Below are 56655 nucleotides of genomic sequence, written 5' to 3'. Positions count from 1 at the left end.
TGCTGATGGCGCTGCGCACGTGGGGCGAGAAGTGGATGGCTCCGGACGAAGAGGAGTCGTTCCACCTGCACCACCGCGACTGCGGCGGCGGCGTGCGCGCGAAGGTCGAGTGCACGGACTGCGGCGCCGAGCTGACCGCCCGCGACGTGCAGGTGACGGCCAGGTCGTGAGCGGTTAGCGCAGCGAGTCGAGGTGCCTGCGCAGCACCGACACCGCGAGCTCGGGCGTCATCCGGTCCGGGTGCAGCACCCCGTCGACGGTGAGGCCGTTCAGCAGCGACGCCAGCCGTTCGGCCTCCAGCTGGAGATCGAGCGACGCCGCGATGGTGCCGGCCTCGGCCATCACGGTCACCGCGCGCAGGCACAGCTGGCGCAGGCCGTCGTAGAGCCGTTCGGCGTGCGGCAGCAACGAGGGCCGCGTGCGGGCGGCGGTCGCGAAGGCCAGCCACAGCACCGCCTCGTCGCGCCGGCGTTCGTCGAGCGGGAGCACCTCGCTGAGCACGCGTTCGCCGGGGCGGCGGGGGTCCGTGCGGTCCTTCATCGCCTTCACGTGGGCGAGGACGCGCTGGTCGATCGAGTGGATCAGGGCCTCGACGGCGAAGACGATCATGTCGTCGTGGCTGTCGAAGTAGTGCCGGATCGAGCCGATCGCGAGCCCCGCCTCCACCGCGACGTTGCGCAGCGACGCCTGCTCGACGCCGTCCCGCACGACCACGCGGAACACCGCCTCGGCGACGGCCTGGCGGCGGGCGGCGGGATCCACGACTCTCGGTGACACCTCCCTTTTCTAGCATGACCCTGCTAGTTTAAGTAGCAAGGTCATGCTACTTAGGGGGATTTCGATGACGTATGTGCTGATAGCGGCAGGTGTGCTGTACGTGCTCGTGCGCCGGTTCATGGGCGAACCGCTCAACGCACGCGACTTGTTGGGGCCGCCGGCGTTCCTGCTGTTCTTCGGCATCCGCGCTGTCGAGGAGTTCCCTGTGCTCTACCTGCTCCCGCTCGCCGCGGGGTTCGCGTTCGGCGTGCTGCGGGGCATGACGATCAGGCTGTTCGAGCGGGACGGGCACCTGTGGCAGCGGTACACGCCGTGGACGTTGGTCGTGTGGGTGACGTCGCTCGGCGCGAGCATCGGTCTGGGGTTGCTCATCGGCGGACACGCGCCCACGCAGTTGTCCATCGGCGTGAGCATGCTCGGCGAGCTGTGCGCGATCGGCGCCAAGGCGTTGAACACGGGCGTGCCGTTCGCGCGGAAGGCCGAAACGGTGTCCAAAAGGCCTTGGTGAGCGGTTCGATGAAGGCATGGACCGTCGTGACTTCCTCGTGGGGACCGGACTGCTCGCCGTCGCACCGACCGCGGCTTCGGCCGCGCAGGGACTGGACTGGGGCGCCGTGCGCCGCCAGTTCCGGCTGGATCCGTCACTGACCAACCTGGGGCTGTTCTACCTCGCGTCGAACCCGCGCGAGGTGCGTGACGCGGTCGAGGACTACAAGCGCAGGCTCGACGCCAACTCGCACGACCTGATGCCCGACCAGGCGCAGGCGGTCGCCGTGGCACTCGGGCAGTACACCGGTGGCGCGCCGGACGACATCGCGTTCGTGCCCAACACGACCATCGGGTTGTCGATCGTCTACGGCGGCCTGAAACTGCGGGCCGACCAGGAGATCCTGCTGAGCGACCAGGACCACGCGTGGCACCAGGAGGCGGCGAAGCTGGCGGCGTCGCGCGTGGGCGCGAAGGTCAGGGTCGGCACGCTCTTCGAGAGTTCGGCGAGGGTCACCGAGGACGAGGTCGCGTCCCGGCTCCGAAGCTCGATCACGCCGCAGACGCGTGCCGTCGGCATTACGTGGGTCCAGTCGAGCACGGGCGTACGGATGCCGGTGCGGGCGTGCGCGGCCGTTGTCGCCCAAGCCAACAACAGCCGTGCACCGGAAGACCGCTGCCTTCTCGTCGTCGATGGCGTGCATGGGTTGGCGGCGGTCGACGACGACGCGGCGCGCCTCGGTGCGGACGTGTTCGTCGCGGGAACGCACAAGTGGCTGTTCGGGCCGCGCGGCACCGGCATGGTGTGGGTGAACCCCCAGGTGAGCGACCAGATCGTGCCGCTGCTGCCGAGCCTGAGCGGCCGCAGCGAGACGGCGTCGCTCGGACCCGGCGGCTTCCACGCGTTCGAGCAGTACTTCGCGGTGCGGGCGGCGGTCGAGTTCCACCGACGGCTCGGACGTCCTCGCGTGGCGGCACGGATCACCGAGCTGGCGACGAGGTTCAAGGACGGCCTCGCCGAGATTCCCGGCGTCGTCCTCCACACCCCGCGCGATCCCGCGATGTCCGCGGGCATCGTGTGCTTCGACGTCACCGGGCACACCGGCAACGAGGTCGTGGCCTTGCTGGGTGAGAAACGCATCCAGATCACCACGGCCGCGTACCGGATTCCTTACGCCCGAGTCGGTACGTCGATCCTCAACACACCGGAGGAGATCGACAAGACGCTGAAGGAGATCCGCGCGATCACTCGGTGATGCGGGGAAGTTCGGCCGTTCCCGGCGGTTCGAGCCGCACGCTGGTGTTCTCCGTCTTCACCTGTGGCTGGTCCATAGCCTCGTGCGCGGCCCATCCTCCTCCGAGGACGAGCACGAGCAGTCCGGTGGCGATGAACGGCGTAGTCGGAAGGTGCCGCTTCCGCTTCTCGTCCTCGTTCCGCGGCAACGGCACCTCGACCGTCGTCTCCTCCAATGGTTCGGGTTCCAGTTGTTTCGCTTCGAGAAGCGCACCCGTCGCCGCCGCGCCGTCGGGCGCCCGCAGCACCGGGATCTTCAGCCGCGCTGAGACCTCCTTGACCACCAACGGAATCCGGGACGATCCGCCGACGAGCAGGATGACGTCGGGCCGGCAGAGACCCGCACTGGCCACCACTCGTTCCAGCGCCTCGACGGTCAGCTCGACCGAGGGACGGATGACCGCCTCGAACTCCAGCCGGCTGAGCCGGACCTCGCGCACCTCGCCGTTCTCCGCGATGTACGGGACCCGCACCTCCGGATAACTGCCGAGCAGTTCTTTGGCCTCGACACAGCTCCGCACCAGCTCACGGCTGTGCGTGCCGATCTTCGCGATCACGTGCTCCGCCACCAGGTCGTCGAGGTGGAACCCGCCGACCTCGACCCGCTCAGGCTGCCCCGCCAGCAGGAACACACCCTGCTTGCGCAGCATCGTGATGTCGCACCCGGTGGCGCCGAAGTCGACCACCGCGACCGTGCTGTGCTCGGGCATCCGCGCGTCCTCGTCGAACGCGATGGCGGCGGCGTGCGGTGCCGGCACGAACAACACGTCCGCGCGGCCGGAGTCGATGAGGTCCTGGCGGAGCTGTTCGAGGTGCTCGTGCGGCCAGATGAGCGGATGCGTCATGGCGACGCGGCTCGGCGGTTCCCCGTGCCGTTCGGCGAGGTCGTGCAGAACGTGCGCGATTTCCTCAGCCGGCGCGCTGGTCCGGCGCCGGGTGGTGGTGACACCGCGGCCGGTGGCCACCGCGGTGCCCGCGGATCCGAGATCGAGCCCAACCTGGTACGGCATCGCGGGTCTCCCTTGTGCGGACACCCTCAACACGTGCGTCTCACACTGGCAGGTTCAAATCCGACAAAAGTCGCGCCGCGGTAGCCGCACCATCCGTGCGCACCCGCGTGGCCACTTCAGCAGCCCGGTCGCCCAGCCGCAGCACCTCGGCGAGCACTTCAGGCGTCACGACGTCCGCCGACCGGCCGACTTCCAACCGTTCGACCTGCTCTCCCCAGTAGTACTGGTCGTACACGTGCGGCAGCACGACCTGCGGCACACCCGCCGCGGCGGCGACAGTCGTGGTGCCGGCACCACCGTGGTGCACGACCGCGGCGATCCTGCGGAACAGCGCCTGCTGGTTCACCTCGCCGACAGCGATGCAGTCACCGGCGTCGTCGGCAAGCCGCAGATCCGCCCAACCCCGTTGCAGGACAACGCGTCTGCCGCTGGCGCGAGCAGCCACGACCGCACGCGCGGCTACCTCCTGCGACCCTCGCATGCTGCCGAGGCCGAAGTAGATCGGCGGGTCGCCCTGGGCCAGGAACGCTTCGAGCTCCTCGTCGAGCGGCCTTTGGTCGTCGAGCAGCCAGGCGCCGGTCTGGACGAGGTCACCGGGGCCGGGCCACGGACCGAGCACCGGATCCGCCGCGAGCCACGGCGACTCACCGAAGATGTGGTCACGAACGTCGTCGACCGGACCGAGACCGAGCGCGGCACGTTCGGCGTTGAGCGTGGCGCGCGAACTCGTGAAGTACTGGCGGTGCAGCTCCCACAGCGCGAGGTTTTCCTCGGGCGTTCCCTTCACCGGCACACGACCCAGCATCGCGGGCGGGGCGTGATGCGGCGACGGCAACGTGTTCGCGCAGAAACTCGCATAGACGTACCGCGCACCAACGCTTTCCGCGACCGAACGGGTAGCGTGCTGCAACGCACCGCCCGCCACCAGCACGTCCGCACCCCGAGCCGCCTTCGTGACGACCCGGAACTGCTCCTTCACCGACTCCTCGGCCAGCTTGGGCAAATCCGCGGGCTTGATGGCCGTGACGGTGCGCAGCACCGGCCCGACCGGCGTGAAGCCGACGCCGTTGCCCGTCACCAGCTCCTCGAAGTCGGGCGGCGCGACGACCTCGACGTCGTGCCCCAGCGCCGTGAGCCGCACGGCCAACGCCGTGACCGGCTGCGCCTCACCGCGTGAACCGATCGTGGACAGCAGAAACCGCATCTCGAATCCCCTCGTACCCGCTGGTCAGGGCACGAAGTGTGAGGGAGTCCCCCGGTCTTGCGGCAAGTCCCCCCACCGGCTATAAGTTCCAATGGGGGAAATACTTCAAGGCGCTTTTCTCGGCCGGGCAGCTCGTCTCGACCGACCCCGGCCTCCGCCGCAACAGTTCGCCACGGCGGCAGGCTGTGGTGGCACGGCGAGCCCGGTGGACGCCGGGACTTCGCCCCCGGCACCGGCACGGAAACCCTGCCCGACCGCTCGCCACGCCCGTCGCGACCGGACCCCGTCCAACCCCACCGCCGCCGCAACAGTTCGCCACGGCAACTAGCTGTGTCGTGCACGGTGAAGTCGGCGAGACGCCGCAGGCTCGCCGACGACACCGGCGTGGAACGCTTGCCCGGCCGTTCACCACACCGGGTCTCGACCGGCCCGCCCTCACCGCCGCGCCGGTTCGCGGCGGCGGCGGGCCGTGGCGTGCGTCAGTGTGCGGCGTCGTCCCACGAGCGGCCGACGCCGACCGAGACCTCCAGCGGCACCAGCAGCTGATAGGCGTTGCCCATCTGGCCTCGCACCAGGGCCTCCACGGCCTCGCGCTCGCCCTCGGCGACTTCCAGCACCAGTTCGTCGTGGACCTGGAGCAGCATGCGCGACCGCAGGCCGGACGACTCCAGCGCGCGGTAGACGCCCAGCATGGCCACCTTGATGATGTCGGCCGCGCTGCCCTGGATCGGGGCGTTGAGGGCCATGCGCTCGGCCATCTCGCGGCGCTGGCGGTTGTCGGACGTGAGGTCCGGCAGGTAGCGGCGGCGGCCGAGGACGGTCTCGGTGTAGCCGTCCTTGCGGGCCTTCTCGACGATCTCGTTGAGGTAGTCGCGCACGCCGCCGAAGCGGGAGAAGTAGGCCTCCATCTGCTCGCGGGCCTCTTCGGTCGGGATGCGGAGCTGCTGCGACAGGCCGAACACCGACAGGCCGTACGCGAGGCCGTACGACATCGCCTTGATGCGGCGGCGCATCTCGCCCGTCACCTCGGCGGTGGGGATCGAGAACGCCTGCGAGGCCACGTAGGTGTGGAGGTCCTCGCCGCTGTTGAACGCCGCGATCAGGCCCTCGTCGCCGGACAGCGTGGCCATGATCCGCATCTCGATCTGGCTGTAGTCCGCGGTCATCAGCTCCGCGTAGCCCTCGCCGACGACGAACGCCTGGCGGATGCGGCGGCCCTCGTCCGTGCGGATCGGGATGTTCTGCAGGTTCGGGTCCGTCGAGGACAGCCGGCCCGTGGCGGCGATGGTCTGGTGGAACGTCGTGTGGATGCGGCCGTCGTCGGCGACCGACTTCAGCAGACCGTCCACGGTGGACTTCAGGCGCGTGACGTCGCGGTGCGAGAGCAGGTGCTGCAGGAACGGGTGCTCGGTCTGCTCGAACAGGTTCTGCAGCGCGTCCGCGTCCGTGGTGTAGCCGGTCTTGGTCTTCTTCGTCTTCGGCATCTTCAGCTCGTCGAAGAGGACCGTCTGCAGCTGCTTCGGGCTGCCGAGGTTGATCTCCTTGCCGATGACGGAGTACGCGTCCTGCGCGGCCTGCTTCACGCCCACCGCGAAGTGCGTCTCCAGCTCGGAGAGGTGGTCGACGTCGATGGCGATGCCGATGGCCTCCACCTCGTCGAGCACGTTCATCAGCGGCAGCTCGAGGTTCGCGAGCAGGGAGTCGCCGCGGATGGTCCTGAGCTCCTCGTCGAGGCGGTCGGCGAGCTCGGCGACGGCACGCGCGCGCAGGATCGCGCCGGTCGCGATCTTCTGCTCCTCCTCGGACTCGTCGGCGAGCAGCGACAGCTGGCCGTCGCCCGACTCCTCCGCGCGCAGCTCGCGCTTGAGGTAGCGCAGCGCCAGGTCGTCCAACGCGAACGAGCGCTGGCCGGGACGCACCAGGTAGGCCGCCAGCGCCGTGTCCGAGGTGAGGCCGCGCAGCTTCCACCCGCGCGCCCGCACGCGGCGCAGCGGCAGCTTCAGGTCGTGGCCCGCCTTCGTGACGCCCTCGTCGGCCAGCCACGCGGCGAGCGCCTGCTCGTCGGCCTCGTTCAGCTCGGTGACGGAGACGTAGCCGCCCTCGCCGTCGGCCGTGCAGAGCGCGACGCCCTCCAGGTCGGTGGTGATGCGCAGGGCCACGCCGACGCGGGTCTTGCGCGCGTTCTCGTCGAGCCACCGCGCGAGCGTGCCGGCCGGGATCACGCCACCGGAGACCTCGAAGCCCTCCTCGGCCTCGGGCTCGGCGGTCGTCAGCGTCTGGAACAGGCGGTCGCGCAGGACGCGGAACTCCAGCTCGTCGAACAGCGCGTGCACGGCGTCGCGGTCCCACGCCTGGGCCTCGAGCTCGGTGATCGTGTACGGCAGCTCGACGTCCTTGATGAGCTCCGTGAGCTGGCGGTTCATGATGATGTTCGCCAGGTTGCCGCGCAGGGCCTCGCCGACCTTGCCCGGCACCTCGTCGACGCGGTCGACCAGCTCGTTCAGCCCGCCGAACTGGTTGAGCAGCTTGATGATCGTCTTCGGGCCCACGCCCGGCGTGTTCGGCAGGTTGTCCGACGAGTCGCCGCGCACCGCCGCGTAGTCGGCGTACTGGTCGGGCCGCACGCCGTGCTTCTCCTCGACGTAGGCGGGGGTGAACCGGCCCATCTCCGAGACGCCCTTGACCGGGTACAGCACCGTGACCTGGTCGTTGACCAGCTGGAACGCGTCGCGGTCGCCGGTGACGATCTGCACCTCGAAGCCCTGCTCCACCGCCTGCGTGGTCAGGGTCGCGATGATGTCGTCCGCCTCGTAGTTCTCCTTCTCCATCGTGGGGATCCGGAGCGTGGCGAGCACGTCCTTGATCAGGGAGACCTGGCTGCGGAACTCGTCCGGCGTCGAGGAGCGACCGGCCTTGTACTCCGGGTACTGCTCGGAGCGGAACGTCTTGCGCGACACGTCGAACGCGACCGCCACGTGCGTCGGCTTCTCGTCGCGCAGGATGTTGATCAACATGGACGTGAAGCCGTACACGGCGTTCGTGACCTGGCCCGTCTTCGTCACGAAGTTCTCGGCGGGCAGGGCGTAGAACGCTCGGTAGGCCATCGAGTGACCGTCGATGAGCAGGAGCCGCTTCACGTCTGAGGGAGTCACGGGCCCGAGTCTAGGGTGGGGGTCTGACAGTTTCGCTCGAGGCCTTGGAGCACGTGTGACCTTCGACCTGCCGCAGGAGTTCGCCGACGAGCAGCTGCACGTCCGCATGGGCATCGAAATCACCCGATGGGATGTTCAGGAAATGGTCGGCACCATGCCGGTCAAGGGCAACCGCCAGCCGTTCGGGCTGCTGCACGGCGGCGCGAACGCCGTCCTCGCCGAACAGCTCGGCTCCATCGCGTCCGCGATGCACGCCGCCCAGCACGGACTGATCGCCGTCGGGCTCGAGCTGTCCTGCACCCATCATCGAGCGGCGCGCGAGGGCACCGTCACGGGCGTGGCGCGTCCGATCCACCTCGGCCGCAGCACGACGACGTACGAGATCGTCGTGACCGACGAGGACGGCAAGCGCACCTGCACCGCCCGCCTCACGTGCCTTCTGCGTCCCCAGCCTCCGGGTGCGTGAAACCGCAGTGCCGGTACTGGGGTAAACCGCACCTCGACTCTGCGGTGAACCCCAGTGCCACGGCAAGATCAGCCCGACATCGTTGAGGCATGACCTTCACGACTCGACTGACAGCGGCGGTCCTGTGCGGCGTCGTGGTCGCGGCCTCGGTCCCGGCCACCGCCTCCGCAGATCCGGCCCGCGGCCGGCTCCTCGACGTCGTCCCGGTGTCCACGATGGACACCACCCAGCTGGTCACCTATCTGGGGGACTACGCCCTGGACGCCTCCCGCGTCCGCCACGCCGTGGACTCGAAGCGGATCACGTACCGCACCGTCGACGCCCACGGCGAACCGACCACCGCCAGCGCCCTGGTCGCCCTGCCCCGCGACGGGACCAGGACACCTCGCCAGGTCACCTGGCTGCACGGCACCACGGGCTACCGCGGCTCGGTGGCCTCCGTGGCCGACGGCAACGACCGCGCCGCGGCCCTGCTGTTCGCCTCGGCCGGCTACCTCACCACGGCCCCGGACTACCTGGGCCTGGGCACCGGCCCCGGTCTGCACCCGTACGTCGACGCCCCGTCGACCGTCACGGCATCGGTGGACGCCTTACGGGCGGCCCGTGAGCTCGCCGCCCGCGAAGGCCTCCGCCCCGACCCGCGCGTCATGATCACCGGCCACTCGCAGGGCGGCCACGCGGCCATGGCGCTGGGCCAGGCGCTGCAGGCCGGCGCCGACCGCCGGTGGGAGGTGGGCGGCCTGGCCCCGATCGGCGGGCCGATGAAGCCGAGCCTGCTGGTCGCCAGGGCGTTGGACGGCGAGATCTCCAACGGCGTCGCGTACATGGCGTACTGGACGGTGGCCTGGAACCGGGTCCACCACCTCTACGACGACCCGGCGGAAGCTTTCAGGGACCCGTCGGTCGAGGCGCTCTTCGACGGCGAGCACCGCAACGAGGAGATCTTCCCCCGCCTGCCGGGGACGATCGCGGAGCTCTTCACCGAGTCCTACCTCGCCCGCGTCGAGAACCCGACCGGCGTCCTGCGCGCGAAGCTGCGCGAGGCGGACGGCTACTGCGACTGGCGTCCACGGGTCCCGGTGTCGATCTACTCGTCCACCGGCGACCGCGACACGCTGATCGAGACCTCCGCCTACTGCGATGAGCGCCTGGAGCGGCACCACGCCACCAGCACGCTCATCGACCTGGGGCCGGACGTGAACCACGGGAGGGCCGCCAAGCTCGCGCTGCCGCGCATCCTCGCGGAGTTCGACCGCTCGTGAAACGAAAGCGGGGCGGAGGAAAGTCCCCCGCCCCGCTCCACGAAACAAACCTCAGTGAGCCTCACCCAGGTACGCGTCGCGCACCCGCTGGTCGGCCAGGAGCGAGTGCCCCGGACCGTCCAGAGTGGTCTTGCCGAGGTCGATCACGTAGCCGTGGTCCGACAACGCCAGCGCGGCCAGCGCGTTCTGCTCCACCAGGAGGATGGTGGTGCCGAGCGACTGCAGCTCCTTGATGGTGTCGAAGATCCGCTGCGTCATGATCGGCGAGAGACCCATCGAGGGCTCGTCGAGCATCAGCAGGCGGGGCTTGGACATCATCGCGCGACCGATGGCCAGCATCTGCTGCTCACCACCGGAGAAGAGCCCGGCCTTGTTGTTGCGGCGCTCCCCCAGCACGGGGAAGAGGTCGTACACGCGCTGCATGTCGGCCTGGACGCCGTCGTCCTTGCGGACGTAGGCACCGAGCTGCAGGTTCTCCTCCACGGTCATCCGCGGGAAGAGACGACGCCCCTCCGGCGAGTGCGAGATGCCCATGCCCAGGATGGCGTGCGCCGGCTCGTTGTGGATCGGCTTGCCCTGGAACAGGATCTCGCCCGACGCCGGCCGCAGCAGACCCGAGATGGTCCGCAGGGTCGTGGTCTTGCCCGCACCGTTCGAGCCGATCAACGACACGATCTGGCCGGCCTCGACGGTGAACGAGATGTCACGGACGGCCTCGATCGCGCCGTAGGCGACCGAGAGGTTGCGGACTTCGAGCAGCGGGCTCATGCCTGCTCTCCCTTCGCGGCCTCGACGTCGTGCTGGACTTCCTCCGGCGGCTTGCCGAGGTAGGCCTCGACCACCCGCGGGTCCGCCCGCACGACCTCGGGGCTGCCCTCGACGAGCAGTTCGCCCTGCACGAGCACGGAGACCGAGTCGCACAGCCCGAAGATGAACTTGATGTCGTGCTCGATGACGACGACGGACACACCCGTCTCGCGGATGCGGAAGATCAGCTGCTGCGTCGCTTCCGTCTCCTGCGGGTTCATACCCGCCGTGGGCTCGTCCAGCAGCAGCACCGCCGGGTCCGTCGCCAACGCGCGCGCGATCTCCAGACGGCGCTGGTCGCCGTACGGGAGGTTGCGCGAGAGCTCGTCGTCGAGGTTGTTCAGGCCGACGAACGCGAGCAGCTCCCGCGACCGCTCGCGCGCCGCCTTCTCACCGCGCTGGTAGGCCGGTCCGTGGAACAGCGAGGCCAGCGGGCCCTGCTTCATCCGGACGTGACGGCCGACCATGACGTTCTCCAGCACGGTCATGCTGGGGAACAGGCGGATGTTCTGGAACGTGCGGGCCACGCCCGCGTCCGTCACCTTCGCCGGGTCGCCCGGCAGGATGTTGCCCTTGAGCAGCACCTGCCCGGTGGTCGGCGTGTACAGACCCGTCAGGCAGTTGAAGAACGTCGTCTTCCCCGCGCCGTTCGGGCCGATCAGGCCGACGATCTTGCCTTCCTCGAGCGTCAGGGTGACGCCCTTCAACGCCTTGAGGCCACCGAAGACCATCGAGACGTCACGCGCTTCCAGTACAGGCGTGCTCATGCCTTCTTCGCCTCCACGTGCGCCTCTTCGGCGTTCTCGTCGGTGCGCTCGACCATCTCAGCGCGCCTGTGCGCATCGGGGATCAGGCCGACCGGCCGGAACCGCATGATCAGGATCAGCGCGAGGCCGAAGATCATCAGACGGTAGTCCTCGAAGTCGCGCAGCTTCTCGGGCAGCACGAACAGCAGCGCGGCACCGAGAACGGCACCGGGGATGGACCCCATGCCGCCGAGGATGACCGCCGCGAGCAGCGTGACCGACTCGAGGAACTTGAACGACTCGTACGACACCGTTCCGTTCTTGTGCGCGAACACCGCGCCCGCGAGACCCGCGAGCATGGCACCGATGAGGAACGCGAGGATCTTCATCTTGCCGGTGCGGATGCCCATCGCGCGGGCGGCGTCCTCGTCCTCGCGGATCGCGATCCACGCACGGCCGATGCGGCTGAACTTGAGGTTCGCGAACACCGCCATCGTCGCCGCCACGAGCAGCACGATCAGGACGTAGTACAGGACACCCGCGGGGAGCTTCACGGCGCCGATCGAGATCGACTTGTTGAACTCCGCGCCGAACAGCGACAGCGCCGGGATGCCGGGGATGGCGTTGGAGCCGTTGGTGATGCCGCCGATGTCGTTCTGCGCGGAGCGGGTGAAGATCTCACCGAACGCCAGCGTCACGATCGCGAGGTAGTCACCGCGGACCCGCAGCGTCGGCGAACCGACGATGGCGCCGAAGATGCCGGCCACGACGGCCGCGATCACCGCGGCGACCGGGAACGGCAGGTGGATGCCGAAGTGCGCGGTCGCGGCACCGGAGAAGTTCGCCGCCACCAGGGCGCCGATGCCCATGAACGCCACGTACCCGAGGTCGAGCAGACCCGCGAGGCCGACGACGATGTTCAGGCCGATCGCGGTGGCGGCGTAGATGCCGATGTTCGCCGCGACCGTCATCCAGTACTCGTTGCCCGCCTCGGTGAACGGCAGCAGCAGCGCGCACGCCGCCAGCACGATCACGCTGAACACGCGGTGCTGCTCGGACAGGGCCGAGATCCAGCGGACGAACCCGACGCCGCTCAGCGCGCCGAGCAGGCCGCCCGCGAAACCGAGGAACGACAGGAAGATCGCGCCCGCGTACGGGTTCGAGCTGCCGACGCCACCGGTGGTCAGCATCGCGGCGACGGCGTACAGCACCGCGCCGAACGACACCACGAGCACCAGGTACGCGACCGGCGTCGAGACCTTGAACTTCCACTCGCCCACCGGCCCGATGCCGATGCCGTAGCCCGCGAGGATCGTCAGCACACCGGCCACGATGCCCACGACGCCGCCGAACGCCGTCGCACCGTCCAGGGCCGTGATGGCACCGAGGCCACCGCCCTTGACCGTGATGTACGCCGCGTTGATGAACGACACGACGGTGAGGCCCCAGCCGAGCGCCCTGACGACCCGGCCCTTGGACGGCACCGGCGCGAACGCCGCGACCAGGACGAGGACGCCGAGCACCAGGACGTGCCAGCGGAAGCCGGTGACGGCGAACGGGGCGTCGAAGAACTGCAGCGTCGACTTGTCCGGCCAGTTGCCGTCGTTGAGGACGAACGTGACCCACGGCAGGAGAGCCGCGACGATCGCCAGGACACCGCCGGCGGCCGCGAGCGGCTTGCCCAGCGGCGTGAGCGCGGAGCGCTTCGTCGCAGGGGTGGACCCAGCAGGGACGGACACAGTGCTCGTGCTCATGCGCGCACCCTTTCCGGCTCACCGAACAGACCCTGCGGGCGGAAGACGAGCACGAGGATCAACACGACGAAGATCCACACGTAGTCGTACTGGGTGCCGCCCGGCATGTACTGACCGGCGACGGTCTTGATCAGACCGATGATGAACGCGCCGATGACCGCGCCGCGGATGCTGCCGACACCGCCCAGGACGGCCGCCGTGAAGGCGAAGATGCCGGTCTGGAAGCCCATGTCGATGTTGATGTTGTTCAGGTACCCGCCGAACATGATGCCGGCGACACCGGCGAGCACGGCGCCGAAGATGAACGTCAGCACGATCACGCGGTCGGGGTTGACGCCCATCAGCTTCGCGGTGTCCGGGTCCTGCGCCGTCGCGCGCATCGCACGTCCCATGCGGGAACGGTTGATGTACGTCTGCAGGACGATCGCGAGGCCCACCGAGAGCACGACCAGCATCACGCCGGTCCACGACACGTTGATCGGGCCGAGCGAGAGGTTGCCCTCGGGGAAGACCTTCGGGTACGGCAGGTTCGACTTGGCGTTCGGGTAGAAGACGCGCACAGCCTCCTGCAGGAACACGGACACGCCGAGCGCTGTGATGAGCGGCGCCAGCCGGGGCGCGTTGCGCAGCGGCCGGTAGGCGAACCGTTCCATGATGACGGCGACGAGGACCGCCACCACGATGCCGCCGACGAACATGAGCGGCAGGGCCACGGCAGCCGACTTCTTGAGGTCGTCAGGAAGGAGCGTGAACGTGGCGAGGCCTCCGTACGAGGCCACCATGAACACCTCGCCGTGGGCGAAGTTGATCAGCTGGATGATGCCGTACACCATCGTGTACCCGAGGGCGATCAGGGCGATCAAAGCGCCCTGCACGACCCCGTTGGCCAGCTGTTGGAGCAGGACTGACACGACTACCTCCGTAGACAGCGGGGGCGAGCAAACAACGCCCGCCCCCGCCGTAGCTTCAACCAGTTATCGGTAGTCGTCAGCCGGTGAACTCGCCGGTCTGGACGTCCTTCCACTTGGCCGAGGTGACCTGGTACACGGTCAGCACCTTGTTCGTGCTGTCGCCGTACTGGTCGAACTTGACCTCGCCGGTGGCGCCGGAACCGCTGTAGGCACCCACGTTGGTCAGCATCGCGTCACGCTTCGACTCGTCCCAGGCAGCGCCGTCGACGGTCTTGGCGAGGCCACCGATGATGGCGTTGGCGGCGTCGTAGGAGAACGCACCGTAGGCCGCGTAGTCCTCCTTGCCGAACTTCGCCTTGTAGGCGTCGACGAAGGCCTTGGCCGTGGCCAGGGACTCGGTCGGGGCGCCGACGGAGGTGGCGAGGTCGCCTTCCTTACCGCCGAGCTCGACGAACTTCGGGTCGAAGATGCCGTCGCCGCCCATCAGCGGGACGTTGAGACCCGCGGACGCCATCTGCTTGGACAGCGGGCCGGCGACGGGGTACTCACCGCCGTAGTAGACGGCCTCCGGCGCGAGCGCCTTGATCTTGGAGATGACACCGGAGAAGTCGGTGTCCTTCTCGCCGACCTTCTCGGAGCCGACGATCGTGCCGCCCTTCTTGGCGACCTGCTTCGACAGCTCCGCGGCGAGGCCCTCACCGTAGGTCTTGCCGTCGGTGATGATGGCGATCTTCTTCTTGCCGGCCTTCTCGACGAGGTAGTTGGCCGCGTACGGGCCCTGCAGGTCGTCGGTGGTGCAGACGCGGAAGTAGTTGTCGAACTGGCGCTTCGGGGCCGTCAGGAAGTCGTTGCCCCTGGTCAGCGACGGGTTCGTGTTCGCGGGCGACACCTGGGGGATCTTCTTGTCCCGCAGGATCGGCTGCACGGTCTGGGCGACCGACGAGTTCAGCGTGCCGACGACACCCACGACGTTCGGGTCGGTCGACAGCTTGGTGGCCGCCTGGGCACCCTTGGCGGGGTTGGCCTCGTCGTCCTGGGCGGACACGGTCAGCTTGTAGCCCTTGACCGTGCACTTCTTGTTCGCCTCGTCCACGGCGAGCTCGGCGGACTGCTTGATGCCGAGGCCGAGAGCGGACAGGTTCCCGGACAACGGGGCGACAACACCGACGGTCAGAGTGCCCTTCGACGTGTCGCAGCTGCCCCCGTTGTTGCCGCCGGCTTCATCCTTGTTCGAGCCACAGGCTGCAAGAACCAGCAGCGCTGCGCCGACGATCGCTGCGGACTTCACAGAGTGCTTACGCACGTGATGTCCCTCCTCTATCCCTGCTCCCGGCTGCGCGAGATCTCCGCGCACCGCTCCATCACCCTCTCCTGAGGGATGGCCGGAACCTAGGCGATGACTGTGACCGCAGTCATCAAAGCCAATGGGCTCGTGACCATAACGCAACTCGGCGTTATGTTTTGTTTAAGGAATGTCACATACGGTAACTCAAGTTCACTCTTTGGACGGCTGCCATAACGTGGGCGTATGACTCCGCGTCGTCGTGTGATCGCGCTGGTCTGCTCCGCCGCCGTGCTCATCACGGCGGTGCTGGTGCTGCGACAGACCGGCGAACCACCGGAAAAGCCCAGTTCAGAGCCCGTCCGACTTACACAGTACGCGGCGGATTTCATCACATTGCCGTCTCAACCGGCTGAGCCCGAACCACCGTCCTCCGTCTGGAGCAACGACGGGCGGGTCCAATGGACACCCGTGAGCGGCGCCGCCGGGTACGACGTCGGCGGCAGGCTCGTCGCCACGCCGGAAATCGCGGGGTCGGGGCGGCCCGAAGTGCGCACGGTCGACGCTTTCGGTCAGCGTTCCTCACCCGTTCGTGCGGATGAGCGACCTGGCGACGACTCGTGGCGCCGGGCGTTCGCCGGGGGCCTGGACGACTTCGACGACACGTTCCTGGAGCGCCGATACCACCTGAGCGGCCGTCGCGGGTGCGTGAACCCGTCCTCCGGCTCCGGCGGCCGCCTCGTGCTCGACATGCCGTGCGGGGACGACGCCGCGGTGCTGCGCGCACGGACGCCGCTGCGGCTGGACGAGTCGGACGAACTGGGCCGGGTGGCCGTCGTGACGGATGCCGCCGGACCGCGCGGCAAGCTCGTGCTCGACCTCGTGCCGGGGACCCCTGATCGTCTCGGACCCGTACCTCCGGCAGATGCGGTGCGCGTGGTGGTGGACGACTCCGTAGCGCCCGGCAAGCGCGGTGCGGGCGTAATGCACCGGTTCGAAGTAGTGCTGACACGCTCCGGTGTGCGCGTTCTGCAGGACGGCGCCCAAGTCGCCACGTCACCGGTCGTCCCGCGGTGGCGCGAGGCGAGCGTGCTGATCGGCGTGACCCCGCCGCCCAGCTATCCCGGACGGGTCGAGATCGACGCGGTCGGCATCTCCGGGCCGCTTCAGCCCGTGGACGAGGTGATCGAGACACCGCTCGTGGCGGGGACGCTGCGCGTGTTGGAGCCCGAGGAGGAGGCGCCGGGCATCGGCGTGGCGCGCGCACCGCTGCGTGGAGCTCCATCAGCGCGATTACGGGCCACGGTGCACATCGGCGACGGCGGTGACCTGAACGCACTGGTCGCGCAGCTCGGGTCGGCACGGGTGCCGTTGCGGCCGGAGGTGAGCGGGTGGTCCGCGGCGGAGGGCGGCGAGCTGACCGTCGTCGGCGACCTGCCGGGCGAGCTGCTCGCTCAGGCGGGACCGGACGCGCTGACGCCGTTCGTGCTGCGGATGCCCGGCGCGTCGCAGGCCCAGGTGCTGGAGAGCTACCTGGAGGTGCCGGGCCGCTCCCCGGTGAAGATGGAGAACGCCCCTGCCGAGCCCCCGCCCGTTTTGCCCGTGATGACCGCTCAGTTCATCGCTGTGGCCCCGAACGAGGCGACGCTGGTGATCACCCTGGACGCCACCTCCGCACGATCAGTGGCGCCTGTGGCGGGCTTTGAGGTGTACGTGGACAGCGGTCACGCCGCGACGCTGCCGGTACCCGGTGGTGTCGGCGGCCGGCACGAGCTGAAGATCTCGCTCAAAGGCAGCCACAACGTCGAAGTCCGCCTGCGCCCCGAGGATCCGGGGCGGCAGACGGACTCCGTGTGGCTGGAACTCAGCCGAAGTTCTCGATGACGGCCTCTGCGACGGCCTTCATCGTCGTGCGGCGGTCCATGGCGGTGCGCTGCACCCACCGGAACGCCTCCGGCTCGCTCAGACCCTGCTTGGTCATGAGAACGCCCTTGGCGCGTTCCACGACCTTGCGCGTCTCGAGCCGCTCGGTCAGCCCCGCGACCTCCTGCTCCAGCGCCGCCAGCTCGGTGAACCGGCTGATCGCCAGCTCGATCGCGGGCACGAGGTCCCGCTTGGCGAACGGCTTGACCAGGTAGGCCATCGCACCGGCGTCACGGGCGCGTTCGACCAGGTCTCGCTGGCTGAACGCGGTGAGGATCACGACCGGCGCGATCCGGTTGCCCGCGATGTGCTGCGCCGCCTCGATGCCGTCGACCTTGGGCATCTTGACGTCCAGGATCACGAGATCGGGGTTGAGCTCACTCGCGAGCTTGATGGCCTCTTCACCATCAGCGGCCTCACCCGCCACGTCATAGCCCTCCTCGCGGAGCATCTCCACGAGGTCGAGGCGGATCAGCGCCTCGTCCTCCGCCACGAGCACGCGGGGTGCCTTGCGCGTGGTTTCGGACTGGGCCTCGGCAGCCTGCTGGGTCACCGGGGTCCTCCTGACGATCGTTCCTGCGGGCGAAAGGGGAGTCTACCTGCGGTCAGGCCCCTGATCAGGCTCAGCCGCCGTGACGGCAGACACGAACTCCTCCGGCCACGGATAGGTCCGCATGCCCTCGTCGACGTTCTCGGCCGGCGCGTCGATGCGGCGGAGGGCGACCTGCTCGGAGGTGCCGAACTCCGGGTGCCCGAGCCGGTCGCGGATCTCCGCCTCGGCGGGACCGCCGGCCCACTCGACGAACCAGGCCTCACCCATCGGAAGCGCCCGCAGCCAGCTCGCGTCATGCCACAGGTGTACCCGGCGCAGCAGGGCGCTCCCAGTGGCCGCTTTCCCGACGTCGTCGTCGTTGCCGCCGCCATCGGTGTACTCGAAGCCGCGGAACTCGTGCATCCAGCGCACGTACCGCATGCCGAGGTCCCAGGCGTTCTCGTCAATCCCGACGAGAACGACCGCGGCGTCGCCGGTGGTCAGCTCGGACGAGCGCCGGTACTGCTGGTGCCGCAGGCCCGCGACGCCCATGCCGAAACCGTCCTCGGTGCGCGGCAGCAGCTCGAACAGCAGCGGGCCCAGAGCCCTGTCGCGCAGGTGCAGCTTGAGGGGCTCCCCCGGTTCCACCGTCCGGAACACGTGGGCGGGCCTGACGATGCTCACGGGCGGCATCAGCTGGAGCACGCTGGCGGCGGTGCACGCCGCCAGCAGCACCTTGGCCTCGAGCTGCCGCTGCGCCTCGGTGGCGGCGGCGGGCAGCGGTTCCCCCTCGCGGACGGCCGGGACCGCCTGGGACAGGTTCTCGCCCGTGTAGGCGCGCCGCAGATCGGCGAGCTGGTCCGTGATGGACAGACGTGCCATGACAGCAGTCCTCGTTTCCGCCGCCCGGCTCGGCAAGACAAGGACGCACGTGCACGCGTCTACGTGGTCGGTTCGCTTCGGCGAGCAGGAGTTGCTGAACACTGCGGCGGAGAGTGCCGCCCACTGCCGGGGAGCGGCTCCAGCCTCACGTCTGCTCGGACGCCGCTGACCACGTTACCGGACCGGCGCACCTGGTTTCCTCACTGGTTCTCGCGTCCTTTGCGCCGCTGTTCCTCCGCGCGCTCACGGCAGCGCCGGAGGAACTCCTCGTCGTCGGCGGCATCGGTCGCGGAGAACCGTCCCGGCCGGTCGTACTCGGGAAAGGAAGGCGCAGCGCGTTCGAACGCGCTGGAGCGCGCACGTCCGGTTCCCACCGGACGACCGGCCACGAACCACGCGATGGAACCCACCAACGGGAACAGCAGAACCAGAAGAAGCCACAGCAACTTCGGCAGATTGCGAACGGATCCGTCGTCGGTCGTGATCACGTCCACGACAGCGAAGATCACCAGGCCCAGCATCAGCACTCCGAACAGCCCACCGAAGTACAGCATCCCCCACCCCCAGGTCGCACGGTCGCCGCACATCGTGGCACCGGCCTGCCCGCTCCACCCGGCATTTGCGGCAAAAGCCTCCGAGACACGGCGCAGATGGGGCTCAGCGCCAGAGCTGCTGCGCGCCCGTTGTCCGGGCAGTAAGCAGCCCTTAGCGTCGGGTCCATGCCCAACGGTGCCGAGAGCTTGCTGGAAGTGCTGGCCGCGCACGACGTCGAGGTCGTGTTCGGCCTGCCCGGCGTCCACAACCTCGCCGTCTGGGAGGCGCTGCGCACGCAGCCCGGCATCCGCATGATCGGCGTGCGCCACGAGCAGACGGCGGTCTACGCGGCGGATGGCTACGCACGGACGACGGGCAAGCTTGGTGTGGCTGTCGTGACCACCGGCCCCGGCGCGGCGAACACGCTCGGCGCGACCGGTGAGGCCTGGGCGTCGGGCAGTCCGGTGCTCGTGGTCGCCACGGACATTCCCTCGACGCTCAGGCGCCCCGGCGTCCACCGGGGTGTGCTGCACGAGACGCGGGACCAGAAGTCGATGTTCGGGCCGGTCACCAAGGCGTCGTTCGACGTGCCCGCCGCGCAGGAGCTGGGTGCGTACGCCGACAAGGCCGCCCAGCAGGCCATGCGGAGTCCGCACGGACCCGTTTATCTCGGTGTGCCAACGGATTTCCTTTCCGCCGACGTCCCGCGTCACGGGGTGGAGAAGATCGAGGAAGCGCACCTCGTCCCCGACCTGGCCGACGCCCGTGCGTTGATCGATCAGGCGAAGAGGCCGCTGATCTGGGCAGGCGGCGGTGCGGCACGGTCCGGAGCTGGTGCCGCGGTGGGAGACCTGGCGGACAAGCTGCAAGCACCGATCGTCACCACGTACGGCGCGCGTGGGCTGACGGACAGCCGTTGGGTCGTGCGCGGTCCTGTGCACGCGCCACCCGTCGGGAAGCTGTGGGACGAGGCCGATCTCGTGATCGCGGTCGGCACGGACCTCGACGGCATGATGACGCAGAACTGGCTGCAGCCCAAGCCACCCGCGCTGCTGGCCATCAACGTCGACGAAGCCGACGCGAACAAGAACTACCCCGCCGACGTCACGGTCGAAGGCGATGCCGCCGCGGTCACCGCCGCACTCGTGGCCGTCGTGGGTGAGAAGGAGACCGTCGTCGACGTCGGCGCGGTCAACGCCGAAGTGCGGGCGTTCGCGGAGGCGGACTCCCCCGAAGCCGTGACGTTGCTGGACGCGCTCGAAGGCACCGACGCCACGATCGTCGCCGACATGTGCATCCCCGGCTACTGGATCGGCGGCTTCCACCACGTCACCAGGGAACGCGGCCTCGCCTACCCGGTTGGCTGGGGCACGCTCGGCTTCGGCTTCCCGGCGGCGATCGGCGCGGCCGTCGAACGCGGGACGATCGCCGTGGTCGGCGACGGCGGCTTCCTGTTCGCGTGCGGGGACCTCGCGACGCTCAAACAGGAGAACCTGCCGTTGACGATCGTCCTCGTCGACGACGGCGGCTACGGGATGCTGCGCTACGACCAGCGGGTCGCCGGGCACGCGATCACCGGCGTGGACCTGGCGCGGCCGGACTTCGCGAAGCTCGCGGAGAGCTTCGGCATCCCGGCGGTCGCGCTGAAGGGCTTCGACGGGCTCGCGGACGCGCTGGCGAACGCCACCGGGCCCGCCATGATCGTCGTCGAGGCGAGCCTCGAACCGCCGATCACCACCTCACCCCGCTGGTACCGCAGAAACGCCACTTGATCAGCTGGTCGCTCGGTACCGTCCGGCCATGAGACGTGGTCTGGGGATCGTGCTCGCCGTGCAGGCAGTGGTGCTGACCGCGTTGTCGGGACGGTACGGCTTCCACCGCGACGAGCTCTACTTCATCGCGGCCGGCAAGCACCCCGCGTGGGGATACGTCGACCAGCCGCCGATCACCCCGATGCTCGCCCGCGCCGCGGTCGAGCTGTTCGGCGAGACGCCCGTCGGTCTTCGTGTCGTGGCAACACTTCTCGCACTTGCGACAACGGTGGTGGTCGCCTTCATCGCGAAGGAGCTCGGCGGCGGTGAGGTGTTCGCCGCTACCGCCTCCGCCACGTCGACCTTCGTCCTGGCCGTGGCCCACATGCTTTCCACGGCATCGGTCGACCTGGTGATCTGGGTGCTCATCGGCTACTTCGCGGTCATGCTGCTGAAGACCCGGGACGGACGCTGGTGGCTGGCCCTGGGCGCGACCACAGGCGTCGGCCTGGCCAACAAGTGGCTGCTGCTGTTGCTGTTGGCGGCACTGGCGATCGCGTTGGCAGCGGTCGGCCCGCGTGACGTCCTGCGCACGTGGTGGCTCCCCATCGGAGCGGCGCTGAGCCTCGTGATCGCCACACCTGTGCTGGCGTGGCAGGCGATGCACGACTTCCCGTTGCTCACGGTTGCTCGCGGCATCAGCGAGGACGACGGCACCGAGAACCGCGTCCTGTTCCTGCCCATGCAGCTGGTCATGCTGTCGCCGCTCCTGGTGCCGGTCTGGGTGGCCGGCTTCCGCACCCTCTGGCGCGACAGGGCCTTCCGCTCGCTGGCCCTCGCCTACCCGATCCTGTGCGTGCTGTGCCTGATCGCCGGCGGCAAGCCCTACTACGCCGTGCCGCTCCTGCTCGTCCTGGTGGCCGCGGGCGCCCGTCAGAGCCAGGAATGGCTGCAGCGCCGCCGGACGCTCGGCGGCGTGCTCGTGGCGCTGAGCGTCGTTCCCGCGTTGATCGGCTCGTTGCCGATCCTGCCGCCGAGCGCCCTCGGCCCGATCCTCGCCGTCAATCCCGAACAGGGCGAACAGGTCGGCTGGCGCGAGCTCGCCGACACCGTCGAGAAGGCCTGGGTGCAGAACGACCGCCCCGTCGTCATCACCCGCAACTACGGCCAGGCCGGCGCGATCCAGACCTACACGCAGATCCCCGTGTACTCCGGCCACATGTCCTTCTACGACTGGGGACCACCCCAGACCCCGAGCGAGAAGGTGCTCCTCGTCGGCTTCAACACCCCGCCGTTCACAGACTGCAAACGCTTGGCACAGCACAACAACGTCGTGGAGAACGAGGAAGACGGCACGGAGATATGGGCGTGCACGGCACCAACTGGGTCCTGGGAGGAAGCCTGGCCACAGCTGCGCCGCTACTACTGACAGACTCACCCGGTGACTCGAACCTGGCCCACGAACCACGCCGACGACGAAGCCGTGCTCGCCTGGGAGTTCCTGGACTTCCTGCGCAAGACCGCCGTGATGAAGGTCGACGGGCTGACCCGCGGCCAGGCCGCGGCAGCACCCATCGCCACCTCGCCGCGACTGACGGCGCTCGGCGTGCTCAAGCACCTCGTGGCGGTGGAGCGGTACTGGCTCTGCATCGCGGGAGCGGGCCTGGAGCTGCCCTCCCTGTGGAAGGGCGATCCGGACCCGTCGTGGGACCTCGCGGAGAGCGACACCCCGGAGTCGTTGATCCAGGCCTATCGCGAGGAGTGGGCCAACGCGGAGCCACTACGACAGCGCAAGCCCGACGACGACGCCGCGGACGGCGAACGGACCGTCCGCTGGATCCTGGCGCACGTGGCCCAGGAGACGGCCCGGCACGTGGGCCACCTGGACCTGCTCCGCGAGCTCGCGGACGGCCAGACCGGCGAGTAGCCGCTCACCTCTCGCCGGGCCACAACGGCGTGAGCGGCGCGACCACACCGTCGAGCGCGTTGTCGACGATGGCACCGGCGAGCGGCATCAAGGTGGCGCGCGACCACACCAGCCGCTCGCGCAAGGCCGGAAACGCCAGCGCGGCGGCAGCCTGCTCGATCACCTCCTGGCGGTCGTGCTGCAGGCACCTGAGCAACGGCTCGGACGCGCTCACGACGCGGACGCCCGACCACGCCAACCGGCGTACCGCTGCCGCCGCCTGGCTGCGCACCCACCACTTCGAGTCGCGCAGACGGCCGACGACCGGCGGCAGAGCGGCCGGATCAGCCGTGTCACCCAGGGCCGTCACCGCGATCTGACGGCGGGTGGCCAGCCAGTGCGTCGCGTCCGGCGCGATGCGCTCGACCGGCTTGGCGCGGTGCAGCCTGGTGATGCCGTACAGCCACACCCACGGGCTGCGGTACACCTCCTGGCCGAGCCACCGGCGGACCGGGCCGTCGGTCTCGGCGTAGAAGTGCCGGAGCGCGAACTGCGGGTCGCGGTCGGGATCGCGCTCGGCCAGCACCCGGCAGAGGAGCGGACGCACGGGCCCCGCGTCATCAAGGGTGTCCAGGATGATTTCCTCGACACCCGGCTCGGTGCTCTCGATCAAATTCCTGATGTGGGCACGCTGATCCGGTGAACCCCAGTCCCCCGTCCCAGCCAGCGCCCCGTCGCTGCTGAGTTCCCCCATTTCCCCATCATGGCCGACTCGTGTAGTCGCCCACAGCGTTTTCGCACACCTCCTGGAGAGCGCTCACCGCGTCCCGCAACAGCGGGTTCGTATTCGCGGTGCGGTGGACAACATGCACGTGCCTGCGCAAAGGCTTGTGACGCAACTGCATCGCGTGCGTACCCGGCAACGCCTTGTACCCCAGCGCGGGCACGAGAGCGACCCCGACACCGGCCGCCACGAGTGATTGCACGACCTCGTAATCATTGCTTCGGAAAGCAATTCTTGGCGCGAATCCCGCCGCGGCGCACAACCGCGTGAGACATGTTGCTCCCGCGGTGCCGTCACGCGACGCGATCCAGCGTTCATCTTTGAGATCTTCGAGTTTCACGTTGTTCTTCGCCGCTGGGTGCGCGACCGGCACCATGACGAGGAGCGACTCGTCCAGCAACGGCACCACGGTCAGCTCCTCCGGCCAGGTCCGCGGCACGAGGTCGTAGGCGTAGACCAGCGCCAGGTCGAGCTCACCGGTCAGCACCAGCGGCAGCACGTCGTCCGGCTCGGCCTCGTCCAGGCGGATCTCGGCGTCCGGCAGGTCCGCCGACAGCCTCGCCAACGCCCTGGGCACCACCCGCGAGCTGGCCGTGGGGAACGTGCCGATCCGCAGACGCCCTCGCAGCCCCTGCACCATCGCCTTCACCTCGTGCTCGAACCCGTCGAACGCCGCGAGCAGCTCACCACCGCGGTCGGCGATCATCAGAGCGGCACTGGCCGGCCTGATCGAGTGCGCCTCCCGTTCGAAGAGCGTCACACCGACGGCGCGCTCGAACGCCGAGATCTGCTGCGACACGGCCGACGACGTGTAGCCGAGCCGGCGTGCCGCCTCAGCGAACGACCCCGTCTTCACGACCTCGACGAGCGTGCGGAGATGAACCGGGTTGAGCACCAGGACAGCTTATGCTCGACGTCGCCAGGTTTCAGTCTGCGACCTCTGGCGCGGCCACTGGGCGGACACCAGGGTGGAGCGCATGCCCTATGTCTCCACGAACCCGGCGAACACCTCTGACGTGGTCACCGAGATCGAGCTCGGGACCAGCCGCACCTTCGTCGAAGCAGCGCTGCGGGCGAAGGCGGCACAACGCGCGTGGGCCCGCGTGCCCGCACCCGTGCGCGGTCAGGTCATCGGCAACATCGGCAGGCTCGTCGAGGCGAACTCCGAGCCGCTCGCCCAGCTCGTGACCCGCGAGATCGGCAAGCCGATCGCGGAGGCACGCGGCGAGGTGCGGGAGATCGTGGACACCTGCGACTTCTTCGTCGGCGAGGGCAGGCGCCTCTACGGGCAGACCGTCCCGTCCGAGATGCCCGACAAGCAGCTCTTCACCTTCCGCAACCCGGTCGGCGCCGCGGCGATCATCACCGCCGGCAACTTCCCGGTCGCCGTACCGTCCTGGTACATCGTCCCGGCGCTGCTGTGCGGCAACTCGGTCGTGTGGAAGCCCGCCGAGTACTCCGCCGCGTCGGCCCAGGCCTTCTACGACGTGTTCCAGGCGGCCGGCCTCCCGGCCGGCGTGTTCGAGATCGTCTTCGCCGAGGGCTCGGAGACGTTCGACGGCCTGGAGCAGTCGCTCCGGCAGGGCCTCGTCGACAAGGTCGGCTTCACCGGGTCCAGCGAGGTCGGTGTGCGGATCGGGGAGCTGTGCGGACGCCACCTCCAGACGCCGTGCCTGGAGCTGGGCGGCAAGAACCCGATGGTCGTCACCGAGGACGCCGACCTGGACCTGGCCGTGCAGGGCGCGCTGTTCGCCGGCTTCGGCTCCGCGGGTCAGCGCTGCACCTCGCTCGGCACGGCGATCGTGCACGAGTCGGTGTACGACGAGTTCCTGACCCGGTTCGTCGAGGCCGTGTCCGCCGCCACCGTGGGCGACCCGACCGGCGATGTCCTCTACGGACCACTGCTGGACGAGAAGTTCGCGGTGGCGTACGAGAAGTACCTCGGCTGGATCGGCGAGCACCACTCGGTGCACGGCCCGACCGGCCGCATCACGGCCTCCAGCCCGCGCAACGGTTTCACCGGTGAGAACGGCTTCTTCTACCACCCCGCAATCGTTTCCGGTGTGCGTGCCGACGACGAGCTGTTCCTCCAGGAGACGTTCGGCCCGATCGTCGGCGTCATGAAGTACTCGGACCTGGACGAGGCGATCGAGCTGGGCAACAGGCCTGGCTACGGCCTGTCGTGCTCGATCTACACCACGGACCCGGACAAGGCCTTCCGGTTCCGCGCCGGCATCTCCGCCGGGATGGTGAGCGTCAACAACTCGACGTCCGGGGCCGAGGCGCACCTGCCGTTCGGCGGCAACGGCAAGAGCGGCAACGGCTCCCGGCAGTCGGGCGTGTGGGTGCTCGACCAGTTCACCCGCTGGCAGTCCATGAACTGGGACCACTCAGGGAAGCTGCAGAAAGCGCAGATGGACACTCTCGCGATCGAGGCGAACCTTGACTTCCGCCTCGCCTGAGCTGCCCAGCCAGGCGGAGGTCGTCGTCATCGGCGGCGGGGTGATCGGCACATCCGTTGCCTTTCACCTCGCTGAGGCAGGCGTCCGGGATGTTGTAGTCGTGGAGAAGGATGAGCTGGGGTCCGGCTCCACCTGCAAGGCTGCGGGGGGAGTGCGCGCCCAGTTCTCCGACGAGCTGAACATCAGGCTCGGCGCCCGGTCACTCGAAGCGTTCCAGCGCTTTCCACAGCGGCCCGGGCAGGAGATCGATCTGCACCAGGTCGGCTATCTGTTCCTCCTTTCCTCTCGGGACCACGTCACGGCGTTCGAGCGCAACGTCGACCTCCAGAACTCCCTCGGCGTGCCCAGCCAGATGCTGACTGTCGAGGAAGCCCGGCGGCTGTCGCCGTTGGTGGAAGCGGACGGCCTGCTCGCGGCGGCCTTCTCCCCGGACGACGGGCACTGCACGCCTGAGTCCGTCGTCCTCGGTTATGCCACCGCGGCCCGCCGGTTCGGTGCCCGCTTCCGCACCAGAACCACCGTGAGATCGATCGTAGGGACGGGGTCCGACACTTTTCGCGTCGAAACCGACCGGGGAGCGGTTTCGACGCCGGCTGTGGTCTGCGCGGCGGGTGCGTGGTCGCGGGAGATCGGCGAGATGGTGGGCGTTGACCTGCCGGTTTCTCCTTTCCGACGGCAGGTCATGTTCACCGGACCCATGCCGGAGCTACACGATCGGGTGACTCCGTTCACCATCGACTTCGGCAGCACCTTCTACTTCCACCGCGAGGGCCGCGGTCTGCTGTTCGGCATGTCCGACCCGGACGAGACGCCGGGCTTCAAGCTGGACATGTCCGACGCGTGGCTGCCGCGGCTCACCGAGGCGATCGCCAGGCGTGCGCCGAGGCTGCTCGACGTGGGCGTGCGCAACGGCTGGGCCGGGCTGTACGAGGTGACGCCGGACCACAACGCGCTGATCGGCTCGGCCGGAAGGTTCTTCTACGCCACCGGTTTCTCCGGGCACGGTTTCCTGCAGGGCCCGGCCGTCGGCGAGGTCGTGCGCGACCTCGTGCTCGGCCGCGAGCCGTTCGTCGACGTGTCCGCTTTGGACGCCTCCCGCTTCGCCGCCGGCCAGGCGCGGCCCGAACTCAACCGCGTGTGAGGGAAGTGATGGACGTTCTTCAGCTCATGGACGAGTGGGGACCCGAGAAGGTCGTCTGCGTGTCCGACCGGCGCACCGGCATGAAGGGTGTGCTCGTCATCGACAACACCGCGCGCGGAATGGGCAAGGGCGGCACGCGGATGAGCCCGCACGTGACGGTCGCGGAGATCGCCCGTCTCGCGCGCGTGATGACGTGGAAGTGGGCGGGCGTCGACCTGTTCTTCGGCGGCGCCAAGGCGGGGATCATGTTCGATCCTTCTTCTCCCGGCAAGGAATCAGCGCTGCGGGCGTTCGCTCGCAAGCTCACCAACGAGGTGCCGCGCGAGTACGTGCTCGGGCTCGACATGGGCCTCACCGAACGGGACGCCGCGATCGTCCAGGACGAACTGTCGGACCGCGGCGCTATGATGGGCGCACCGGCTCAACTCGGCGGTCTTCCGTACGACGAGCTGGGCGTCACCGGGTTCGGCGTGGCCGAGGTGGCGGACGAACTGGTGGAGCTGCGCGGCAAGCGCGTCGCCATCCAGGGTTTCGGTGCGGTCGGTGCCGCGGCGGCGAAGCGGTTCGCCGAACTCGGCGCTGTCGTCGTTGCTGTCTCGTCGGTGCACGGGGCGTTGGTCGATGCCAACGGCCTGGATGTCGCACGGCTGCTGAGCTTGCGAAGCCGCTTCGGTGACTTCGCGGTGAAGGAGTACGGCGATGTCCGCGAGCTCGGCGCCGAGCTGCGGGTGCCGTGCGACGTGCTGGTGCCGGCGGCGCTGCAGGACGTGATCGACGCGGATCTCGCGGGTGAGCTCGACACCGCCCTGGTGGTCGAGGGTGCGAACCTGCCGACTTCCGTTGCGGCGCAGGAGGTCCTCGCGAGACGCGGGGTCACCGTCGTGCCGGACTTCATCGCGAACGCCGGCGGCGTGATCGCGGCGGCGTTCGGGATGGACGCGCGGTACTCGGCGTTCCCGGTGAACCCCGTGACGGTGCTGGACGCCGTGTCTTCGAAGCTGAGGACCAACGCGGTGCACGTCGTCGCCGAGGCGAGAAGCCGTGGCATGACAACGCATGCGGCTGCGCGCGAGCTGGCGCAGGAACGCGTGCTGGCCGCGATGAAGCTGCGGGGGCGGGTCGCATGAGCTCGCTCGAAGGCGTGGTGATCGCCGACTTCAGCCGGGTGCTGGCGGCGCCGTACGCGACGATGGTGCTGGGCGACCTCGGTGCCGAGGTCGTCAAGGTGGAGCAGCCCGGCAGGGGCGACGAGACCCGCACGTGGGGTCCGCCGCACTACGAGGACGAGGCGACGTACTTCCTGTCCGTCAACAGGAACAAGACGTCCGTGCAGATCGACCTGTCGACCGAGGCGGGCCGGGAGAAGGCGCGCGAGCTGATCGCGCGTGCGGACGTGGTGGTCGAGAACTTCAAGCCGGGCACCATGAAGAAGTTCGGGCTGGACTACGAGTCGCTGGGGCGTGACGACCTCGTCTACTGCTCGATCTCGGGGTTCGGTTCGGGCAAGGGCGCGGACCTGTCCGGCTACGACCTGCTCGTGCAGGCCGTGGGCGGGTTGATGAGCGTGACGGGGCCCGGTCCGTACGAGCCGGTGAAGACCGGTGTGGCGTTGGTCGACGTCCTCACCGGGCTGCACGCGTGCGTGGGCATCCTGGCCGCGTTGCGGCACCGGGAGGCGACCGGGCAGGGGCAGCTCGTCGAGCTGGACCTGCTGACGGTGCTGCTGTCCAGCATGGTGAACCAGAGCGCGGGCTTCACGCTGGCGGGGGCGGTGCCGAAGCCGATGGGCAACCGGCACCCGTCGATCGCGCCGTACGAGGTGTTCCCGACGGCCGACCAGCCGATGGTGCTCGCCGTGGGCAACGACAGGCAGTTCCGGCGGCTGTGCTCGGTGCTGGACGTGCCGGAGCTGGCCACGGACCCGCGGTTCGTCGCGAACTCCGACAGGGTCGAGCACGTCGACGAGCTGTTCGAGGTCCTTTCGGCTCGGCTGCGGACGCGTCCCGCGCAGCACTGGTTCGAGACCCTGACGCCGCTCGGCGTGCCGTGCGGCCCGGTGAACGACGTCGCGCACGCGTTCGCGCTGGCCGAGTCGCTGGACCTCGGCCCGACCGCGACGATCGGCGACATGACACTGGTCGCGAACCCCATCCGCCTGTCGCGCACGCCGGTCACCTACCGGCTGCGCCCGCCGAAGCTGGAGCAGTGACGTGCAGGACCCGTTGCAGTTGCTGGACATCCCGTCGTTGCTGAGCGACGAGGAGCGCGACATCCAGGCCACCGTCGCGGCGTTCCTCGCCGACCACGTGCGGCCGCACATCGCGTCCTGGTTCGAGGAGGGCGTGCTGCCGCGCGAACTGGCGCGGGAGCTAGGCAAGCTCGGGGTGCTGGGTATGCACCTCGAGGGCTACGGCTGTGCGGGGACGTCCGCGCTGGCGTACGGGCTCGCCTGCCTGGAGCTGGAGGCGGTGGACAGCGGGATCCGCAGCTTCGTGTCGGTGCAGGGTTCGCTGTCGATGTTCTCGATCTGGAAGTACGGCTCGGAGGAGCAGAAGCAGGAGTGGCTGCCGCGGCTCGCCGCCGGTGAGGCGATCGGCTGCTTCGGGCTGACCGAGCCGGACTTCGGTTCCGACCCGTCGGGCATGCGCACGCGTGCCGTGCGCGACGGCGCGGACTGGGTGCTCGACGGCACCAAGATGTGGATCACCAACGGTGGTCTGGCGGACGTGGCGACCGTGTGGGCGCGGACCGGTGAAGGAATTCGCGGATTCCTCGTTCCCCGGGGCACGCCGGGATTCTCGACGCGGGACATCAAGAACAAGCTGTCAATGCGAGCGTCCGTCACATCCGAGTTGATCCTGGAGGGCGTGCGGGTGCCGGAAAGCGCGCGGCTACCGCTCGCGACTTCCCTGCGCGCTCCCCTTTCCTGCCTCAACGAGGCGCGGTTCGGGATCGTGTTCGGCGCTGTAGGCGCGGCACGGGATTCGTTGCAGGCGGCGCTGCGCTACTCGGGTACGCGCATCCAGTTCGACAAGCAGATCGCCGCCTTCCAGCTGACGCAACGCAAGCTCGCGAGCATGTCCGTGCAGGTGAACAACGCCATGCTGCTCGCGTTGCACCTCGCGAAGCTCAAGGAGGCCGGCACGGTGAAGCCGGAGCAGATCAGCGTCGGCAAGTACAACAACGTCGAGGCGGCCATCTCGATCGCGAGGGAAAGCCGCACGATCCTCGGCGCCAACGGCATCTCTTCGGAGTACTCGCCGCTGCGTCACGCGAACAACCTGGAATCCGTGCTGACCTACGAGGGCACTTCCGACATCCATTTGCTATCCATCGGCCACGCGTTGACCGGAATCGCCTCGTTCCGCTGAACGTTCGCCTTATCCTGCAACCCACACTGGGGGTTCGCGGGTGGGAGGACGTTCTGCCGGACGAGACAAGCAGCCGCAGTGACGCGCGCCGCAACCGCAAGCGATTGCTGGATGCCGCGACGCACGTCCTGCGGGCTGAACCAGCAACGGCGACGATGCAGTCGATCGCGCGTGAGGCGGCGCTTTCGCAAGCGACGGCGTATCGCCACTTCGCGTCCGTGGAAGCGCTTGTGACGGCGTACCACGAGGACGTCATAGCGTCGTTGGCGGAACACGGCGAACGATGCCGCAAGAACGGCAAGGAACTTTTCGAGCACCAGGCCACGCGCTGGGTGAAGCTGCAGAACGTGCACGGCCCGGTGATAGTGCGGTTTTGTTCGCAGCGCGGGTTCCTGGAGCGTCTGCAAACCGCGGACGCCATGACCGCGCTGTCGTGCGGCGCGTGGGACAGGGCGCTGCGCGGGGTGCTGATCGAACTGGCGTTGCCGGACACCTTGTTGAACGTGGCACGGTTTCTGCACAACTCGTTGTTCGACCCGCGCGAGATCATGGACCTCACGAAGACCGCCGGACTCCCCGACGAGCAGGTGGTCCGGCGGCTCTCCGACGCGTTCTACGGTGCGTTGTCGGGCTGGGCCTCGCACTAGATCCCGAGCGGGAGCACCCACTTCAGCTCGGACTTCACGTTCGGGCGGCCGTCCTGCGGGTTCTCCCCCGCGATGCCGCCGGCCGCGATCTTGTCCAGGGTCTTGAGGCCCTCGGGCAGGATCTGGCCGAACACCGTGTAGTTCGGGCGCAGGACCGAGTCCGACTGCACGAGGAAGAACTGGGAGCCGTTCGTGTCCGGGCCGGCGTTGGCCATGGCGAGCGTGCCGCGCGGGTAGATGCGGCGCTGACCGGTCGGGTCGTTCGGCGCGGGTTGCAGGTCGGTCGGCAATTCGTCCTTGTACTTGTAGCCGGGGCCGCCCTCACCGGTGTTGGAGGGATCGCCACACTGCAGCACCTTCAGCGTCGGGTACGCGGTGAGGCGGTGGCACTCGGTCTGGTTGTAGAAGCCGCGGTGCGCCAGGTGGATGAAGCTGTGCGCGGTGCACGGCGCCTTGGCGCGGTCGAGCACCAGCGGGATGTCGCCCTGGCCGGTCTTCACCTTCACCTTCACCTTGCCCCTGGTGAACCACGGGTCGTGGGGGATGGACACCGGGCGCGCGGCGGGTTCGTCCGGCGTCGCGGTGTAAGCGCAGTCGGGACGGGCCCCGTGCTGCGCTTCGGGCTGCGCGGACGCGGCCGGGGTGGTGATGAGTCCGACGGCCACTGCCGCCACTGCCAGACCAGCTGCGATTCGCCTCATGCGCGCTTCCTAGCCGACCCGTGGTGCCCCGGCAAGGTTTGACCGATCACTCGGTCGCCGATGTTCTCGGTCCGGCGCCGTGAGATTGCGGTCCTGCTTTCGTCTCGAGCGAGCCCCATGGCCGCGCTTCACTCGATCCAGCGACGTGTATCGGAATCGAGACGGGGTACCCGGACTGCATAGGGAGGTAATGCAGTCATGGGTTTCGACGAGTTGAAGAACAAGGCCAAGGACCTGGTCGGCGAGCACGGCGACAAGGTCGACCAGGGTGTCGAACGCGCGGGCCAGTTCGCCGACGAGAAGACCGGCGGCAAGCACACCGAGCACATCGACCAGGGCGAGGACAAGCTCAAGGAAGGCCTTCAGAACTTCGGCGGCCAGCAGTAGCCGAGTGAGTCACACCCGGCGTGGGTCCGTGAGGCTGCGCATGCGATTGGTTCGCGTGTGAGTTACCCCTGATCGGACGATTGGCGCCTGCGGGCGCACACGCGTCTTGAGTCACTTCCGCGATCCCGGCGACACGGTTACCGTCGTTCGCCGGGATCGCGGAGGTGAAGGTGGATCCGAGCGGGGTGACAAGAGCGGCACGGCTGACCGCACTGGCCGCGTTGTGCCTGGTCACTGTCGTCCTGCTGCTTCCTGCGGCCATCAGCGTGAGCACCGGCGGGACCGTACCGGAGTTCTTCGGCGAGTTCGGCCGGTGGCTGTGGCCCGCGGTCGGCGTGATGGTGCTCGTCGCGGTGGGTCTCGCGTTCTGGGAACGCGTCCGGGGCCACGAGACCAGCAACCGCGCCGCCGCCCTGGAACGTGTCGAGTCGCGGGTGAAGGCGTTGCTCGCCTCCTCGCTGGCCGCGCAGACCCAGATCAAGCTCGGCGTGCTGCGGCAGCCGAAGCTCTCGGTGCGCGTCGACGGCGAGACGCTGTCCTATTCGAACCTGGAAGCCATCTACGACCGGCTCGGCCACACCGTGGTCCTCGTCGGCCCGGTCGGCAGCGGTCGTTCGACGTTGCTGCGCGAGCTGTGCCTGGTGCTGGTCGAGCGTGCGCGCAACGACCCCGAGGCACCTATTCCCGTTGTCGTGGACTTGGCGACGTGGCGTGCGTACGGCACACGCAAGCCGACGGAGTTCACCTCGTGGCTGCTGCGCGAGATGAACCGCCGTTACGGCATCAGCCGCTCTGCGGGCACGATCTGGTTGCGCCGCGAGCGGGTGGCCGTGCTCATCGACGGCCTCGACGAGGTGCCTCGCGTCGACCGGGCGCACTGCGAGTCCGAGCTCGCGCCGTTCGCGTCAGTCGTGTGTTCGACGGATCCCATCGACAACCTGCCGACGGTGTACGTCGAGCCGTTGTCCCGCGGTCAGGTGCTCGAGTACATCGCGTCGGTCAGTCCCCGCCTCGACAGCCTGGAATCGGCGCTGACGCCGGAGATCTGGGAACGGCTGGACTCGCCGCTGGCGTTGAACCTGCTGGCACTGACGCACCTGGACAAGCAGGTCGACACGATCGGCACCGACTTCGTGGGGTCCTTCGTGGTGGAACGGCTTTCCGGCCAACGAGGCGCAGGTCCCACGATCCGTGCGTTGAAGTTCCTGGCCCGGTTGGACAGACCGGACCTCGGTGCGCCCGTGCACATGCCTCACCGCCGTGCGTGGCTTCCTCTGCTGCCGACCCGTCCGTTGTGGTTGCTGTTCGTACGCGCGGTACCTGCCGCATACGCCGGCGGTGTGTGTGCAGTGGCGTTTTTGACCGGCGTGCGCTTTGGGTTGTGGCCTGCTTTGGTGTTCGTCGTCGCGGCTTCGGCGTTGCTCGTGCTGGTCAACAAACTGCCGAACGTCTTCCACCCGCCCGGTCGCGCCCACGGGATCATCACCGCAGCGCTCGCGTTCCTCGCGGGTGTGGTCGGAGGGTTCGTGGTCGGGCTCGCCGGTGTGTGGCTCGGCGAGATCGGGACACCGTGGCCGTACGCCGTGGCGTACGGGTTCGTGGTGGTGGCGTCGTTCTTCTTGGCGTTGGGTTTCGTTCCGGGCGATGCGCCCATTCCGTGGTCCGTGCTGATCGCCGCCGCACCGGCTGCCTCGATGATCTGGACAGGCCCCTACGTGGTGCTGGCGGGCATGGGGATCGGGTTTTCCGCCGGCGTGGCGGGCGGCGTTTTCGCTGCGGCCGTGGGGCGTGTGTGGCGCACGGTGCGACCGGCACAACAGAAACGCATGCGACTCGGACGGCCGTGGTGGATTCAGCCCGCCGTCCCGGTTCTCGGCATGGCCGGTCTGCTGGGCGGGCTCGGCACGATGGGCTCGTGGGGCACCGCCCTCGGTGTGGCGCTGGGGTTGCTGGTGACGCCGACGGCCGCCCGTGACTACGTCTGGCCGTTCGACGCGCTCGCCGAAGTCGCCGCCGAGGGAGTCACGCGTCCTCTGTCCCTGGGCGAGTTGTCGTTCCGCCGCAAGGCTTTGCTGCACCTGGCCCAGGACCGCCTGCTGCTCACCCGTGTGGACGGTGACTACCGTTTCGCCCACGTGGCGCTGCGCGACCACCTGGCGGCGTGCGACCCGACCGCGCTGGTCCGGGCCACGCGCCGTTGAACCTTCCCGACCCGCGGGCCGTACGGCCTGAGAGGAAGGTCGGGTGTTGCCCATGCGCTGGTCGAAGGGCTGGCTCGCGAGCGCCGGGGTGTTCTCGGTCGTCGCGGCCATCGGGGGCGCGGCCTACGCCGTGGCCGGATCCGGTGCCCCGGCGTCCCAGTCGGGAGTGGCGGGCAAGGAGGTCTGCGCTGGTCGGCCTCTGAGCGCGGCCGCCTCGACAGGACCGGCCGGTGTGGCATCGGACCAGTTCCCGGCCGGAACCTCCCTGCGCATCACGAACCTCACGAACGGCCGGGCGATCACCGTGCCGGTCACCGGGCCCGCTGCCGGGTGCGCGGTGCTGAACTCCGCGGCCTTCGACGCGCTTCGATCGGCCGAGCCGGACACCGTCCTGCGGCGAGTCCGGGTGGAGATCGTGGGCAACGCGCCGGCGCCCACGCCCGTCCGGTCGGCCACGTCCCGAGTGCGAGCTTCGGGAGTCGTCGGTCAGGTCGTGTGCGACGGCGCGACGGTCGGGCTGTCCGCGGTGAGCGGCGCGCCCGGAGCCTTCTCGTCGCAGCTGCCCGTCGGGACGTCGGTTCGCGTGACCAACCTCGACAACGGGCGGCAGACGACCGTGCGGGTCGTCGGAGTCGGGCCGGCCTGCGTGGTGCTGAACAGCGCGGCGTTCGCCCTTATCGGAGAGTCCGGGAAGAACGTGATCAAGCGCGTCCAGGTCGAGAAGGTGACCTGACCGCGTCCGGCGCCGGCCACCGCTCGCGCGTCACCAGTCCATCGGCTCGTCGGGCTCTTCCGGCTCCGGCCACTCGTCCGCCGCGCCGCCCGACCCCCACGCCGCGCCGCCCGCGGTCGTGGTCTTCTGCTTGACCTTCGGGGCCGGCGCGGGAGCAGGAGCGGCCGGGGCCGGTCCGCCGCCGGCCACCACCTCGAGGATCTGCTCGCCGTACTTCGTCAGCTTCGCCTGGCCCACACCGCTGACCGCGCCCAGAGCCGACAGGGAACCGGGGCGTGAGGCGGCGATGGACTTCAGGGTGGCGTCGTGGAAGATCACGTAAGCAGGAACGCCCTGTTCACGGGCCTGCTGCGCGCGCCAGTCGCGGAGCGACTCGAAGAGCGGGGCCGCCTCGGAGGGCAGGTCGACCTTCTGCTTGACGGCGGCCGCCGTGGCGGTGCGGGTGGTCGAACGGGCCGGGGTGGGGTCCTTGCGCATCTTCACCTCGCGCTTGCGACCCAGCACCTCGGCGCTCGCCCCGGTGAGGACGAGGGTCGAGTACTCGCCTTCCACCGCGAGCAGGCCCTGGGCCAGGAGCTGGCGGACCACGCCCCGCCACTCGCTCTCGTTCAGGTCCTCGCCCAGGCCGAACGTGCTCAGCTGGTCGTGGTCGAACTGGATGACCTTGGCGGTCTTGCGGCCCAGCAGGATGTCGATGGCCTGGCCGGCGCCGAACTTCTGACCGCGCTCGTTGCGCAGGCGCCAGACCGTGGAGAGGAGCTTCTGGGCGGCGACCGTGCCGTCCCACGACTCGGGTGGCACCAGGCACGTGTCGCAGTTGCCGCACGGCACGCCGCTCTGGCCGAAGTACTCGAGGAGCCTGGTGCGGCGGCACGTGATGGTCTCGCAGAGCGCCAGCATCGCGTCGAGGTGCATCTGCGAGCGGCGGCGGAAGGCCAGGTCGCCTTCCGACGACTCGATCATCTTGCGCTGCTGCACCACGTCCTGCAGGCCGTAGGCGAGCCAGGCGGTGGACGGGAGGCCGTCGCGGCCCGCGCGGCCCGTCTCCTGGTAGTAGCCCTCGACGGACTTCGGGAGGTCGAGGTGGGCCACGAAGCGGACGTCCGGCTTGTCGATGCCCATGCCGAACGCGATCGTGGCGACCATGACCAGGCCCTCCTCGCGCAGGAACCGGGCCTGGTTGCGCTGGCGCACCGACGAGTCCAGGCCCGCGTGGTACGGCAGCGCCGGGATGCCGTTCGCCACCAGGAACTCCGCGGTCTTCTCCACGGAGGCGCGGGAGAGGCAGTAGACGATGCCCGCGTCGCCGCTGTGCTCGACGCGCAGCAGGTCGAGGAGCTGCTTCTTCGGTTCCTTCTTGGGAACGATGCGGTACTGGATGTTCGGGCGGTCGAAGCTGGAGACGAACTGGCGGCCCTCGGAGAGGTCGAGCCGCGTCAGGATCTCCTTGCGCGTCGCGTCCGTCGCCGTGGCGGTCAGCGCGATGCGCGGCACCTTCGGCCAGCGCTCGTGCAGCTGCGTCAGCGAGAGGTAGTCGGGCCGGAAGTCGTGGCCCCACTGGGAGACGCAGTGCGCCTCGTCGATCGCGAAGAGCGCGATCTCGCCCTGGTCCAGCAGCTTCAGCGTCGCTTCGGACGTGAGGCGCTCCGGCGCCAGGTAGAGCAGGTCGAGCTGGCCGTTGACGAACTCGGCCTCGACCATCCGGCGCTCGTCCCACGACAGCGAGGAGTTCAGGAAGCCCGCGCGGACACCGAGGGCGCGCAGCGCGTCCACCTGGTCCTGCATCAGCGCGATGAGCGGTGAGACCACCACTCCGGTGCCCGGCCGGACCAGGGCGGGGACCTGGTAGCACAGGGATTTGCCGCCACCGGTCGGCATGAGCACGAGCGCGTCGCCGCCCGAGATCACGTGCTCGACGATGTCGGCCTGGTCGCCGCGGAACTCGGGGTACCCGAAGACGCGCTGCAGGACCTGCAACGCGTCTCCGAGAACGACACCGTCGGTTGAACCCATGGCGCCGATGCTAGCGAGCAGCACCGACACTCGGGGTGGCTAGCCCAGCTCGCTCCTCGTACCAGCGGAAACACTGGTGGCGGTCAGCGGGGCGGGCGACGCGGAGGGCACCGCGCCCTTCAGCGGGATCCGCACGGAGGTGCTCGCCAGGTCGACGGTCAGCCTGGGCAGCTGGCTCGGCCGCACGACGGCGCTCGAGTCGGTGCCGCCGATCAGCAGGCCCAGCCGGTGCCCCGCCGGGATCACGTGGTCCGTTGTGGACAGTCGGAACGTGATGCCGTACCTGGTTCCCGGCGTGATCGTGCGCGTGACGGAGCGGGACTCGTAGTTCGCGAGATCCGCCCAGCCGCGCGCGATGATCTGCGCGTCGACGGTGCCCGACGTTGCCTCCGTGTTGCGGTAACAGGCGTCATCGCCCGTGCGGCTCTCACCCCAGCACGACTCCGTCGTCAGGGTTCGGATGCCCTCGCCCGTCCGCACCTGTGCCGGGCCGTAGTCGACGAGATACGCCGTCAGGTGTGCGGTCGGCGTCGACGACGACACACCCAGCGTGATCGACGACGTGCCTGCGACGCGCAGGTCCGATGTGAGCGGTGCCGTCGAGTAGACCACCCGGCCGGTGTTCGAGCCGGAGAGCCAGGTGGACGGCGTCGCACTGCCATTGTCGGTGAACGCCGCCGTGCCCGTGCCGGCCGCCGTGCCGAGGCCCGAAGAAGAAGGACGCAACACGGTGCCGACGGTTCCCGCGGGCGGCCACGTCTGGTCGTCCTCCCACTGGTCAGGCGCGCGCTCCGCAGACACCTGCGCCTCGTTCTCGATGCCGTTCTGCACGTTCAGCAGCCAGCGGTCGAACCACCGGTGCAGCGTGGCGACCCATTCACCGCGCCGGAAGTCGAACGGGTCGACGTGCGCGGTCTGCGAGAACCACAGCTTCTTCGGGACCGACGCGGGCAGCGCGTCCCAGAACTGGCCGTACTGCAACGTCTTCACGTTGAGGTCGTTCTGCCCGTGAATGGCGAAGACCGACGCCTTCACGCGTGAGGCGTTGCGCACGAAGTCGCGCGCTTGCCACATCGCCGTGTAGTCGCCATTGGCCGGAGAGCCGTTTGTCATCTGCGTGCGCACGGCACCACACCGTGAGCGCGCGTTGGAGTTCTCGAACTGCGATCCCAGCCCGGTCGGCGAGCTGTAGCTGTTGTACGCGACTCCGTCGGAGCGGAACCAGTCGTACCAGGAGCTGATGCCGGCGATCGGCACGATGGTCCTCAGCCCGTCGATCCCGGTGGAGGCCACGCCGTTCGCGATCGAGCCGTCCCACGACTTGCCGGTCATGCCGACGGCGCCGGTCGACCACGAGGCCGACCTGGTCGCGGTGCCGGTCAGGGTCGTGTAGCCGGTGCGACGGCCGTTCAGCCAGTCGATCACGGCGGTGCCGGACGCGATCTCGGACTGGCCGCCGACGTCGACGCAGCCGCGCGACCGGTTCGTGCCGAGGAAGTCGACCAGCACGACCGCGTAGCCGCGCGGGACGAAGTAATTGTCGTAGAACAACGGGAACTTCACCGGCACACCGGCGGAGTCGTAGGTCTTGACCTCGCTCTCGTTGCCGCGTCCCGTGCTCTGGTAGTAGGGGCTGGCCTCCATGATCACGGGCACGCGCCCGGTCGTGGACGGCCTGATGATGTCGGCGGCGACCCGGTCGCGGGTGCCGTCGCCGTCGAGGTCGAGCCCGGAGTCGACGTAGACGGTCTCGCGGACCGCGTCGGCCATCGAGTGGATCGGCGCTGACACGCCGCCGGACAGGGTGAACGCCGGTGTCGCCGCTGTGGCAGGGAGTGGCAGCAGGGTCAGGGCTCCTGCTAACGCCACTACAACACGAACACGCTTCATGGAGTTTCACGCTAAGGAGTGACGAAGTCGCCCGTCAGAGCCGAAAGGCTTGATCCTCCGCAGTTGCGCCGGCTACGCCTCGTGGCGAATATTCGACGATCGTGAGCTTCACCTTCGAACCCGCGCGTACCCGAGTCGTCTTCGGCCGCGGCACCGCCACCTCCGTGCGCGCGGAAGCCGAGCGACTCGGCGCCACGCGGGTCCTGCTGATCGCCCGGCACGGCGGCGACGAGGTGGCCGACGAACTCGGCCCGTTGCTCACGGCCCGATTCACCGGCGCGGCCATGCACACGCCCGTCGAGGTCACAGAGCGCGCGCTCGCGCTGTTGCACGAACACGGCGCGGACTGCGTCGTATCGGTCGGTGGCGGGTCGAGCACCGGGCTGGCGAAGGCGCTGTCGGTGCGCGCGGGTGTACCGCAGATCATCATCCCGACCACCTACGCGGGTTCCGAGGTCACGCCGGTCCTCGGGGAGACGGCATCGGGGCTGAAGAAGACGCGGCGCGACCCGGCGATCCAGCCGGACACGGTGATCTACGACGTCGACCTGACGCTGGACCTGCCGCTCGACGTCACGGTCACAAGCGCGCTCAACGCTCTCGCGCACGCCGTCGCGGCGAGGGGCAACGCAAATCCGTTGATCGACGCCATCGCGACCAAGGCGATGGAGGGTGTTTTGCACGCTTTGAGCGGAGACCCGTCCACTGTGGAAGCGCGCACCGAACTGCTGTCGTCGGCCTGGCTCGCAGGGACGTGCCTCGCGTCAGTCCCCATGGGACTGCACCACAAGCTTGCGCACGTTTTGGGCGGTACGTTCGGATTGCCGCATGCCGCCACACACACGGCCCTGCTCTCGCACACGGCACCAGAAGATCTGACCAAGCGCATCCACAATACGGCCACGCGCTTCGGTGCGGCGACTTCGTTGCGCGAACTGGGGATGGCCGAGTCCGATTTGTCCCGTGCTGCGGAGATCGCCGAGCACCCCGACGCGCTGCGGGTGTTGACCAATGCGTGGCGAGACGCATCCCCGGTCTGATGGGTTGTCATTCTTCAGGCTGATGTTCACGCCTCTGAACCGAGACGAACATCCGATGTGGAACCTGAAGACTTCCTGAAGCATCGCGGACATGCCCAGCCCGTTGGACCTGTCCCTGATAGACGGACCGATCCCCCAGGTCGCCACGGTCGCGGCCGTGCTCGCACTGACCTACCTGGCGATCCGGAAGGACAGGACCTGGCGGGTCCGCGTACTACCCGTCGCCGTGCTGTCGTGCGCACTCTTCGTGACCGGTCTGACGCTCGTCATCAACCATCTGTGGAAACCGTGGCCCGAACCGCTGCCGGTGATCCTGATGGTGTGGCTGGGCGCGGTCCTGCTCGCTGTGGTGCTCGCGGTCGCGCGGCTGCGTTCCGGACGGTGGTACGGGCGGGCGTTCGGCGTGCTCCTGATCCTGGGCGTGCTGACGAGCGCGGCGGTCGCGGCGAACGCGCACTTCGGGCAGTACCCGAACACGCGCGCGGTGCTGGACATCTTCAGGAACGACCGGGTCGACCTGAACGAGGCCGCTCCCCCGGCGGCCGGCGTGGTCGAGGTGCCGGTGGGCAGGACGCTCTCCGAGATCTGGAAGCGGCCGGAGGGACTCCCGGACAAGGGCACCGTCTCCGAGGCGGAGATCCCCGGCGCGTTCAAGGCGCGGCCGGCGTGGGTGTACCTGCCGCCCGCCTACCACACGGCTCCGCGGCCACGGCTGCCCGTCATCGTGCTGATGGCGGGCCAGCCCGGCAGTCCGCGCGACTGGTTCGACGGTGGCCGGATCCTCGACAACCTGGACGCGTACGCGCGGGCGCACGACGGTCTCGCGCCGATCGTCGTCGTGGCCGACCAGCTCGGCACCACGACGGCGAACCCGCTGTGCCTCGACTCGAAGCTGGGCCAGTCCGAGACGTACCTGGCCCGTGACGTGCCCGCGTGGATCAAGCAGCGGCTCACCGTCGACGAGCGCCGTGAAGCCTGGACCGTCGCGGGCTTCTCGCAAGGTGCCACGTGCTCAGTACAGCTGGCCGTGCGCGCGCCGGATGTGTACGGCAACTTCATCGCCCTTGCACCGCAAGGGGAACCCACGCTCAGCACGCGACAGGAAACGGTCAAGACGGTGTTCGGCGGCGACGAGGCCGCGTTCACCCGGGTCAACCCCAGGGACGTCCTCGCGCGCCAGCGGTTCCCGAAGACGGCGGGCGTGATCGTCGCGGGCCGGGACGACTCGATGTACCGCAAGGCGGACGCCGAGGTGTTCGAGGCCTGCCGCAACGCCGGAATGGACGTGCTGTGGAAAGAACTGCCGAACGGTCACGACTGGACCATGGCGCGGGAGGGCCTCTTCGGGTCGCTGCCGTGGCTCGCGGCGCGGACAGGACTGGTCAGATGATCGCCAGGCTGTTCCGCGGTGCGCCGCTGACGTGCGTCTTCCTGATCGTCTTCTGGACGGTCGGGGCGTTGACCGGCGCGGTGGGCGACCAGAACGACGAACTGCTCGCGTGGACCGGGTTCGGCACCGGCAGTCCCCTGTGGACGGTGCTCAGCTCGGCGCTGTGGTCGATGGACCTGCTGGGGTACGTGGCGACCACGGTCCTGCTGCTCGTCTTCGGCCCGCTGGCCGAGCGCTCGTTCGGTGCGCTGAAGACCTCGGCGGTCTTTCTCACCTCGCACGTCGTCGGCTTGTTCCTGGGACTCGGCCTGGTGCAGCTCGGGCGGGACGTGCACTGGTCGTGGCTCGAGTCGCTGGTGGGCGAGATCGCCGCGGGACCGTCGACCGGCGGGGTCGGCCTGGCGCTGGCGCTGACGTTCCGGATGCCTCCGCCGTGGAGGCGCCGCGTCCGGCTGATGATGATCTTGTCGGTGCTGGTCCTTACCCTGTACTCGGGTTGGCTCGAAGATCTGCTCCGACTGTCCGGTGGCGTGGCCGGGTTGCTGATCGGGGCGTTGTTCCTGAAGGGCGGGCCGGAGCGCAAGCCGAGGTCGTTCCAGGAGACGCGCGTGCTGGTGGCGCTGCTGCTGGCCGCGTCGGCGCTCGGGCCGGTCGTGGCGATGATGTCGCCGTACCCGAACGGCCCGCTGGCGTGGTTCGCGGACCTGGTGGCGGTCGCCCAGCCGTCGCAGGAGTACGTCGACGAGGTGTGCGGCGCGGACGTGGTGGACGTCTGCCGGACGATGCTGATCCAGCTGTCGTACGGCCGGTTCCCCGCGCTCGTGATGTCGCTGCTGCCGGCGTTGCTGCTGCTCGTGCTGGCGGAAGGGCTGCGGCGCGGGCGTCAGTTCGCGTGGTGGTCGGCGCTGGTGTGCAACGTGGCGTGCACCGCGTTCATCGGGTGGTACGTCGTGGAGGCCGCGCGGATTCCGGACGTGGGTGCGTGGGAGACGGCGTTCTCCTTCGGCATCCCGATGCTGGTACCGCTGGCGATCACGGTCGTGCTGCTGGTGACGCGCGGGCACTTCACCGTGCGTCTGCCCCGGCGTGCCGTCAGGAGGTTCTGGCGGTTCACGGCGGGCAGTGTCGCGTTGCTGTCGGCGTTGTACGTGTTCGGCGGGTACCTGGTCCGCGACCAGTTCTCGCCGGAGCCGGGGTTCGCCGCGCTGCTCGCGGACCTGCCCACGCGGTTCCTGCCGCCGGGCTACCTCGGCCTGGTGCCGCTGCAGTTCTCCGCGGAGGGGTTCGCCGGCGCGCTGCTGTTCGAGTACACGGGCGTGGTGTTCTGGCTGATCGTGCTGGCGGGTCTGCTGATGGCGTCGTGGCGGTCGTGGCCGTCGGCGTGCGAGAAGGAGGCGGAGCACGCCCGTGAGCTGATGCGGCGGCACGGCGGTTCGTCGCTGTCGTACATGACGACGTGGCGTGGCAACCAGTACTGGTTCACGCCCGACGGCGAGACGGCGATCGCGTACCGGGTCGTGGCGACGATCGCGCTGACGGTCGGCGACCCGATCGGCCCGGCGCGTGCCGATGCCGTGCGCGGGTTCGCCGAGTTCTGCGCGCACAACGGGTGGACGCCGTGCCTGTACAGCGTGGATGACGAGACGAGGGAGGTGGTCGAGGGCTTGGGGTGGTCCGCGGTGCAGGTCGCCGAGGACACCGTGATCGAGCTGCACGAGCTGAGCTTCACCGGCAAGAAGTGGCAGGACGTGCGCACGGCGCTGAACAAGGCCGCCAAGGCCGGCATCACCGCCGAGTGGTGCACGTACGCCGACGCGCCGTTCGCGGTCACCGACCAGATCCGGTCGATCTCGGCGGAGTGGGTGGCGGACAAGGGCCTGCCCGAGATGGGCTTCACGCTGGGCGGGCTGGAGGAGCTGAGCGGCGACGGTGTCCGCTGCCTGCTGGCCGTGGACGGCGATCGCACCGTGCACGGCATCACGAGCTGGCTGCCGGTGTACGCCGACGGCGAGGTCGTCGGGTGGACGCTCGACTTCATGCGCCGCCGCGCCCACGGGTTCCGCGGTTCCATGGAGTTCCTGATCGCCTCGGCGGCTCAGCAGCTCCAGGCAGAGGGCGCGAAGTTCCTGAGCCTGTCGGGAGCGCCGCTCGCCCGGCTGGACCGCGGTGAACGTCCGCGGGCGCTGCAGCGCGTCCTGGACCTGACCGGGCAGGTGCTGGAGCCCGTGTACGGGTTCCGGTCGCTGTTCGCGTTCAAGGCGAAGTTCCAGCCGAAGTACCGGCCGATGTTCATGGCGTACCCGGACTCGGCGGCTCTGCCGCGCATCGCGAACGCCGTCAGCCGCGCGTACCTCCCGCACCTCAACGCACGCCAGGGGCTCCGGCTCGCGACGAAGATGATCATCCGGACCCGCGGGCGCGCCGCCACGCCGAGCCGAATCATGTAGTCCGAAAGGGTGGAGAGCTGTTCCTCTCCCGCACACCCCGGCGGTACTGGGCGAAGATGCGCCGATGACCGTGCGGGGTGACCTGCCTGCCCAGACCACGACGATCATCGGTCGTCGTGCGGTGCTCGCCGACACCTGGGCGCTCCTCGGCCGGGCCCGGCTGATCACCCTCGCAGGGCCTGCCGGCGCCGGCAAGACGCGCGTCGCCGTGGAGATCGGGCGTGCCGCGGCGCGGGCGGGGACGTTCCAGCACGGCGTCTGGGAGGTGCGGCTCGCGGACCTCGGCGACCCGGCGCTGCTCGCCCGCACGGTCGCGGCCGAGCTGCGGATCGTCGACAACTCCCGGGGCGGCGGGTCCGGGCGGCTCGTGGAGTCGTTGTACGACAAGCATCTGCTGCTCGTCCTCGACCGCTGCGACCACCTCCTGGACGAGGTGCGGCACCTGGTGCACCGCCTGTTGCAGGGATGCAAGGGGCTCACGGTCCTCACGACCTCCAGGGAACCGCTCGGCGTCTACGGCGAGCACCTGGTGCCGGTGCCGTCGCTGGGCGACGAGGCCGTGGAGCTGTTCCTGGACAGGGCGGACGCGGCGTCGACCGACGGGCCGGAGGTCAGGGCGCTGTGCCGGGCGGTGGACGGGTTGCCGCTCGCGATCGAGCTCGTGGCCGCGCGGATGACCGAGATACCGGCGGCCGACGTGCTCGGGGAGCTGGGGACGGCGACGCTGGACCAGGTGCTCGAGTGGTCGGCGCGGCACTGCACGGACGACGAACGGCGGGCGTGGGCGGCGTTGTCGGTGTTCCCGGCGGACTTCGACCTGGCCGCGGCGGAGGCGGTCGCGGGTGAGGGCGTGCTGGAGACGGTGTCCTCGCTGGTGCGGAAGTCCATCGTGGTGGCGTCGACGAGCCAGGTCACCCAGAACACCCGCTACCGGGTGCCGGGCGCGGTGGCGGAGTTCGGCGTTCGGCTGCTCGCCGGTGCTGACGAGCCGTTGCGGCGGCATGCGTTGCACTACAGCGCGTTCGTCGACGAGGCGACGCGGTCGTGGTTCTCCCCGGACGAGGCCCTGTGGATGGGCAGGCTGCGGGAGGAGTGGCCGAACGTCCGCGCCGCCATCGGGCACGCGCTCAAGACACCCGACCTGGCCGAGACCGGCACGATCATGGCGATGAACGTGCAGCGCACCCGGTTCACGGCGTCCGCGGGCAGGCTAGGCCAGGCGCGGGACCTGCTCGCCACGGCTCGTGAGGTGATCACCGAGGCACCGTTGCGGACGTCCTTGCTGGCGCACTGCGCGTACATGGCGCAGGCGCTGGGCGACATGGCGACGGCGATCCCGTTGATGGAGGAGGCCCGCGCGCTGCCCCGACAGGCCACGACCGACGTGAACCTGCTGATCGTCGAGGCCACGCACCTCTTCTTCGTCGAGGGCTCGCCGGACTGCGGGCCGTTGTACGCGCAGGTCGTCGAACTCTGCAGGCAGTACTCGTCCCCCGGCGACCTGTACTTCGCCGAGCTGATGCACGCGATGGCGTCGTGCTTCCTGCTGGACGCCGAAGCCGCCGACAAGGCCACGACAGGGCTGCAGAGAACCGCGGAGAACAACGGTGTCGACTGGTCGCGGGCCTGGGGGCTCTGGCACCGGGGCCTGTACGAACTGCTGCACGGCGACCCCGCCCAGGCGCACGCGCTGGCGGTCGAGGCGCTGCGGACGCAGCTGGCGATCGGTGACACGTGGGGTCCGGCGTACAGCCTCTGGCTGCTCGCCTGCACGTGCGCCGAACTGGGGGCCTTCGACCGCGCGGCACGGGTGTTCGGCGCGTTGCGATCGCAGGAACGGGTTTCGCGAATCTCGTTCGGCACCATGCGCCCGTTCCACACGCTGCTGGAGCGGGCGGACCGGATCGTCCGCCGCGCGCTCGCCGACGACTACCCGGTCATCACGACGCTGGGCCTCGACCTGCGGCCGGAGCAGGCGATGGAGTTCGCCCTCGAACCGGTGCCGGACTCGGAGCGTCGTCCGCTCAAGCCCCTGCTGCCGGACGGGCTGACCAGGCAGGAGTTCACGATCGCCGGGTTGGTCGCGGAAAGCTTCACGGCGAAGCAGATCGGCGCTCGGCTGTTCATCTCCCCGAGGACCGCGGACCGGCACGTCGTCGACATCGGCGCGAAACCAGGGCTGCCGACCAGGGTCGCGCTCGCGGCGTGGCACCGGTCCCGGTCCGCGTCGGGGGAGCGTTAGCGGGCCTCGAAAGCGAGCTTCAGGCCCAGTGCGACGAACACCGACGCGGTCAGCCGGTCGAGCAGGACCCGTTGGCGCAGCAGGAAAGCACGAGCCCGGCCCGCCACCACGACCAGGAACGGCAGCCACACCAGGCCGAGTCCGAGGTGGATCGCCACGAGCACCGCACCCCACGCCGGCTGCGCGGCGGGCATGAACTGCGGCAGCAACGACAGGTAGAAGACGCCGACCTTCGGGTTGAGCAGGTTCGTCAGCAGCCCCACGCGCAACGACGCCCGCGCGCCCGGCACCGGACGCGAGTCCTCCAGGGACGCGGCCTTGCGGGAGTTCCACAAAGCCTTGGCGCCCAGGTAGATCAGGTAGGCCGCGCCGAGCCAGCGGACGACGTCGTAGGCCACCTCGGATGCCGTCAGCAACGCCGTGAGGCCCGCGAGGCTCGCCACCGCCCACACCAGGCACCCCAGCGAGATGCCGAGGACGACACCCAGCGCCGCGCGTTTGCCGCTCAGCAACGCCGTGCGCAGCACCATCACCGTGTCGAGGCCTGGCGTGAGGACGGTGAGCAGCGCGACGAGCGAGAAGCTCAGAAGTGCGGCGGTCGACATGCGCTCATCAGATCACACGTCAGCGCGCGTCAGCAGCGGTTTTCAAGCGGAACGCGATCAGCGCCGACGCGGACGGGCGGTCCAGCGGAATCCGTTGCCGCAGCGGGAAAGCGCGAGCCCGGCCGGCCGCCGTGATCAGGACGGGGAACCACAGCAGGCCGATGCCGAGATGGATCGCCCTGCTCGGCACCAGGCTAGCGGGACCAGGCCCTGACGCCGATCCGCCCGGTGCTGCCGAGGTCGAGGAGGATTCCCCGTTCCGGCGAGACCGGCATCAGCGGCTGCCACGTGCCACCCGCCGCGGCCGCGATGTCGACGTGGCTGCCGACCTGCGGCGGGTCGACCGACGTGTGCGTGTTGCGCCACAGGAACGCCGTGTTCGCGCGCTCCCCCGGCTGCACTACGACGGGATGCGGCGCGTCGTCGAAGCCCTCGACCGACGCGATGCCGCCCGATCCCTGGACGATCTCCACGTCGAGCTGCCGCCTCTGCTCGTCGAGGAGCTTGATCTGCGGATACCCGTTGAGCCGCACGGGTTCCGTGCCGCAGTTGAGCACCTCGACGGCCATCACGCGCAGGCCCGACGCCGCCTCGGTGGCGCCCGTCGTGAAGCGCAGTCCCGTGTCGCAGGCGGGGTCGCCCGACGGCGGCGTGATCAACGAGATCGACCGCGCGACCGTCGGTTCCGGGAGCGACGGCGCCTCCGGACGCGTCCCGCACGCCACCAGGCTCACGAACGCAGCCGTCAACACGAGAATCCTGCCCCCGGTTCTCATGTCCGCGATCATGCCACAGGCGCAGATTAGTTGACACTGACTAGTCAGGGGCGGATAGTTGATTTAAACCAATGGAGGTCCGATGCGGCGCAAAGTGTCGAACCCGCTGGCACTGGCGGTGCTGGCACATCTCGTGATGCAGCCCCTGCACCCCTACGAGCTGGGCAAACAGCTCAAGGACACCGGCAAGGACCGCAACATCAAGTTCAACCGCGGCTCGCTGTACATGGTCGTCGAGCAGCTGCGGAAGGCCGGGTTCGTCGCCGAGCAGGAGACCGTCAAGGACACCCAGCGGCCCGAGCGCACGATCTACGCGCTGACCGAGGCCGGGCGGGCCGAGCTGTACGACTGGATGCGCGAGCTCGTCCGCGACCCGGTGCACGAGTACCCGCAGTTCGGCGTGGCGTTGTCGCTCATCTCGGTGCTGGACCCGGTGGAGGCCGTGGAGCTGCTCCGCACCCGCGCCGCGGCGTTGAAGAAGGACCTCGAGGAGACGCGCGGGATGGTCGCCAAGGCGACCGGCGACGGCGTCCAGTGGATCTTCCTCGTCGAGGAGGAGTACCGGATGTCGTTGCTGGAGGCCGAACTGCGGCTCGTCGAGAAGCTCACGGCGGAACTGGCGAAGACCGAGTACCAGCACCTGTGGCGTCGAGTGTTCGGAGGGGAACGATGAAGGCGTTGGTCATCGGGGGCGGCATCGCGGGGCCCGTCACGGCGCTCGCCCTGCGCAGGGCGGGCATCGAGTCGGTCGTGTTCGAGGCGTACGACGCCACGGCGGACGGTGTCGGCGGGATCCTCACCCTGGCGCCGAACGGGCTGGCGGCGCTGGAGGTCGTCGGTCTGGACACCGGCTTCGGCGAGCCCGTCCGGCGCATGGTGATGGCGGACGGCAAGGGCCACGCACTGGGCGCCGTCGAGGGTGACCCGAGCCGGGTGGTGTGGCGCACCGACCTCTACCGCCGTCTCAGGGATCTCGCGACGGCGCACCAGATCAAGGTCGAGCACGGCAAGCGGCTCGTGGACGTGCGGACGCGGGAGGACGGTGTCACGGCGCTGTTCTCCGACGGCAGCACCGAGTCGGGCGACGTGCTGGTGGGCGCCGACGGCATCCGCTCGACGGTCCGCGCGATCATCGACCCCGTCGCTCCCGGCCCCGAGTACGTCGGCCTGCTGGGGTTCGGCTCGTTCGCCTCGGGCAGCGGCGTGCGGTGCGATCCGGAGACGATGTACTTCGTCTTCGGCAGCTCGTTCCTCGGCTACTGGGCGCAGCCGGACGGCACCATCGCGTGGTTCACCAACCTGGCGGTCCCGGAGCCGATGACGGCGGCCGAGATGGACGCCGTTCCGCACGCCACCTGGCTGGCGCGGCTGCACGAGGCCTATGGGGACGACGTGCCGGCGAAGCAGCTGCTGGCGCACAGCGAGTCCGTGATCGGCGCCGGGCCGCTGGAGATCATGCCGAGCGTGCCGCGCTGGCACCGCGACCGCATGGTGCTGGTCGGCGACTCGGCCCACGCGCCGAGCGCCAGCTCCGGTCAGGGCGCCTCGCTCGCGGCGGAGTCGGCCGTGCAGCTGGCACGGTGCCTGCGCGATATCCGTGACATCCCCACGGCGTTCGCCACCTATGAACGCCTGCGCCGCCCTCGCGTGGAAGGGATCGCGGCGCGCGCGGCGCGCACCAACAACAACAAGCGCGGCATCGGTCCCGTGACGCGGCTGCTCATGCCCCTCGTGATGAAGACGGTCGGGCGCCGTGCGTTCACGAGGGACCAGAACTACCGCATCGACTGGGACGCTCAGGTCAGCCGGTAGCCGTGCGCCGGGCGGTTCGCCATGCCGTACCGCGGTTGCACCTCGGCCTTCCCGATCGTCACCAGGTGCTCCAGGTACCGGCGCGCGCTCACGCGGGACAGGCCGGCCCTGTCACCGACCTCCTGGGCCGAGAGGTCGTTCTCGCAGTCCCGCAACGCGTCGATCACCAGCCGCATCGTCACGGCGGACAGGCCCTTGGGCATGGCCGCCGTGCGCGGCCGGTGGTGCATCAGCTGGTCGACCTCGTCCTGGTCCAGCACCTGCCCGAACCGCTGCACCTCGATGCGCTGGGCCAGGTACCCCCGCATGCGGTCGAGGAACGCCGTGCGCGTGAACGGCTTCACGAGGTAGTTGTCCACACCGCGGGACATGGCCTGCCGCACCGTCTCCCGTTCGCGCGCCGCCGTGACGGCGATGACGTCGACCGGTGTCCCGCCGCGGGCGCGCAACCGCGACAGCACCTCGAGCCCCGACATGTCGGGCAGGTGGATGTCCAGCAGCACCAGGTCGGGGCGCAGGGCGTCGACCGCCCGCAACGCCTCCCCGCCGCGGTGCGCCTCGCCCACCACCTCGAACTCGGGCATCGCCTCCAGGAAGCCGCGATGGATCGCGGCCACGGCGAAGTCGTCATCAACAACGAGCGTTCGCACGCTCATCGGTTCCCCGTTTCCGGCAGCCACACGTCGAACGACGCGCCGCCGAGTTCCGAGTCGTTGATCGCCACCCGGCCACTGCGCCGGGTCACCACCCTCGACACCAATGCGAGTCCAATTCCCCTGCCGTGCGCGCCCTGGGCGTCCTTCGAGCTCACGCCCAGGTCGAAGATGCGGCCGCGTTCCGACTCCGCCACTCCGGGACCGTCGTCGTCCACGACCACTCGCACCCCGCTGCTCGACGAGCGGACCAGCACGCGCACCGTGCCGCCCGTCTCCACCGCGTCCACCGCGTTGTCCACCAGGTTCCCCAGCACCGTCAGCGCGTCGTCGCCCGCTCGGGTGTCCACCGCGCTCTCCGGGTCGAGCCTGAGCTGCACGCCGCGTTCGTGCGCGGTCGACGACTTGGCGAGCAGCAACGCCGCGAGCGCCGGGTCGGCGTTCGCGCCGTCGATGATGTCGGCCGTGACCGAGCCCGCGCCACCGACCCGTTCGATGTACGCGACGGCGTCGGCACCGCGGTCGAGATCCAGCAGACCGCCGATGACGTGCAGGTGGTTGGAGAACTCGTGGGCTTGCGCGCGCAGCACCTCCGTGACCGTGCGCTGGCCGTCGAGCTCCCGCAACGCGTCGTGCAGCTCTGTCCTGTCGCGCAACGTGAGCACGACACCCACGGCACGGTCGTGCGTCTTCGCCGTGGTGCGGTTCGCGACCAGAACCCGTTCTCCCGCGAGGACAAGGCGATCGGCGACGTCGTCGTCGCCGCGCGCCAGGTCCAGCAGGCCGTCGTCGAGGACCTCGGCCGCAGGCCGTCCGCTCGGGTCCTCCTCCAGGCCGAGCAGCCGCTTCGCCTCGTCGTTGACCAGGGCGAGCCGCTCCTGGTCGTCCACGGCGACGACGCCTTCGCGGATGCCGTGCAGCATGGCGTGCCTGGTCTCCAGCAGCTGCGCGATCTCGGCCGGTTCGAGCCGGAACGTGCGGCGCCGGAAGTGCCGGGTGATCAGCGCCGCGCCGAGCACGCCGATCAGCGCCGCCCCCGCCAGCCAGCCGATCAGCTCCGGCAGGTCCTCGGCGAAGTCGTCGGACAGCTCGCTCTCCAGGATGCCGACCGACGCGATGCCCATGATCTGCCCGTCGCGCGACCGCACCGGCACCTTCGCCCGGAGCGACGTGCCGAGCGTGCCGGTCTCCGTCCCGACGAAGATCTCGCCGGAGAGGGCGACGCTGGGGTCGGTCGAGACGCGCTCGCCGATGCGGTTCGGGTCGGGGTGCGCGTAGCGGACGCCATTACGGTCGGTGACGACCACGTACGTCACGTTGGACGCCTTCCGGATCACCTCGGCCAGCGGTTGGATCGTCACGGTCGGGTCATTCGACCCGAAGGCGTCAATTACAGTAGGTAACTGCGCCACGCTCTCCGCAACCGACAGCATCCTGTCCTTGTAGGACTCCCGGATGCGGTCGCTCTGGAGTTTGGCCGCGAGCAGCCCGGCGGCACAAGTCGTCATCAACACGATGACCACCTGCAATGCCAGTAGCAAGGCCCCAAACGACACCGACCGCCGAAACATGAGTGAGATTCTGTCGCATCGGCTGTGAATCATGTCACGAACTAAACGACCAATACGCAACTTACGACCGAACACTTACGTGTGGCGCAGTGGTTACCTAGCGTCCCCGCGCAACGTTCGCAACGAAACTAGGAGCTTCTTCGATGGGTACGGGCTGGAGACGAGCGGTGGCGGTCGCCGCTGCTGGACTGGTGCTCGCGGGGTGTGGCCAGTCGGCCAAGAGTGCCGACGGTGGCTCCATCGCCAAGCTGGAGATCATGGCGCCCGCGGACCCCGGTGGCGGCTGGGACCAGACCGCGCGAGCCATGCAGGCGGCGGTGAGCGGCGCCAAGCTCGCCAACTCCGTCCAGGTCAGCAACGTCGGTGGCGCCGGCGGCACGGTCGGGTTGCAGAAGCTCACCTCGGAGCGCTCCGAGTCGTTCCTGATGATCACCGGCCTGGTGATGGTCGGCGCGGTGGAGACCAACGCGTCCAAGGCACGGCTCGAGGAGACCACGCCGATCGCCCGGCTGACCGCCGAGGACGAGGTGGTCGTGGTTCCGGCGGACTCGCCGCACAAGACCATCGAGGACCTGCTCAACGCGGTCAACGAGAAGGGCAAGGGGGTGTCGATCACCGGCGGTTCCGCCGGCGGCACCGACCACATCCTCGCCGGTCTGCTCCTCAAGGCGAAGAACATCGACACGGCCAAGCTCAACTACGTGCCGTACTCCGGCGGCGGTGAGTCGCTGGCGGCTCTGCTGGGCAAGAAGGTCGACGCGGGCATCTCCGGCGTCGGCGAGTACAAGGAGCAGATCAAGGCCGGCAAGCTGCGCGCGCTCGGCACCTCGGGCCCCAACCCGAACCCCGACGTGAACGCGCCGACGTTCAAGGGCCTCGGCGTCGAGCTGATCAACTGGCGTGGTGTCGTGGCGCCGGCCTCGATCTCGGCGGAGGCCAAGCTGCGGCTGACCAAGCTGGTCACCGACATGCACGCGAGCGAGCAGTGGCAGGAAGAGCTCAAGAAGAAGGGCTGGACGGACACGTTCCTCACCGGCACCGAGTTCTCGACCTTCATGTTCAAGGAGATCGGCCGCGTCAAGCCCGCACTGCAGGACATCGGGCTCGTCAAGTGATTGCTGAAAAGGTCGAGGAGTACGCGTTCGGCGGTCTGGTCGCGGCGGTCGGGGTCTTCACCCTGGTCGACGCGACCACGATCGCCGCGCGCGACGACAACGCCGTAGGACCACGTGCTTTTCCTTACGCCGTGGGAGTTCTGCTCGTGCTGACGGGCATCGCCGCGATCATCGCCACGGCCAGGGGCAAGCTCGGACAGGCCGAGGACGCCGAGGACGTGGACGAGTCGGTCCGCACCGACTGGACGACCGTCGGCAAGCTCGTGGTGATCCTCGTGGCGCACCTGGTGCTGATCGACGTCGTCGGCTGGCCCGTCGCGGCGGCGCTGCTGTTCTTCGGCGCCGCCTGGACCCTGGGCGCGACCTGGTGGCGGGCGCTGCCGATCGCGATCGTGCTCGCGCTCGTCGTGCAGGTGGTTTTCGCGTCCGGACTGGGTCTGTCGCTACCCGCCGGGATCTTCGAAGGGGTGCCGTTCCTCGATGGATAGCATCACCGCTCTCCTGGAGGGTTTCGCGACCGCCGCGCAGCCCGAGTACCTGCTGTACGCGTTGCTGGGCGTCACGCTCGGCACCGCGGTCGGCGTGCTGCCGGGCATCGGCCCGGCGATGACGGTGGCGTTGCTGCTGCCGTTGACGTACACGCTGGAGCCGACGGCCGCGCTGATCATCTTCGCGGGCATCTACTACGGCGGGATGTACGGCGGATCGACGACCTCGATCCTGCTCAACACCCCGGGCGAGTCGTCGTCCATCGTGACCGCCCTGGAGGGCAACAAGATGGCCAGGGCCGGGCGCGGTGCTGCCGCGCTCGCGACCGCGGCCATCGGGTCGTTCGTGGCGGGCACGATCGCGACGATCCTGCTGACGTTGCTGGCACCGACCATCGCGGACCTCGCGGTGCAGCTCGGTCCCGCCGACTACGTGGCGCTGATGGTGGTGGCGTTCACGACCGTGGCGGCGCTGCTCGGGTCCTCTCCCGTGCGCGGGCTGGCGTCGCTGGGCCTCGGCCTGTTCATCGGCCTGATCGGCACCGACACGTTGTCGGGGCAGCAGCGCTTCACCCTCGGGGTGTCGACGCTGGCCGACGGCATCGACGTGGTCGTGGTGGCGGTCGGCGTGTTCGCGGTCGGCGAGGCGCTGTACGTGGCGTCGCGGCTGCGGCACGGGCCGGTCGAGGTCATCCCCGTGGGCGGCAAGTGGATGACGCGGGACTTCTGGGCGCGTTCCTGGAAGCCGTGGCTGCGCGGCACGTTCATCGGCTTCCCGATCGGCACCGTGCCGGCCGGTGGCGCGGACGTGTCGACGTTCTTGTCGTACGCGGCGGAGAAGAAGCTCTCGAAGCGGCCGGAGGAGTTCGGCAAGGGCGCGATCGAGGGCGTGGCGGGACCCGAGGCGGCCAACAACGCGGCCGCGGCGGGCGTTCTGGTGCCGTTGCTGACGCTGGGCCTGCCGACGACGGCGACGGCCGCGGTGATCGTGGCGGCGTTCCAGAGCTACGGCATCCAGCCGGGACCGTTGCTGTTCACCAACAACTCGGCGATGGTGTGGGCGCTGATCGCGTCGCTGTACATCGGCAACGTGATGCTGCTCGTGCTGAACCTTCCCCTGGTGAAGATCTGGGTGAAGGTGCTGCAGATCCCGCGGCCGTACCTCTACGCGGGCATCCTGCTGTTCGCGGCGCTGGGCACCTACGCGGTGAACTTCGTCGTGGACGACCTGATCGTGCTGCTGGCGATCGGTGTGGTCGGCTTCTTCATGCGGCGGCACGGATATCCGGTCGCGCCACTGGTCGTCGGCCTGATCCTCGGGCCGATGGCGGAGGAGCAGGTCCGGCGCACGCTGCAGATCAGCGAGGGCTCGTTGAGCGCGCTGGTCACCAGCCCGTTCGCGGCGGTGGCGTACACCGTCCTCGTCGTGATCCTGGCGACGGCGGTCGTGCTGCGGTTGCGCCGCAAGAAGGCCGAGAGGGCCGGACAGCTGGTGTGATGGTCGAGGCGAAGGGGCGTTCTGCTGTCAGCAGAACGCCCCTTTTGCTTTGCCGCGCTGCTGTCACGATGGTCGGCATGGCGGAGATCCTGGACTTCAAGCGCGCTCCCGAACCGTTGTGGCGGGAGGCCCTGGGCCGCAAGCTGCGCGAGACGAGGGAGGAGCTGGGCGAGCGCCTCGTCGACGTGGCCGACCGCGCGGGAATCTCGGTGCAGTACCTGTCCGAGATCGAGCGCGGCCGCAAGGAGCCGTCGAGCGAGATGATCGCCGCGGTGGCCGGCGCGTTGGGCGTCGACCTGGCCGACCTGCTGGTCGGGATCGCCGGTTTAGTGCGCCGCCACGGCGCGTACGTCCGTTCAGCGGGCCACTTCCAGACGTCGCGCCCCACCGGCCGTCCCTCCGGCCCGGTGCTCATGGCCGCCTAACGACGTCGTTCGAGCACGCGGTCCACGAGCCCGTACTCGACGGCGCCGGGAGCGTCGAACACGCGGTCCCGGTCGGTGTCGTGGCGCAGCTGGTCCACGGCCCGGCCGGTGTGCTTCGACAGGATGTCCTCGAGCTGCGTGCGCACCCGGACCACCTCGTCCGCCGCGAGGATCAGGTCCGGGATCGTCCCGCGTCCCTGCGCCGCGGGCTGGTGCAGCACGACCCTGGCGTGGGGCAGCACGGCCCGGCGTCCCTCGGCGCCCGCGGCCAGCAGCACCGCCCCGGCCGCCACGGCCTGTCCGACGCAGGTGGTGGCCACCGGCGCCTCGATGTAGCGCATGGTGTCGTAGAGCGCGAGCATCGCCGCGGGGTCGCCGCCCTCGCAGTTGATGTAGAGGTTGATCTCCAGCTCCGGGTTGTCCGCCTCCAGGTGCAGCAGCTGGGCGATCAACGCGTTGGCGACCCCGGAGTCGATCCCGGTGCCGAGGTAGACGATCCGTTCGGAGAGGAGGTGCGAGTAGACGTCCATGACCCGCTCACCCCGCGCGTCCCGCGTGATGACGTTGGGAATGGTGTAGGTGCTCATGCGACAGCTCCCGAGTGCAGTCCCAGCTTGTGCATGCGGACGGGCACGACCTGTCCGAGGTCGCTGACCACGTGGTCGATGAACCCGTACTCCTTCGCCTGTTCGGTGGTGAACCACCGGTCGTGCAGCGAGTCGGTGAAGACGCGGTCGAACGGCTGCCCGGTGTCCTCCGCGATCAGCCCGAGCACGGTGTCCCTGGTGTAGCGCAGGTCGTCCGCCTGCACCTCGACCTCGACGGCCGACCCGCCGATGCCCGCACTCCCCTGGTGCATCAGGATCCGCGCGTGCGGCAACGCGAACCGCTTACCCCTGCTCCCGGACGACAGCAGGAACTGCCCGGCGCTGCACGCCAGTCCCAGCGCGAGCGTCGCCACGTCACACGGCACGAGCCGCATCACGTCGCGGATGGCCAGCATCGCGGGCACCGAACCACCCGGCGAGTGGATCCACAACGCGATGTCCTGCCGCGGGTCCTCACTCGCCAGCGACAGCATCTGGGTAGCGAGCACCGTGCCGTTGTCGTCGTCGAGCGCGCCGTCGAGAATCAGCACGCGCTGACTGAAGAACCGTTCCCGCAGCCCTGGGCTGAAGAGCTTCTCGTTGTTCGTCATGGCACCGACGATGCCGGTGCGCCCGTGCGGTTCGCTGCTTTCTCTGCTGTGGGCAGATCAGCTCACAGCAGGCGCGCACGACCGTCCGAAGTCTGGCGAGGCGTGCGCAGGAAGCCGCGGCGGACGCCGAACTCACCGTCGCGGTCAGGCTCGGGACGCCGCCACAGCCACGCGCGGTCAGCGGCGTCCCCGCCGAGGGAGCGGTCCTCTAAGAACCGAGAACACCCTGCAACGTCGTCAACTCGTCGATGCTGCCGGTGAAGGACTCACCCACCGACAGCACACCGGCGGAGTTCCAGCCGACCACGCCGGCAACAGAACTCCTCACCACGTCAGCGCTGTCCTGGTAGCCCACGGTCAGCGACAACGTGCGCGCACTCGCGTTG

At 69.3% G+C, this 56655-nt stretch carries 52 protein-coding genes (1 of these 52 only partly in view); 28 read left to right on the top strand and 24 right to left on the bottom strand.

From position 1 onward, the window contains the following. Positions 1 to 170, top strand: the final stretch of a protein-coding gene (locus tag VM306_RS40225; RefSeq protein WP_325524780.1) for a helix-turn-helix domain-containing protein. The gene continues 277 nt to the left of window position 1, outside the view; only the last 170 of its 447 coding nucleotides appear in the window; its start codon lies off the left edge, out of view; its stop codon occupies positions 168 to 170. A 4-nt stretch (positions 171 to 174) separates the two neighbouring features. Here VM306_RS40225 and VM306_RS40220 read toward each other — a convergent pair whose 3' ends face one another. Next, positions 175 to 777: a TetR/AcrR family transcriptional regulator gene (locus tag VM306_RS40220; RefSeq protein ID WP_325524777.1), complete on the bottom strand. Its 603-nt coding sequence runs from the start codon at positions 775 to 777 to the stop codon at positions 175 to 177. A 64-nt stretch (positions 778 to 841) separates the two neighbouring features. Between VM306_RS40220 and VM306_RS40215 the strand changes: the two genes are divergently transcribed. Together VM306_RS40215 and VM306_RS40210 are read left to right on the top strand one after the other, a co-directional pair. Then, positions 842 to 1285: a DUF1453 domain-containing protein gene (locus tag VM306_RS40215; protein WP_325524773.1), complete on the top strand. Its 444-nt coding sequence runs from the start codon at positions 842 to 844 to the stop codon at positions 1283 to 1285. A 16-nt stretch (positions 1286 to 1301) separates the two neighbouring features. Beyond that, on the top strand, positions 1302 to 2519 hold the full coding sequence (locus tag VM306_RS40210; protein WP_325524771.1) for an aminotransferase class V-fold PLP-dependent enzyme: 1218 nt from the start codon (positions 1302 to 1304) through the stop codon (positions 2517 to 2519). Here VM306_RS40210 and VM306_RS40205 read toward each other — a convergent pair. From VM306_RS40205 to polA, 3 genes are all read right to left on the bottom strand, one after another. Next, positions 2509 to 3567: an Hsp70 family protein gene (locus VM306_RS40205; protein WP_325524768.1), complete on the bottom strand. Its 1059-nt coding sequence runs from the start codon at positions 3565 to 3567 to the stop codon at positions 2509 to 2511. The genes VM306_RS40210 and VM306_RS40205 overlap by 11 nt on opposite strands. Before the next feature lie 40 nt (positions 3568 to 3607). Further along, positions 3608 to 4771, bottom strand: coding sequence for a glycosyltransferase (locus tag VM306_RS40200; RefSeq protein WP_325524766.1), 1164 nt, complete (start codon positions 4769 to 4771; stop codon positions 3608 to 3610). Between the two features lie 479 nt (positions 4772 to 5250). After that, positions 5251 to 8031, bottom strand: coding sequence for a DNA polymerase I (polA, locus tag VM306_RS40195; protein ID WP_414672509.1), 2781 nt, complete (start codon positions 8029 to 8031; stop codon positions 5251 to 5253). Between polA and VM306_RS40190 the strand changes: the two genes are divergently transcribed. Together VM306_RS40190 and VM306_RS40185 are read left to right on the top strand one after the other, a co-directional pair. Continuing rightward, entirely contained in the window at positions 8030 to 8389 is a 360-nt protein-coding gene (locus VM306_RS40190; protein WP_325524819.1) for a hotdog fold thioesterase, read from the top strand. The genes polA and VM306_RS40190 overlap by 2 nt on opposite strands. A gap of 89 nt (positions 8390 to 8478) precedes the next feature. Beyond that, positions 8479 to 9651 carry a lipase family protein gene (locus VM306_RS40185; RefSeq protein ID WP_325524762.1) on the top strand — a complete coding sequence of 391 codons (1173 nt, stop codon included), beginning with the start codon at positions 8479 to 8481 and terminating at the stop codon, positions 9649 to 9651. A 51-nt stretch (positions 9652 to 9702) separates the two neighbouring features. Here VM306_RS40185 and VM306_RS40180 read toward each other — a convergent pair whose 3' ends face one another. The 5 genes from VM306_RS40180 to VM306_RS40160 form a co-directional block, all read right to left on the bottom strand. Continuing rightward, a complete protein-coding gene (locus tag VM306_RS40180; RefSeq protein WP_325524760.1) occupies positions 9703 to 10419 on the bottom strand; it encodes an ABC transporter ATP-binding protein in 717 nt (238 codons plus the stop codon). After that, a complete protein-coding gene (locus tag VM306_RS40175) occupies positions 10416 to 11225 on the bottom strand; it encodes an ABC transporter ATP-binding protein (protein ID WP_325524757.1) in 810 nt (269 codons plus the stop codon). Before VM306_RS40175 ends, VM306_RS40180 begins: the two co-directional genes overlap by 4 nt. After that, positions 11222 to 12958 carry a branched-chain amino acid ABC transporter permease gene (locus tag VM306_RS40170; RefSeq protein WP_325524755.1) on the bottom strand — a complete coding sequence of 579 codons (1737 nt, stop codon included), beginning with the start codon at positions 12956 to 12958 and terminating at the stop codon, positions 11222 to 11224. Before VM306_RS40170 ends, VM306_RS40175 begins: the two co-directional genes overlap by 4 nt. Next, a complete protein-coding gene (locus tag VM306_RS40165; protein WP_325524752.1) occupies positions 12955 to 13869 on the bottom strand; it encodes a branched-chain amino acid ABC transporter permease in 915 nt (304 codons plus the stop codon). Before VM306_RS40165 ends, VM306_RS40170 begins: the two co-directional genes overlap by 4 nt. A 76-nt stretch (positions 13870 to 13945) precedes the next feature. Further along, complete coding sequence (locus VM306_RS40160) at positions 13946 to 15172, bottom strand: branched-chain amino acid ABC transporter substrate-binding protein (protein ID WP_325524749.1); 1227 nt, start codon at positions 15170 to 15172, stop codon at positions 13946 to 13948. A 450-nt stretch (positions 15173 to 15622) separates the two neighbouring features. Here VM306_RS40160 and VM306_RS40155 point away from each other — a divergent pair, with 450 nt between their 5' ends. After that, complete coding sequence (locus tag VM306_RS40155; protein ID WP_325524746.1) at positions 15623 to 17035, top strand: hypothetical protein; 1413 nt, start codon at positions 15623 to 15625, stop codon at positions 17033 to 17035. Here the strand turns inward: VM306_RS40155 and VM306_RS40150 are convergent. The 3 genes from VM306_RS40150 to VM306_RS40140 form a co-directional block, all read right to left on the bottom strand. After that, positions 17016 to 17627, bottom strand: coding sequence for an ANTAR domain-containing response regulator (locus tag VM306_RS40150; RefSeq protein WP_325524744.1), 612 nt, complete (start codon positions 17625 to 17627; stop codon positions 17016 to 17018). The two genes, VM306_RS40155 and VM306_RS40150, sit on opposite strands and share 20 nt — an antisense overlap. Positions 17628 to 17669: 42 nt before the next feature. Beyond that, positions 17670 to 18488 (bottom strand): hypothetical protein, encoded by an 819-nt coding sequence (locus VM306_RS40145; protein WP_325524741.1) that lies wholly within the window; start codon positions 18486 to 18488, stop codon positions 17670 to 17672. Between the two features lie 200 nt (positions 18489 to 18688). Beyond that, on the bottom strand, positions 18689 to 19042 hold the full coding sequence (locus VM306_RS40140) for a PLDc N-terminal domain-containing protein (RefSeq protein WP_325524738.1): 354 nt from the start codon (positions 19040 to 19042) through the stop codon (positions 18689 to 18691). A 165-nt stretch (positions 19043 to 19207) separates the two neighbouring features. Here VM306_RS40140 and VM306_RS40135 point away from each other — a divergent pair, with 165 nt between their 5' ends. From VM306_RS40135 to VM306_RS40125, 3 genes are read left to right on the top strand one after another with little or no spacing between them, the layout of a single operon-like run. Next, positions 19208 to 20794 (top strand): thiamine pyrophosphate-binding protein, encoded by a 1587-nt coding sequence (locus tag VM306_RS40135; protein ID WP_325524735.1) that lies wholly within the window; start codon positions 19208 to 19210, stop codon positions 20792 to 20794. A 28-nt stretch (positions 20795 to 20822) separates the two neighbouring features. Further along, the gene (locus VM306_RS40130) at positions 20823 to 22202 is read left to right on the top strand and encodes an ArnT family glycosyltransferase (RefSeq protein WP_325524732.1); all 1380 of its coding nucleotides are present in this window, start codon (positions 20823 to 20825) and stop codon (positions 22200 to 22202) included. 12 nt (positions 22203 to 22214) lie between these two features. Beyond that, a complete protein-coding gene (locus VM306_RS40125) occupies positions 22215 to 22700 on the top strand; it encodes a DUF664 domain-containing protein (protein ID WP_325524729.1) in 486 nt (161 codons plus the stop codon). Between the two features lie 4 nt (positions 22701 to 22704). Here the strand turns inward: VM306_RS40125 and VM306_RS40120 are convergent, their stop codons facing one another. Further along, entirely contained in the window at positions 22705 to 23352 is a 648-nt protein-coding gene (locus tag VM306_RS40120) for a HEAT repeat domain-containing protein (protein ID WP_325524727.1), read from the bottom strand. 88 nt (positions 23353 to 23440) lie between these two features. Further along, entirely contained in the window at positions 23441 to 24358 is a 918-nt protein-coding gene (locus VM306_RS40115) for a LysR family transcriptional regulator (RefSeq protein ID WP_325524724.1), read from the bottom strand. Positions 24359 to 24440: 82 nt separating this feature from the next. Between VM306_RS40115 and VM306_RS40110 the strand changes: the two genes are divergently transcribed. The 6 genes from VM306_RS40110 (at position 24441) to VM306_RS40085 (ending at position 31084) form a co-directional block, all read left to right on the top strand. Next, positions 24441 to 25925, top strand: coding sequence for an aldehyde dehydrogenase family protein (locus VM306_RS40110; protein ID WP_325524721.1), 1485 nt, complete (start codon positions 24441 to 24443; stop codon positions 25923 to 25925). 1 nt (position 25926) lies between these two features. Continuing rightward, positions 25927 to 27066 (top strand): FAD-binding oxidoreductase, encoded by a 1140-nt coding sequence (locus tag VM306_RS40105; protein ID WP_325524817.1) that lies wholly within the window; start codon positions 25927 to 25929, stop codon positions 27064 to 27066. An 8-nt stretch (positions 27067 to 27074) separates the two neighbouring features. After that, positions 27075 to 28193 (top strand): Glu/Leu/Phe/Val family dehydrogenase, encoded by a 1119-nt coding sequence (locus VM306_RS40100; protein WP_325524719.1) that lies wholly within the window; start codon positions 27075 to 27077, stop codon positions 28191 to 28193. Continuing rightward, complete coding sequence (locus tag VM306_RS40095) at positions 28190 to 29275, top strand: CoA transferase (RefSeq protein ID WP_325524715.1); 1086 nt, start codon at positions 28190 to 28192, stop codon at positions 29273 to 29275. Before VM306_RS40100 ends, VM306_RS40095 begins: the two co-directional genes overlap by 4 nt. Before the next feature lies 1 nt (position 29276). Then, the gene (locus tag VM306_RS40090) at positions 29277 to 30437 is read left to right on the top strand and encodes an acyl-CoA dehydrogenase family protein (RefSeq protein WP_325524713.1); all 1161 of its coding nucleotides are present in this window, start codon (positions 29277 to 29279) and stop codon (positions 30435 to 30437) included. A 104-nt stretch (positions 30438 to 30541) separates the two neighbouring features. Further along, the gene (locus VM306_RS40085; RefSeq protein WP_325524711.1) at positions 30542 to 31084 is read left to right on the top strand and encodes a helix-turn-helix domain-containing protein; all 543 of its coding nucleotides are present in this window, start codon (positions 30542 to 30544) and stop codon (positions 31082 to 31084) included. On the opposite strand, the gene VM306_RS40080 is transcribed toward VM306_RS40085, so the two are convergent. After that, complete coding sequence (locus tag VM306_RS40080; protein WP_325524709.1) at positions 31081 to 31785, bottom strand: peptidylprolyl isomerase; 705 nt, start codon at positions 31783 to 31785, stop codon at positions 31081 to 31083. The genes VM306_RS40085 and VM306_RS40080 overlap by 4 nt on opposite strands. Positions 31786 to 31983: 198 nt before the next feature. On the opposite strand from VM306_RS40080, the gene VM306_RS40075 reads away from it, so the two are divergent. The 3 genes from VM306_RS40075 (at position 31984) to VM306_RS40065 (ending at position 35106) form a co-directional block, all read left to right on the top strand. Continuing rightward, entirely contained in the window at positions 31984 to 32172 is a 189-nt protein-coding gene (locus VM306_RS40075; RefSeq protein WP_325524706.1) for an antitoxin, read from the top strand. Positions 32173 to 32357: 185 nt separating this feature from the next. Beyond that, the gene (locus tag VM306_RS40070) at positions 32358 to 34373 is read left to right on the top strand and encodes an NACHT domain-containing protein (RefSeq protein WP_325524704.1); all 2016 of its coding nucleotides are present in this window, start codon (positions 32358 to 32360) and stop codon (positions 34371 to 34373) included. Between the two features lie 52 nt (positions 34374 to 34425). After that, positions 34426 to 35106 carry a hypothetical protein gene (locus VM306_RS40065; RefSeq protein WP_325524702.1) on the top strand — a complete coding sequence of 227 codons (681 nt, stop codon included), beginning with the start codon at positions 34426 to 34428 and terminating at the stop codon, positions 35104 to 35106. A gap of 30 nt (positions 35107 to 35136) precedes the next feature. Here VM306_RS40065 and recQ read toward each other — a convergent pair whose 3' ends face one another. Together recQ and VM306_RS40055 are read right to left on the bottom strand one after the other, a co-directional pair. Beyond that, positions 35137 to 37119, bottom strand: coding sequence for a DNA helicase RecQ (gene recQ, locus VM306_RS40060; RefSeq protein ID WP_325524699.1), 1983 nt, complete (start codon positions 37117 to 37119; stop codon positions 35137 to 35139). Between the two features lie 39 nt (positions 37120 to 37158). Next, a complete protein-coding gene (locus VM306_RS40055; protein WP_325524697.1) occupies positions 37159 to 39009 on the bottom strand; it encodes a Xaa-Pro dipeptidyl-peptidase in 1851 nt (616 codons plus the stop codon). A 101-nt stretch (positions 39010 to 39110) separates the two neighbouring features. Here VM306_RS40055 and VM306_RS40050 point away from each other — a divergent pair, with 101 nt between their 5' ends. The 4 genes from VM306_RS40050 to VM306_RS40035 all read left to right on the top strand — a co-directional run bounded on the left by VM306_RS40050 (position 39111) and on the right by VM306_RS40035 (position 46128). Continuing rightward, complete coding sequence (locus VM306_RS40050) at positions 39111 to 40049, top strand: maleylacetate reductase (protein ID WP_325524695.1); 939 nt, start codon at positions 39111 to 39113, stop codon at positions 40047 to 40049. A 91-nt stretch (positions 40050 to 40140) separates the two neighbouring features. Further along, positions 40141 to 41439 (top strand): alpha/beta hydrolase, encoded by a 1299-nt coding sequence (locus VM306_RS40045; RefSeq protein WP_325524691.1) that lies wholly within the window; start codon positions 40141 to 40143, stop codon positions 41437 to 41439. Beyond that, on the top strand, positions 41436 to 43886 hold the full coding sequence (locus tag VM306_RS40040; protein WP_325524688.1) for a DUF2156 domain-containing protein: 2451 nt from the start codon (positions 41436 to 41438) through the stop codon (positions 43884 to 43886). The genes VM306_RS40045 and VM306_RS40040 overlap by 4 nt, the downstream gene beginning before the upstream one ends. 64 nt (positions 43887 to 43950) lie before the next feature. Beyond that, positions 43951 to 46128: an ATP-binding protein gene (locus tag VM306_RS40035; RefSeq protein ID WP_325524685.1), complete on the top strand. Its 2178-nt coding sequence runs from the start codon at positions 43951 to 43953 to the stop codon at positions 46126 to 46128. Here VM306_RS40035 and VM306_RS40030 read toward each other — a convergent pair. From VM306_RS40030 to VM306_RS40020, 3 genes are read right to left on the bottom strand one after another with little or no spacing between them, the layout of a single operon-like run. Beyond that, positions 46125 to 46733, bottom strand: a complete 609-nt coding sequence (locus tag VM306_RS40030) for a LysE family translocator (RefSeq protein WP_325524681.1) — start codon at positions 46731 to 46733, stop codon at positions 46125 to 46127. The two genes, VM306_RS40035 and VM306_RS40030, sit on opposite strands and share 4 nt — an antisense overlap. A 19-nt stretch (positions 46734 to 46752) precedes the next feature. After that, positions 46753 to 46923 carry a hypothetical protein gene (locus VM306_RS40025; protein WP_325524678.1) on the bottom strand — a complete coding sequence of 57 codons (171 nt, stop codon included), beginning with the start codon at positions 46921 to 46923 and terminating at the stop codon, positions 46753 to 46755. Between the two features lie 4 nt (positions 46924 to 46927). After that, positions 46928 to 47482 (bottom strand): DUF4232 domain-containing protein, encoded by a 555-nt coding sequence (locus tag VM306_RS40020; RefSeq protein ID WP_325524675.1) that lies wholly within the window; start codon positions 47480 to 47482, stop codon positions 46928 to 46930. Positions 47483 to 47591: 109 nt separating this feature from the next. On the opposite strand from VM306_RS40020, the gene VM306_RS40015 reads away from it, so the two are divergent. Both VM306_RS40015 and VM306_RS40010 read left to right on the top strand, forming a co-directional pair. Then, positions 47592 to 48182, top strand: a complete 591-nt coding sequence (locus VM306_RS40015; RefSeq protein WP_325524673.1) for a PadR family transcriptional regulator — start codon at positions 47592 to 47594, stop codon at positions 48180 to 48182. Beyond that, a complete protein-coding gene (locus tag VM306_RS40010; protein WP_325524670.1) occupies positions 48179 to 49321 on the top strand; it encodes an NAD(P)/FAD-dependent oxidoreductase in 1143 nt (380 codons plus the stop codon). Before VM306_RS40015 ends, VM306_RS40010 begins: the two co-directional genes overlap by 4 nt. On the opposite strand, the gene VM306_RS40005 is transcribed toward VM306_RS40010, so the two are convergent. Together VM306_RS40005 and VM306_RS40000 are read right to left on the bottom strand one after the other, a co-directional pair. Then, complete coding sequence (locus VM306_RS40005) at positions 49306 to 49977, bottom strand: response regulator (protein WP_325524667.1); 672 nt, start codon at positions 49975 to 49977, stop codon at positions 49306 to 49308. The genes VM306_RS40010 and VM306_RS40005 overlap by 16 nt on opposite strands. Continuing rightward, entirely contained in the window at positions 49974 to 51545 is a 1572-nt protein-coding gene (locus tag VM306_RS40000) for a sensor histidine kinase (RefSeq protein ID WP_325524665.1), read from the bottom strand. The genes VM306_RS40005 and VM306_RS40000 overlap by 4 nt, the downstream gene beginning before the upstream one ends. A 143-nt stretch (positions 51546 to 51688) precedes the next feature. Here VM306_RS40000 and VM306_RS39995 point away from each other — a divergent pair, with 143 nt between their 5' ends. The 4 genes from VM306_RS39995 (at position 51689) to VM306_RS39980 (ending at position 55071) form a co-directional block, all read left to right on the top strand. Further along, complete coding sequence (locus tag VM306_RS39995; protein ID WP_325524661.1) at positions 51689 to 52660, top strand: Bug family tripartite tricarboxylate transporter substrate binding protein; 972 nt, start codon at positions 51689 to 51691, stop codon at positions 52658 to 52660. Next, positions 52657 to 53148 carry a tripartite tricarboxylate transporter TctB family protein gene (locus VM306_RS39990; RefSeq protein WP_325524658.1) on the top strand — a complete coding sequence of 164 codons (492 nt, stop codon included), beginning with the start codon at positions 52657 to 52659 and terminating at the stop codon, positions 53146 to 53148. Before VM306_RS39995 ends, VM306_RS39990 begins: the two co-directional genes overlap by 4 nt. Then, positions 53141 to 54646, top strand: coding sequence for a tripartite tricarboxylate transporter permease (locus VM306_RS39985; protein ID WP_325524654.1), 1506 nt, complete (start codon positions 53141 to 53143; stop codon positions 54644 to 54646). The genes VM306_RS39990 and VM306_RS39985 overlap by 8 nt, the downstream gene beginning before the upstream one ends. Positions 54647 to 54723: 77 nt before the next feature. Continuing rightward, the gene (locus VM306_RS39980) at positions 54724 to 55071 is read left to right on the top strand and encodes a helix-turn-helix transcriptional regulator (protein WP_325524650.1); all 348 of its coding nucleotides are present in this window, start codon (positions 54724 to 54726) and stop codon (positions 55069 to 55071) included. Here the strand turns inward: VM306_RS39980 and VM306_RS39975 are convergent. Together VM306_RS39975 and VM306_RS39970 are read right to left on the bottom strand one after the other, a co-directional pair. Next, positions 55068 to 55658 carry a ClpP family protease gene (locus tag VM306_RS39975; protein WP_325524647.1) on the bottom strand — a complete coding sequence of 197 codons (591 nt, stop codon included), beginning with the start codon at positions 55656 to 55658 and terminating at the stop codon, positions 55068 to 55070. The genes VM306_RS39980 and VM306_RS39975 overlap by 4 nt on opposite strands. Next, positions 55655 to 56269 carry an ATP-dependent Clp protease proteolytic subunit gene (locus VM306_RS39970; protein WP_325524645.1) on the bottom strand — a complete coding sequence of 205 codons (615 nt, stop codon included), beginning with the start codon at positions 56267 to 56269 and terminating at the stop codon, positions 55655 to 55657. Before VM306_RS39970 ends, VM306_RS39975 begins: the two co-directional genes overlap by 4 nt. Between the last annotated feature and the right edge of the window lie 386 nt (positions 56270 to 56655).

It is taken from the genome of Lentzea sp. (assembly GCF_035525475.1).
Taxonomy (GTDB): Bacteria; Actinomycetota; Actinomycetes; order Mycobacteriales; family Pseudonocardiaceae; genus Lentzea.
This window is presented reverse-complemented; position numbering and strand designations above follow the sequence as displayed.

Excerpts from the sequence above, each read along its gene's own strand:
- VM306_RS40200 (WP_325524766.1), bottom strand. The coding sequence starts at position 4,771 with ATGCGGTTTCTGCTGTCCACGATCGGTTCACGCGGTGAGGCGCAGCCG.
- VM306_RS40030 (WP_325524681.1), bottom strand. The coding sequence starts at position 46,733 with ATGTCGACCGCCGCACTTCTGAGCTTCTCGCTCGTCGCGCTGCTCACC.
- VM306_RS40095 (WP_325524715.1), top strand. The coding sequence starts at position 28,190 with ATGAGCTCGCTCGAAGGCGTGGTGATCGCCGACTTCAGCCGGGTGCTG.
- VM306_RS40140 (WP_325524738.1), bottom strand. The coding sequence starts at position 19,042 with ATGCTGTACTTCGGTGGGCTGTTCGGAGTGCTGATGCTGGGCCTGGTG.
- VM306_RS40110 (WP_325524721.1), top strand. The coding sequence starts at position 24,441 with ATGCCCTATGTCTCCACGAACCCGGCGAACACCTCTGACGTGGTCACC.
- VM306_RS40005 (WP_325524667.1), bottom strand. The coding sequence starts at position 49,977 with ATGAGCGTGCGAACGCTCGTTGTTGATGACGACTTCGCCGTGGCCGCG.
- VM306_RS40015 (WP_325524673.1), top strand. The coding sequence starts at position 47,592 with ATGCGGCGCAAAGTGTCGAACCCGCTGGCACTGGCGGTGCTGGCACAT.
- VM306_RS40190 (WP_325524819.1), top strand. The coding sequence starts at position 8,030 with ATGGGCATCGAAATCACCCGATGGGATGTTCAGGAAATGGTCGGCACC.
- VM306_RS39975 (WP_325524647.1), bottom strand. The coding sequence starts at position 55,658 with ATGAGCACCTACACCATTCCCAACGTCATCACGCGGGACGCGCGGGGT.
- VM306_RS40145 (WP_325524741.1), bottom strand. The coding sequence starts at position 18,488 with ATGGCACGTCTGTCCATCACGGACCAGCTCGCCGATCTGCGGCGCGCC.
- VM306_RS39970 (WP_325524645.1), bottom strand. The coding sequence starts at position 56,269 with ATGACGAACAACGAGAAGCTCTTCAGCCCAGGGCTGCGGGAACGGTTC.
- VM306_RS40055 (WP_325524697.1), bottom strand. The coding sequence starts at position 39,009 with ATGAAGCGTGTTCGTGTTGTAGTGGCGTTAGCAGGAGCCCTGACCCTG.
- VM306_RS40100 (WP_325524719.1), top strand. The coding sequence starts at position 27,075 with ATGGACGTTCTTCAGCTCATGGACGAGTGGGGACCCGAGAAGGTCGTC.
- recQ (WP_325524699.1), bottom strand. The coding sequence starts at position 37,119 with ATGGGTTCAACCGACGGTGTCGTTCTCGGAGACGCGTTGCAGGTCCTG.
- VM306_RS39985 (WP_325524654.1), top strand. The coding sequence starts at position 53,141 with ATGGATAGCATCACCGCTCTCCTGGAGGGTTTCGCGACCGCCGCGCAG.
- VM306_RS40000 (WP_325524665.1), bottom strand. The coding sequence starts at position 51,545 with ATGTTTCGGCGGTCGGTGTCGTTTGGGGCCTTGCTACTGGCATTGCAG.
- VM306_RS40185 (WP_325524762.1), top strand. The coding sequence starts at position 8,479 with ATGACCTTCACGACTCGACTGACAGCGGCGGTCCTGTGCGGCGTCGTG.
- polA (WP_414672509.1), bottom strand. The coding sequence starts at position 8,031 with ATGCGGACGTGCAGCTGCTCGTCGGCGAACTCCTGCGGCAGGTCGAAG.
- VM306_RS40080 (WP_325524709.1), bottom strand. The coding sequence starts at position 31,785 with ATGAGGCGAATCGCAGCTGGTCTGGCAGTGGCGGCAGTGGCCGTCGGA.
- VM306_RS40170 (WP_325524755.1), bottom strand. The coding sequence starts at position 12,958 with ATGAGCACGAGCACTGTGTCCGTCCCTGCTGGGTCCACCCCTGCGACG.
- VM306_RS39995 (WP_325524661.1), top strand. The coding sequence starts at position 51,689 with ATGGGTACGGGCTGGAGACGAGCGGTGGCGGTCGCCGCTGCTGGACTG.
- VM306_RS40035 (WP_325524685.1), top strand. The coding sequence starts at position 43,951 with ATGACCGTGCGGGGTGACCTGCCTGCCCAGACCACGACGATCATCGGT.
- VM306_RS40075 (WP_325524706.1), top strand. The coding sequence starts at position 31,984 with ATGGGTTTCGACGAGTTGAAGAACAAGGCCAAGGACCTGGTCGGCGAG.
- VM306_RS40175 (WP_325524757.1), bottom strand. The coding sequence starts at position 11,225 with ATGAGCACGCCTGTACTGGAAGCGCGTGACGTCTCGATGGTCTTCGGT.
- VM306_RS40210 (WP_325524771.1), top strand. The coding sequence starts at position 1,302 with ATGGACCGTCGTGACTTCCTCGTGGGGACCGGACTGCTCGCCGTCGCA.
- VM306_RS40040 (WP_325524688.1), top strand. The coding sequence starts at position 41,436 with ATGATCGCCAGGCTGTTCCGCGGTGCGCCGCTGACGTGCGTCTTCCTG.
- VM306_RS40215 (WP_325524773.1), top strand. The coding sequence starts at position 842 with ATGACGTATGTGCTGATAGCGGCAGGTGTGCTGTACGTGCTCGTGCGC.
- VM306_RS40180 (WP_325524760.1), bottom strand. The coding sequence starts at position 10,419 with ATGAGCCCGCTGCTCGAAGTCCGCAACCTCTCGGTCGCCTACGGCGCG.
- VM306_RS40010 (WP_325524670.1), top strand. The coding sequence starts at position 48,179 with ATGAAGGCGTTGGTCATCGGGGGCGGCATCGCGGGGCCCGTCACGGCG.
- VM306_RS39980 (WP_325524650.1), top strand. The coding sequence starts at position 54,724 with ATGGCGGAGATCCTGGACTTCAAGCGCGCTCCCGAACCGTTGTGGCGG.
- VM306_RS40135 (WP_325524735.1), top strand. The coding sequence starts at position 19,208 with ATGCCCAACGGTGCCGAGAGCTTGCTGGAAGTGCTGGCCGCGCACGAC.
- VM306_RS40045 (WP_325524691.1), top strand. The coding sequence starts at position 40,141 with ATGCCCAGCCCGTTGGACCTGTCCCTGATAGACGGACCGATCCCCCAG.
- VM306_RS40065 (WP_325524702.1), top strand. The coding sequence starts at position 34,426 with ATGCGCTGGTCGAAGGGCTGGCTCGCGAGCGCCGGGGTGTTCTCGGTC.
- VM306_RS40205 (WP_325524768.1), bottom strand. The coding sequence starts at position 3,567 with ATGCCGTACCAGGTTGGGCTCGATCTCGGATCCGCGGGCACCGCGGTG.
- VM306_RS40130 (WP_325524732.1), top strand. The coding sequence starts at position 20,823 with ATGAGACGTGGTCTGGGGATCGTGCTCGCCGTGCAGGCAGTGGTGCTG.